Source organism: Shewanella sp. (assembly GCF_013214165.1).
Taxonomy (GTDB): Bacteria; Pseudomonadota; Gammaproteobacteria; order Enterobacterales; family Shewanellaceae; genus Shewanella.
Genome location: NZ_JABSSM010000003.1, coordinates 57,672 through 103,635, shown reverse-complemented (window position 1 = coordinate 103,635; position 45,964 = coordinate 57,672). Strand labels below are relative to the sequence as shown.

Sequence of the window (45,964 nt, the reverse complement as noted above, 5' to 3'; positions counted from 1 at the left end):
AAGGCTTCATCGAGTTTGGGGAACTCTGATGCGATGGCGGATGTGGACATAACCAATAAGGCTAGCCCGCAAATTTTAATATTCATAAAATAATCCCTTATAATTGTTTCAAGACGTTTTGAAACAGTCGATACGTTACACGCAGGTTATTAACTGAACTTTAATTTTAACTTAATGATAACGATTAACTAACATCTGTAACCAGCCCGTGCACATGCACAATGCTACACTCAGGCTTTCCTCAAGGGATTGATTCGATCTGTACATCTATAGGATAAATCGAGAATTTTTTATACAGATTGGGTTTAATGATCCAGTCTGCAATCTAGACTCTTATGTTTTTGGGGGAAATGTTGGAACTTAACGTAGGATAAGTCTGGGCATATCTGTTTTTGTGCCAAGGTGTTTTAGGTATATCGTTTTCAACTGACAAGTCGGCAAGGATACTGGCTTGAGCAATTTACACTAAACCTCAGGGATATAGCCATAACACTCTAGGCCTCAGAGATATGAATGCCTTAATGGATAGATGTATTCATTGGGCTAGGGGTCTGCTTGTTCATTATTAGCATCTGAGCTTGGATCTGAACTTGAATTCACATTTGAAAAGAGGGCCTCTAAAGACTCAGTGTCCGTGAGCGGCGGTAAGTCCGCTAGCCGTTCTAAGCCAAAATAGGCTAAAAAAATGTCGGTCGTGGCATACAGTGCCGGTCTACCCGGTACTTCTTTATGCCCCACCGTTTTAATCCATTGTCTGTCAGTCAAACTTTTTATGGTGTGACTACTGACTGCTACGCCTCTGACAAACTCAATATCACCTCGAGTCACAGGTTGACGATAGGCAATTACGGCCAAGGTTTCTAAGGTTGCCCGTGAATATTTTGCAGCCTTCTCCTGCCACAAGGGCTGAAGATAAGGACTCAAGGCCTCGATGGTTTGAAATCGATAGCCGCCAGCGACGCTGATTAGCTCAACACCTCGCCCCTGATAATCTTGTTGTAACTCTTCTATGGCAGCTTTAATCTTAACCCGAGTGACACTAAAATTCACTAGCACAGTTTCTTTCAGGCTCTTGATGCTGACTGTTTTGCCTAATACGAATAGGCTCGCCTCGATCAACTGCTTGAGTTGTTCGGGGTTTATCTGCATTTTTTGCTGCTGCTTCTGGCTAGACAATCAATACGCCCTAACATGTATGGTTGAAAATGGGTCACTCTGCACCAGCTCGACCAATAACTCTTTAACCAGTTCCATCAAGGCTAAAAAACTGACCACCACACCACTGCGCCCCTCTTTGACATCAAAAAGTGCTTCAAATGGCAAGTATTCCTCACCATCAAGCTTGGCCAAAATCTGTGCCATTCGTTCTCGCGTCGACAAACCTTCACGCCTGACATGGTGATGCCCTGTCGCCTCGATGCGCTTCATGACGGCGCCAAATGCCAAGGCTATCTCAGTCAGAGACACCTCTGGTGGCACTAGCACAGGCTTGATATCCGCTGCCGGTGTGACTCTCGCCTGAAACACATCTCTCTCGAGCCGAGGTAAGTTATCGAGCTGCTGCTGCGCCTCTCTAATCACCTCATAGGCCTTAAGTTGACGTATTAGCCGAGCACGAGGATCTTCCTCCTCTTCATCTTCGCTCACATGTCTTGGCAGTAACAAACGAGACTTAATCTCAGCGAGGGTGGCCGCCATGACTAAATAATCGGCGGCGAGCTCGACTCGTGCGCCTTGCAATAGCTCAATATACTCGAGATATTGCTTAGTCACAGGCCATATTGCCAGCTCGACAACATCGAGTTTCTGCTTACGGATCAGATATAAGAGTAAATCTAGCGGGCCTTCAAACGACTCAAGAAACACTTCCAGTGCTTCTGGCGGAATAAAAAGATCGGCGGGAAGCTGCTTTATCGGCTCGCCTCTGACAATGGCCAAGGGCAAACTTTGTTGAGACCCTTGCATCGTGTTCCTCAGATTAAACTACTCTAATACTTGATTATATTCTTGTTTATAGCCAGTCAAACCCGCATAAAACAAAACCTTGGGCGGCCCATTTAGCCCTAAAATAAAGCCAAGCAAACGAACCAGCGCGCGATTATACCTTGTTCACCATGAGTTGCACAGATAATTAGCCGATATGGCTGGCAGATATGACGAGAGTGAAACGCCCGTAACGGGCGTCGACTGCAGGGATTACTCATTGAGCGCTAGACGAAAGGGCTGATATCTCCGGCGCCTTCACGGATCACCTCCATATCACCATCTGACATGTCGATCACTGTCGTGGGCTTCTCACCTAAGTAGCCGCCGTGTATGATCGCATCGACCTGATGTTCCAGAATATCGCGAATATGCTCAGGATCTGACTCGGTAAACTCTTCACCCGGTAGAATCAAACTGGTCGACATCAGAGGCGCATCCAAGGCTTCAAGTAGGGCTAGCGCGATGACATTATCCGGCACTCGAATGCCAATGGTCTTCTTCTTAGGATTCTGCAGACGCTTGGGCACCTCTTTACTGGCCTTGAAAATAAAGGTGTAAGGTCCTGGCGTATGATGTTTGAGCACGCGATATGCCTGATTGTCGACCTTGGCATAGGTCGATAACTCAGACTGATCGCGACACATGAGGGAGAAATTATGATCGTTATCAATCTGACGAATACGCGCCATACGGCTCATGGCATCTTTATCACCCAGCATGCAACCAAGGGCATAACCCGAATCTGTGGGGTAAACGATGACTCCGCCATTCTTAAGGGCATTGACCGCCTGGTTTATCAAACGCGGCTGGGGATTCTCTTCGTGTACGTAAAAAAATTGACTCATATACTCTTATTTCCAATACTTCAATTCTGTGGGGTTAACTCGGCTAGGCTCTAGGGAAAGCGCTCAAGAAAGCCCTTAAACAAGTGCTCGAAAACGCTGCTGCACAAGGAGCCTATACTTGAGAAGCGATTCTCTCACCATTCCAACGATCCATCTGCCATACCCAATTCACTCCCTTGGGCTGAAACATGTTCTTGCCAAGCTCAATAAAACTGCCTGGGAAATGAAAATCACTGCCAAGGGATGCGGCTAACTCATTTTGCAGACTTAATGCGATTAAATTATTACGATCTTCTATGGTCTGGCGACTGCCAACCACTTCCATGGCATCACCACCGGCCTCCTTAAACTCCCGCACCAGACGTTTCACCCATTTAGCCGACAGTTTATAGCCACTGGGATGGGCCAAGATTGCGACACCGCCTGCCTGATGTATCTTGTCGATAGCCGTGGCCATATCAGACCAGTTATTAGGCACATAGCCTGTTTTACCCCGTGCAAGGTATTTCTTAAATACATTTGCCATGCTGGTTGCATATTCATTATTGGCAAGCCAACGGGCATAATGTCCTCGACTCAATGCGGCGTCTCCGGCCAGGGCCTTCGCCCCTTCATAAGCGCCTTCAATGCCAGCTTTAGCTAGCCTTATGCCAATTTCTTTGGCTCTGATTTCACGCAGTTCTCTTTGATGTGCAAGAAACGCTTCGAGCGCTTCATCTTGCAAGCTCACATTGAGACCTACAATATGAATATCGTGGTTATGCCAACGCGTCGAAATTTCGACTCCATTGACCAAGCTTAAGGGAGATTCATGCTGTTGATTATAGGCGTGTGCTTCGGCTAATCCTGCTGTGGTATCGTGATCGGTGATCGCAAACATCTGCACATCGTTTCCAATCGCTCTTTCAATCAGCTCCGAGGGGCTTAGTTGCCCATCTGAAGCGTTTGTGTGGCTATGGAGATCGATTAATAATATTTCATCTGTCATGAACTTATTCTACTTGAGTTTGTTAGAAAAAGGGGAAATAAACATAAATAAGAGTTAAATAGCCTAGATTTTTCTTGTTAAATTTCCATGACTCGAACGCTAAAAAAAACCTGTTGGGGCGCTTATGCTCAGATAACGTCAAATATAAAAATATTCAATTGACATCATTGACTCGCTAGTGCTCTTATATAGCCTCTAAATGCGCTGTTACCGAGTAACGGATGGCATTTACCTTTTACATGTTCTCACGCTTAATACGGAGTCAATGTTCCCGATGAAGACATTTTTTCAAGCACAAAACATCAATTGGTGGTGGCACTTCCCAACTTAGCGGGTGGTGTGAAATTCTGTGCTCATGTAAAAGAGACTAGATTCAACAAGAAGCCCGCACCAAGATGCGGGCTTTTTTGTACCCGATTTTGAACAAAGAACACCATTAAGCCATGACAGACCCGCAAAACGTTAACCGCATATGCAAGCATTGAAGAGAGAAGAGAGATAACAGATGAAACTAGCTCAAGTCACCACGAGTAAGGAGCGGATCTCCTACCCGGATGATCCTTTAAGTTTATATCAGCATCTTACCCAAGATGCGCCTCACACCATGTTGCTAGAATCTGCTGAAATTGAGAGCAAGGATAATATCAAGAGCCTGATCCTCACCGACGCCGCCCTGATGATTCGTTGTGAAGGTTATCAAGTGATCTTCACCGCTTTGACCGACAATGGCCAATCTCTGTTGTCACCGATCCAGACCTTCTTTGGCACTGCCAGTTCAAACTTAGACAAAAATGTACTCAAGCTGACATTAGTTAAACAAACCGCCCAGCTAGATGAAGATGCCAGACTCAAATCCACTTCTCCCTTAGATGGTCTGCGCGCCCTAATAAAAGAGATTGACTGCGGGACGAGTCCGGCATTTGAAGATCTCTTCTTAGGTGGCGTACTGGCCTACGATCTTATCGATACCGTCGAGCCTCTGCCTCAGGTGCCCTATGGTGCTAACACTTGCCCGGACTATCTATTTTACCTGGCCGAAACCCTTATCACAGTCGACCGCCAGCAAGAAACCGCCAATATCGTCACCCATAATTTTATTTCAGAACCGGCGCTCAAGGCTGAATATGCCAAGGTACTCGCCAAACGCATCGATTCAGTCAAGGCGCAAATTGAACGGGTCGCGGCCGCAGCGGAACTCATTCCTGTTATCGCCGAAGCCGAGGTCGACATCTCCGATGAGACGTTTAAAGACACGGTCAATGCGCTTAAGTGTCATATTGTGGCCGGTGATATCTTTCAGGTGGTGCCATCACGCAGTTTCAGCTTGCCATGTCCCAACACTCTCGGGGCTTACCGCGCCCTGCGCCTAACTAACCCAAGTCCATATATGTTCTATTTCAGGGGTGATGATTTCACCCTGTTTGGCGCATCCCCAGAGAGCGCACTTAAGTATGAGACCCAGTCCAATCAGGTGGAGATTTACCCCATTGCCGGTACCCGTCAGCGTGGTAAGACAGCCGATGGCCAGATAGATGCCGATCTCGATAGCCGTATCGAACTCGAACTGCGTCTGGATAAGAAGGAGCTGTCCGAGCACTTGATGTTGGTTGACCTAGCCCGTAATGATGTGGCGCGTATTAGCCAAAGCGGCACCCGCAAGATCCCTGAGTTATTGAAAGTCGACAGATACTCCCATGTGATGCACCTAGTCAGTCGCGTCACTGGTCAACTACGTACCGATCTCGATGCCCTGCACGCCTATCAGGCCTGTATGAACATGGGCACACTCACCGGCGCCCCTAAGGTGAGCGCATCACAACTCATCCGCGGTGTCGAGAAAAGTAGGCGCGGCAGCTATGGCGGCGCGGCCGGTTACCTCAATGGCCTTGGTGACATGGATACCTGTATCGTCATCCGCTCCGCCTTCGTAAAAGAGGGCATCGCCCATATCCAGGCTGGGGCTGGGGTAGTATTTGACTCAGATCCACAGGCCGAAGCCGACGAAACCCGTCAGAAGGCGCAGGCGGTGATAAGCGCAATAAAAATTGGAGGCGGACTATGAAAATTTACCTATTAGACAATTTCGATTCGTTCACCTATAACCTGGTGGATCAATTCAGAAGCTTAGGCTTCGAGGTGGTTATCTATCGTAACGATCTTAGCGCTGACTTTATCGCAGAAAAACTGTTAAACGAAGCAGACAAGGCTGCCCTGGTGCTCTCGCCCGGACCCGGCGCTCCCCATGAAGCGGGCTGCCTGATGGCGCTCATCGGCAAACTTGCCGGTAAGGTGCCTATGTTGGGCATTTGTCTCGGTCATCAAGCCATGGTTGAGCACTACGGCGGCAAGGTAGAGCGTGCTCCCAAGGTGGTTCACGGCAAAGCCAGCCCAACCTTCCATCAAGGAGTCGGGATCTTTGCCGGCCTGCCCTCGCCGCTGCCTGTCGCCCGTTATCACAGCCTAGTGGCAACCCGAGTGCCCGAGTGCCTCGAAGTGATCGCCACCACCGAAGAGATGCCCATGGCTATCTCCCATAAGAGTCATAAAGCCGTCGGTTTTCAATTTCATCCTGAGTCAATTTTAACCACGCTAGGCAGCCAACTGCTCACGCAAACCCTGAGCTACTTAACCGATGCAGATACCAAGACTTCCACAAGAACAGGAGATGCACCATGAGCCAGCTTCAACCTCTATTAGATAAGCTTTATGCAGGCCAGAGTGCGACTCGCGCCGAGGCAAAATCTCTGGTTGGCGCTATTATTCAAGGTGAAATGAGTCAAGTTTCCATGGCCGGTATGCTTATCGCCATGAAGATGCGCGGCGAGACTATCGATGAAATATCCGGTGCTGCCGATGCCCTGCGCGCCGCGGCTAAGCCATTTCCAACCCCCTGTGATGCGACGCGTGCTCGAGGCATAGTCGATATCGTCGGTACCGGCGGCGATGGCCACAACACCATCAATATCTCCACTACCGCGGCCTTCGTCGCCGCGGCGGCGGGCGCCAAGGTAGCCAAACATGGTAATCGTAGTGTCTCGAGCAAGTCGGGGTCGTCAGATCTATTGGCCCAGTTCGGTATTGACTTGACCATGGCACCGGAAACTGCGCGAGACTGTCTCGATAAATTCGGCCTGTGTTTCTTGTTCGCCCCCCACTATCATGCTGGCGTGCGGCACGCGGTGCCGGTTCGCCAGGCGCTCAAGACCCGCACCCTGTTTAATGTACTCGGTCCACTGATCAATCCGTCTCACCCTGATTTCATCTTGCTCGGCGTATACTGCAGTGAACTGGTTCAGCCCATTGCAGAGGTATTGAAGGCACTCGGCATGAAGCGTGCCATGGTGGTCCATGGCAGTGGTTTGGACGAAGTGGCTATCCACGGTGACACCTTAGTCTGTGAACTGCTTGACGGCGACATTAAGCAATACCAAATCTCCCCAGATGATTTAGGCGTCACATCGGCTAGGCTCAAAGATCTCGAAGGTGGCACACCAGAGCAAAATGCCGACTTCACTCGCGCCATACTGCAAGGGCAAGGTCTGACCGCCCACCGTCACGCGGTTGCCGCCAACGCAGGTTGTGCGCTTTACATCTCCGGCGTGTGTGACTCAATAAAATCGGGCACAGCCCTAGCGCTCGAGACCCTTGCCAGTGGCAAGGCATACGGTTTACTCGAGCAGCTTGCCAGCGCCAGTGCAGCGGCAAAGCCAGATGAAAAACAAGATTAGGAGTAACAGCATGAGCAGTTCAATCGCAGATCTTAAAGCAAACAATAGACAAAACAGCGACAACCAACAGAGCCCTTCAGAGGCCAGTAATGTATTGACCAGAATCGTCGCGACTAAGGCTGCACATATACAGGCACTGAAACTGCGTTTCCCACAAGCTAGCCTTAAGCCCCAAATATCGGATCGCAGCTTGTTCGAGGCATTACGCGCGCCCAATGCCGGCTTCATCTTCGAGTGCAAGAAAGCCAGCCCATCAAAAGGCCTTATCCGGGCAGATTTCGATGTCGAAGCCATTGCCGATGTCTACAATGACTATGCTGCGGGGATCTCGGTGCTCACCGACGAGCAGTTTTTTCAGGGCGACATGGACTATATCCCTAAGGTTCGTGCCCGGGTTAAGCAGCCTATTCTCTGTAAAGACTTCTTCGTCGACAACTATCAAGTTAAGCTCGCCGCTCACCAAGGCGCAGATGCCATTCTATTGATGCTGTCTGTGCTCGATGATGACCAATACCGTGCACTGGCCTGTGAGGCTGCCAAGTACCGGCTCGACATACTCACAGAAGTGAGCAATGAAGCCGAGCTCGAACGCGCCATCGCACTCGATGCCAACATCATAGGCATCAATAACCGCAACTTGCGTGACTTGTCTACCGACTTGGCCACGACAGAAGCGCTCGCCCCCCGTATCCCGGCGGATCGTGTGGTGATCAGCGAATCAGGGATCTACAATCAGGCGCAAGTTCGCCGTCTGAGTCCGCTGGTCGATGGCTTCTTGGTCGGCAGCTCATTGATGGCAGCAGATGACTTAGACCTGGCTTGTCGTACATTGACCCTCGGCCACAACAAGGTCTGCGGCCTCACATCGGTTGAAGATGCCAATGCCGTCGCCGATGCTGGCGCCATCTATGGCGGACTCATCTTCGCCGAAAAGTCACCTCGTTATATCACCCCAGACAAGGCTAAGTCTCTGCTAGCGGCTCATCGAGCCTCGGGTAAGCGGCTCAATTTTGTCGGCGTCTTTGTTAACGAGTCAGCAAAAAATATCGCCGAACTCGCGTCGTCCCTCGAGCTGTTTGCGGTTCAGCTTCACGGCAGTGAGTCTGAATATGATATCGATCAAGTGCGTAGCGCCTTAGCAGCCACTGGCAGCAAGGCGCAGATATGGAAAGCCGTGGCGGTGAATCTTGATTCAGAGCAAACTGACAGTGAGCTTGCCGTCCCCACAAATGCCGATCGCATCTTGTTTGACAGCAAAAGCTGCAAGGCGAGTGGCGAACAATTTGGTGGCACCGGCCTTAGCTTCGACTGGCAACAAGCGCTGCCACATAAACCAGACGCCATGCTCGCCGGCGGATTAGATGCAGACAATGCCAGTGACGCGAGCAAACAAGGATTTTACGGCCTGGATTTCAATTCGGGTCTGGAGAGCGCACCTGGGGTGAAAGATCATCACAAGATCGCCGCCGCATTTAGCGCACTCAGACAGTATTAGTAAACCATATTTTGACTTATGCCTGCACGGCACCAAATAACGCCACTCACTCTTTAACGTGAGTGGCATACATAGAGATGCGTAGCAGATCTATTTAAGGATAACACTATGACCAAACTCGACCCCTACTTCGGCGAATATGGCGGTATGTACGTACCCCAGATATTGGTGCCGGCACTGAAACAGCTCGAAACGGCGTTTATTGAAGCCCAAGAAGACGAGGCCTTTCAAGCCGAATTCAGCGACCTGTTGAAAAACTATGCCGGTCGCCCGACGGCGCTGACCTTGACCCGCAACTTGAGTCCCAATCCTCTGGTCAAAATCTACCTCAAGCGCGAAGACCTGCTTCACGGCGGTGCCCACAAGACCAATCAGGTTTTGGGTCAGGCCCTGCTTGCCAAGCGCATGGGCAAGAAAGAGATCATCGCCGAAACTGGCGCGGGTCAACACGGCGTAGCCACCGCGCTCGCCTGCGCTCTGTTAGGCCTTAAGTGTAAGGTGTACATGGGCGCCAAAGACATAGAACGCCAATCTCCCAACGTCTTTAGAATGAAGCTGATGGGTGCGGAAGTGATTCCGGTCACCTCGGGTTCATCGACCCTTAAAGATGCCTGTAACGAAGCCATGCGCGACTGGTCAGGCAGCTATGAAAAAGCTCACTATTTACTGGGCACGGCAGCGGGTCCTCATCCCTTCCCCACTATCGTGCGTGAATTTCAGCGCATGATCGGCGAAGAGACCAAGAGGCAGCTGTTTGAGCGTGAGGGTCGTCTGCCCGACGCGGTTATCGCCTGTGTCGGTGGTGGCTCCAACGCCATCGGCATGTTTGCCGACTTTATCGACGAAGAAAGTGTACAACTTATCGGTGTCGAGCCTGCGGGTCTGGGCCTCCATACCTCCATGCATGGCGCGCCACTTAAACACGGCAAGACAGGCATCTTCTTCGGCATGAAAGCACCCTTGATGCAAGACAGCGAAGGGCAGATCCAAGAGTCATATTCTATCTCGGCCGGGCTCGACTTCCCGTCTGTGGGTCCCCAGCATGCTCACCTTGCCGCTACTGGCCGCGCGACTTATGAGTCGGCAACCGATGATGAGGCGCTGGACGCCTTCCAGTTACTGGCTCGTTGTGAAGGGATTATCCCGGCGCTGGAGTCATCCCACGCCATCGCCTATGCACTCAAGCTCGCCGAGAAGGCCACCAAGGAAACCATCTTGGTGGTGAACCTGTCGGGCCGAGGTGATAAAGATATCTTCACCGTAGCAGATATCTTGGCAGAGCGAGAGAAAGCGCAACAAGATGAAAGCGAGAAAGCGCAGCAAAGAGAGGAGAGCGACGATGACCGAATCTAAACAAGCAGGCCGTTACCAGGCAGTATTTGCCGCATTGAAACAGAAAAATAAGGGCGCGTTTGTGCCATTCGTGACCTTGGGCGATCCCAGCCCTGAGCTATCACTAAAGATCATCGACTGTTTAGTCGAAAATGGTGCCGATGCCCTTGAGCTGGGCTTCCCCTTCTCAGATCCATTGGCCGATGGCCCTGTCATCCAGGCCGCCAACCTGCGCTCACTCGCCGCTGGCACCACGCCGACTCAGTGTTTCGAGATGCTCTCAGTTATTCGCGCCAAGTACCCAGATCTGCCCATCGGTCTCTTGCTCTATGCTAACTTGGTTTATACCAAGAGTATCGATACCTTCTACGCCAAGGCTCAGGCTGCCGGCGTGGACTCGGTGCTTATCGCCGACGTGCCGGTAGAGGAGGCCGAGCCCTTTATCGCCTCGGCCAAGGCCCACAATGTTGCGCCTATCTTTATCGCTCCACCCAATGCCGATCGTGACACGCTAAAAATGGTGAGTGAGAAAGGCGAAGGCTACACTTACTTGCTGTCGCGCGCCGGCGTCACAGGTACGGAATCGAAGGCCGGTATGCCAATCGGTGAGATCTTATCTCGCCTCAAAGAGTTTAACGGCGCGCCGCCATTACTCGGCTTCGGTATCGCAGAGCCTGCACAGGTGAAAGCCGCTATCGAAGCAGGCGCAGCCGGTGTTATCTCTGGCTCGGCAGTAGTGAAGATCATCAACGCCAATAAAGATGATGAAACCGCACTGTTCGCTAAGCTTGGTGAGTTTACCCGCAACATGAAGGCCGCGACCTGATACCGATTGCTATAAGGCCAAACCTACAGAGCTAAAGCCTGCAAACAGCAAAATGCCAACTCACAGAGTTGGCATTTTTCACGTTCAAACCTGAAGTACATCATTCAAGCAAGGTGCTAGCTGAGATTAGGCTGATTTCTTGGCAGCCTCGTCATTAGCATCCTCTTTATTAGCCTCTAGCCTTGCCTTATGATCTAACTCATTCGCTGGCATCTCTTTACCATCATTCTTCAGGTAATGGTCCATCCAACGCATCAGGCGCAGGTGATANTCGTACTGAGCGGCAGCCTTGCGGTTACCATGGCCTTCACCCGGGTAATACACCAGACGTACAACCTTGCCCTGCACTTTCATGTAGCGGTATAGCTCCATGGACTGAGCCGGGTGAACCCTAGGATCATCCTTACCATGCATGATGAGCAGTGGCGTCTCAGACTGACCCGCCCAGTAGATTGGGCTGCGCTCCAGATACCACTGCCACTTATCCCAAGGATAAGAGCGTGCATGCACCAGATGCATCTCGTTTGAGATGTCGGTGGTACCAAACTTAGACAATTGGTTGGTCACACCGACAAACATGACGCTGGCAGCGAAATGCTTAGTCAGTTTAGTCGCCGCCCAAGCCGAGGCATAGCCACCGTATGAACCACCGGTAATACCGACCTTCTTGCTATCGACTAAACCCATATCGACAAGGTGATCTTTAAACTCGACCAAGTCGTCGAACTCTTTACCCGCATAATCATTCTGACCCAGCTTAGAATAATCGACGCCCTTGCCTGTGCTACCACGATAGTTCGGATAGAAGACGGCGTACCCTTGGGCCGCACCCAGCTGACCAGGACGTGAGTAATTAGTTAACCACCCGTCTTTATCATGGCTCTCGGGGCCGCCGTGAACGGACATGATAAGCGGATAACGCTGACCCTTGTTATAGTCGAGCGGGTAGATAAGCACACCAGCAATCTCGACGCCATCTTTGGCCTTAAACGAGATAGATTCTTGCTTCGCGAGTCGCTTATCATCTAGCCAAGCATTCGAGTGACTCAGGCGCGTCGCCTGATGCTTACTGCCTCTGAGCATGTAGACTTCGTTGGGATGCTGAGCCGTATTGGCCCTTAGTGCAATCGTCTTATCAGAATCTGAGATGCTCAACTGTGACGCGATAAACTGACCGGCTTTAACCACCACCTGGTGATCATGGCTGCCAGGCTTAATTAAGCCGACGACAGAGTCGGTGTCGATATTAGTGATAAAATAAAGCTCGTTTTTATCTTTTTTCCACTCAAAATCACTCACATGACCTAAGTGATTTGGCAGCCACTCGCTGATTTTACCGGTCTTGGTTTCCGCCAGGAACAAGCGGCCTGTAGCTGGGTCGTGCATGTCCTCTGCACCGAGAATAGCGACATACTGGCCATCATAAGAAAACTCGGCATCACCTAACTTACCTTGAGTCATAAATGAGGTCACCACTTTCTGACTCGCAACATTGACGATATGCCACTGTGACTTCATGTACTTATCATCGATCAGGGCCGTTGGCTGAGTTTTCACCAACAGCTGCGAGCCAGAAGCTGACCAGTGTACATCCGAGACATAATCTTCGATGTTCCAGGCAACTGGCGTGAGGGGTTTATCGCTCACCGCCAAGTCAATCACGAACAGCTGCTTGTTCTCAAGCTCCTCTTCGTAAACTTCGGCCATAAAACCGAGTTTTTTAAGATCTTTGACGCTGTTATCTTTGGCAGGCTTGGCAATGATGGCGATCTGCTTGCCGTCATGACTCAAGGCATAGCTTGCAAGATCTGTCTCTTTCAACGCTAAGGTCTTTTGCGCCTGACCACCGTTAAAGGGGATCTGATACAGGGCGGTAAATTTATCTTCACCCATCTTGGCAAGAAAATAGATCAAGCTGCCATCACTAGACCACTGAATGTTTTTCACCGTCACTGGGCCCGTGATATAAGGACGCTCAACCCCCTTGTCATCGACAAGATAAAGCTCAGACCAGTGCAAGCCATTTTCTTCTTTGTATAACTCTCGGGGAACAGTACGGGTAAAGGCAACATGATCACCCGATGGGCTAACCTGCGCCTGAGCGACTTGTTGTAGGCCTATGACCTCTTCTGCGGTTAAGGTGTCACTTGCATGTGCTGCAACACTCAACAAGCCTATTGACAAGGCCAGCGCCTTTTTAACAGCGTTCAACTGTCTCTTCATCTTGTATTTCCACTCCAATTCGTTAATTATATTACTGTTATTTTATTTTAACGTAACATTATAGGTTTATCGGCAACAAAATGGAAATCAATACTAAAGCGAATTAACCTAGTCAACCTAGCCTCTTAATTGAGAGATGAAAATTACTGATCTCAAACGATTTTTGTTTGAGTAATACCAACACTGGATGAGTTAGTCAGTAACGCGTTCAGCCTCATTTCATATACTTAGCCTATGCTGTACCCAGCCAGCCCAAGCCGCTAATGCTACTTGTTTAACCCGCCGCTCGTGTTACACTCGGGCTCTCAATTTTGAATAGCCATCTTGATAATATTCCTATGAAACAACTGCTCGATTTTCTGCCTCTAGTCATCTTTTTTGCTGTCTATAAATTCTTCGATATCTATGTAGCCAGTGGTGCCTTGATCGCCGCGACAGCGCTGCAATTGATCATCACCTATGCCCTCTACAAGAAATTAGAGAAAATGCATCTGGTCACCTTCGTGATGGTCACTTTCTTCGGTACCCTCACCTTAGTGTTTCATGATGACACCTTCATCAAATGGAAAGTCACCGTCGTGTACGCACTATTTGCTATCGCTCTGGCAGTCAGCCAGTTCATCAACAAGCCGATACTAAAGAGCATGCTAGGCAAAGAATTAATCGTCGAAGACAGAATTTGGGCCCATGTTACCTGGTATTGGGTAACCTTCTTCATCGCCTGCGGCCTTATCAATATTTATGTGGCCTTCAGCTTGTCTCAGGAGACCTGGGTTAATTTCAAGGTATTTGGCTTAACCGCGCTTACGCTGTTGAACACTCTAGTTACCGTATTTTATCTATTTAAACATATGCCTGAAGAGCATAAGAAAGAATTAACTAAGAAGTAGTTCGGCACTGATATTGAGTCTCAGGACATCAGTCATGAGCGTTTAGCTGGCCTAAGAAAAGGAACTAAAACCATGTGGTATATGATCTCATCTCAAGATGTTGAAAACAGTTTAGCGCATCGCCTTGCCGCTCGCCCGGAGCATCTGGCACGCCTACAAGAATTGGCCGATGAAGGTCGTCTGCTAGTGGCAGGTCCTCATCCGGCCATCGACAACGAAAACCCGGGGAAAGCAGGCTTTACCGGCTCCCTGGTGGTTGCCGATTTCCCCTCGTTAGAAGACGCACAGGCCTGGGCCGATGTGGACCCTTACGTTGCTGCAGGCGTGTATGACAAGGTGATCGTTAAGCCATTTAAGCGCGTACTGCCATAATTTAGGAACCATACAATCAATGAAAATAGTGTCTTTTAATATCAACGGTATTCGCGCCAGACTGCATCAACTTCAGGCGTTAATAGACACCCACCAGCCAGATATCATCGGCCTGCAGGAAACCAAGGCACACGATGATGTGTTTCCGGCTGCCGATGTCGAAGCCATGGGTTACAAGGTGCACTATCACGGTGGCAAGGCCCATTACGGCGTTGCCATGCTATCTAAACTCGAGCCGGTCAAGATACAGAAAGGCTTCCCGACAGACTGCGAAGATGCCCAGCGCCGCATGATCATGGGGACGTTCACCCAGGAAAATGGCCGTCCACTGACAGTGCTCAATGGTTACTTCCCTCAGGGCGACAATATCAGCCATGAGACCAAGTATCCGGCCAAACGTCAGTTCTATAAAGACCTGATGACCTACCTGAACGAGCACCACACCCCGGATGAAGATATCGCCATTATCGGTGACATCAACATCTCACCCGTGGATCTCGACATAGGCATAGGCGAGCCGAACGCCAAACGTTGGCTAAGAACCGGTAAGTGTAGCTTCCAGGTGGAAGAACGTGAATGGTTAAAAACCCTGATGGATTGGGGATTACTCGATACCTTCCGTGAGCTTCATCCCCAGCGCACCGAGCGTTATTCCTGGTTCGATTACCGCAGCAAGGGTTTCGTCGATAACCGCGGCCTGCGCATCGATGTGGTACTGGCGACTAAGTCACTCAATGAACGTCTGCTCGAGTCAGATATCGATTATGATCTTCGCGGCATAGACAAGCCATCGGATCACGCGCCGATCTGGAGCACCTTTAGCTAGTTACCTATCATGTCACTTGGGCCAGCGAGTAACAAGCTGATACTCGCCCTGAACACTATCAGGGCGAGACTGGCGAGCTAGTTAGCAGGTATTTAACACTTGCCTCAGATTAAAATTGATAATTTAGCGACACCTTATAATTTCTACCCGGTAGGCTTGTTCCTTCATCATCGGGCCAAACAGAGTAAGTCTCATCGGTTAGGTTTTCTATGCCAAAACGAACATCTAAATCATCGACATAGTTTGGCTGATAAGTGAGATATAAGTTGTGTAATTGATACCCTTCAGCCCCCATATCTCGTTCCAGTTGCCATTGGGGTAACCTGGTCATGTCCATCGAATAACTGGATACACCGGATAAACGCAGCTCATTGAACATCTGCCAGCTAAAACCTAGATTAATCTTATCTTGTGGCGCCCTATCATAAGGTTCACGTTCAAGGACGATAGTGCCCAGATAAAAATCAGCTACCCCTTCTACATCCATTCTCACGCGACTGTAATTAGCAAATAAATCAAAGTCCCCAATCTGATAACTCAGTTCGGCCTCTACACCCTCAGAGTACAGTTTACTGATATTTTTACTGGAATAATCCCTATGGGTCGCTTCTTCAGGGCTAGCAAATACTTTTTTATCATCGACTAACTTATACATGAAAGGCGCACTGTCGATGAAGTCCTCTACCTGAATATCGAACCAGTTAAGCTTAAACACAAACTTGTCTGCCCACGGGGTATCCTCGAAGATGAATCCTATACCAGCCTCCAAATTTTCACTGCGCTCGGCTTTCAAATCTGGTTGAGATTCTTGATAACAGTTTTTAGTGGGACGGTGGCAAGCCCAATGATCTTCCTTGTACAGTTCACGAATATTAGGGCCGCGGAAACCTTGATTATAGCGAGCATATAAACGCAGCCATTCCATGGGCCTCAATGTGATACCTGCATTCAGTGACCACTGGCCGTCTTCATTAACCCCAAATTCACTGTAGTTATCAGAACTACGACGATAATGATCGTAGCGTAGGCCCGCTTCGGTACTCAGCCAAGTCTGCCAATGACTATTGTTGATCACCCCCCCAGAGAAGGTGTTACCTTGGCTCTTACCGTAAAATTGAGACGTTTCTTGTGTGAGATTATCTTGAATTTCATCTTTAAATATTTGACGTTCCAACTTAGCAAACATGACAGACTCTGAAGTCATGTCATTCCAATCATTGATGATGCTGTTTTCAACGACTAGCCCCAAGCTTTTATCCGTAAACATACCAACATTATCAAAACTATAGGTTTTTGAAGGCAATATTATATCGCCAAATTGCACTCGATTCTGTCTATACTCCTGATAATAAATACGGCTATTTAAGTTAATAAAATCTACATTCGGATCATAGCTATGAGCAAACGTCTGACTGAACCGTTTGCCCGTTTCTTGTTCACTAATCGGCTGGTCTTTCCAGTCAGTTTGATTAGCATACGGTATGTCCGCAACACTGGATTCGGTATAAAAGGTATTGCTGTCAAAACGACCATAGTCAGACTCAAGACTGACCTTGATACGGAAATCTTGACTCTCACCATCATTTTTTACGATAGCCGTTTGACCACGATCCGAGCCATCTTGATCGCTAAGATTAACTTCAACATCGCCAAAGGTACGTTTATTGGCATGTAATGCTAGGGCTAAGTCTTGGCCAGCATGATAAGCCGTCAATCCAAGGTGTTTAGCGTTATTTGCATCGGCATACCCACCACGGACTAACACACCTGAGCCAGTGTCCGCGTAATCCCAAGCCCCCTTAGTGACGACGCGAATTTGCCCCCCTATGGCCCCACTCCCTTGTGCCACTCCGTCAGCCCCACGAGTGATCTCTACCGCTTTGACGATACTGGGATCCAGATCTAGGGGGCTGATATACGTGCTTGTGCTGCTGCCATCACTATATTGTTGGTAATTGGCACCATCCACAATTAAGTTAACTCTTTCATTGCCAAAGCCGCGAATAATAATTTCACCCACTAAGGGCCTATCGTTGTTTGAGATACTGATACTGGGTGTTTGTTTTATAACATCCGTTAACTCTTGTGCTTGTGTATCTTGAATGTGTTTATCTGTGATAACCGTCACAGATCTTGGCACTTCGAGTGTCCTCTGTTGCATGTCGAGCTTAGTGCCAATGACAACGATGACTTCGGTGTCTTTATCACGTTTGTTTTCTTCATCTATCTTGAGTGTATCTGCATCACTATAAGGGGCTACACCCAAGAGTAGGCAAAGACTAGCAAGCTTATTCATAAACATCCTTTTTGTTCAACTGCTTGAAAAACGCCTGCAATTTACCTTCAATTCAATATGGATGCAAATGATTATCATTTAGTTTACACTAGGTGCTTATCAAATTTGTTTTGATTCAATTATCCAGTGTTAGATCAGGCCAATCGAGTGTTAACCGACGTTAAGGAGAGAGATATGGTGAAGTTTTTTTATGGGTTACTTGTGGCTATAACCATGAGTACATGTGTCCAGGCTAAAGTGTATGAGTATGGAGAAGCAGTTGATTCTTCTCAGTTAGTTGATATTTCTCGAGTCTTAGAACGAGCAGATACTTATCTAGATAAACCTGTAACCGTTAGGGGAACCATCATCAGTGTCTGTGAGAAACGGGGCTGCTGGATGGAGTTATCTTCGGATGCGAAATTTGAAAGATTACGCATAAAAGTACGTGATGGGGACATGGTTTTTCCCGTGAGCGCTAAGGGATCTCAGGCGATTGCCAAGGGACAATTACATGTTATTAATTTAGATTTATCACAAACCAAGCGCTATTTAGCCATGCTGGCTAAACGTAAACATGAAGATTTTGAGCCCGACTCGGTCACCGAAGCATTGAGTATTTATCAATTAATTCCTACTGGAGTTAAGATTCTTGACTAAGAATATCAATATTAATTTACGCGTTCATCGTAAAAAGCATGGGTCAAATTGGTATCGGATAAACCGTAATCTTCATCGGGATATTGGCTATTTATGCATAGGATTCACCCTAGTATTCGCGATATCAGGAATAGCAGTCAATCATATCCGAGATTGGAACCCCAATTACAGCATAGTAAAGAAAACTGCAATAGAACCCAAATTAATTCATATCGATAATGAAGATGAGATTATCGACTTAATGTTAACAAGCTTTAAGATAATTAACAGCGTCAAGGCTAACTATTGGGCGAGTGAGCATGAATTTAAAGTATTTCTAACCGATGGCAGTAATTTGAATGCTAATTTAACCAATGGAGAAATTGAACTTGAACTGATCACCGAGAGAAAGTTATTAAAAAACATTAACTCTCTCCACTTAAATGAGGCTAAAGCGGCCTGGGTAATATTTTCTGATGCCTATGCCATCATGCTGATATTTTTGGCTATATCGGCGTTATTCATGGTCAAAGGAAAACACAGCCCCTGGGGAAGAAAAGGAGGCTTGGTATTATTAGGCTTCGCCATACCGCTATTTTTTATGTTTTTATCATAAACCTACTTTATCCATAGAGGGGGAAGATGGGATGATCTAGGGTCAAACCAACAAAAGCCTCGCCTCTGAGCTTAATATCAGCCAATGAAAACCGACCACTGACTCGTTCTTGTATATAAAGGATATCAATTTGTCACTTTAAGTCACTACTAGTCACTTATCATTTCCTCAAAAGTAGGTAATAGTCAATGGATAACAAGTGATTTAAACCAATACATCCGCTAATGACAACAAGAATAAAGCACCAAATAAAACAATAATTTGCGACCAGATTAATTCATCTAGATTTGAGACTGGCTCGCCAACACGCATTGAGGCAAGTATGGAAGCATCGTTTTGGAATGGTAAACGCGCCCCTGGGATCTCTGATTCCATCGACTTAGAACAATACGCCTCGGCTATCGACGCCATCGAAGAGGCCTTTATCAAGTACGCAGATAAACCGGCATTTACCAGTTTGGGCCACAGTCTCAGTTATAAAGAGATTAACCAATACAGTGCCGCGTTTGCCCATTACCTGCAAAACCAAACCTCACTCGTCCCCGGTGATGCTATCGCCATTCAGATGCTCAATACCCTGCAATACCCCATCGCCGTATTTGGCGCATTGCGGGCAGGACTGCGTATCGTCAATACCAATCCCTTGTATACCGAACCTGAGATGATCCATCAGTTTAATGATTCGGGCGCCAAAGCGCTCTTGTGCATGGATATCTTCGCCAAGTCGGTTGAGAATATCCAGAAAGAGACCCGTCTCGAATTGATCATCACCACCAGCCTCGCCGATATGCTGCCTGCGGTGAAACGCGTGTTGATCAACTCCACCGTCAAGCATATCAAGAAGATGGTCCCCAATTACCATCTTCCTCACGCAGTGTCATTCAGGAAAATCCTCAAGCAGCATCTGGGCAAGGGGTTTACCCCAGCCCATCTCGATAAGCCAGACGACACCATAGTGCTGCAGTACACCGGCGGCACCACAGGTGTTGCTAAGAGCGCCGAGCTCACCAATACCAATATTATCGCCAATATGCTGCAGTCAGGCACTGTGGTACGGCAACTCGATGATCAGGGTCAGTCTATGATGAAAGGTAAGCAATCTGTGATGATTGCTCCCCTGCCCCTGTACCATATCTATTCATTTACCGTGCACCTGATGGCATTTTTCAGACTCGGTGAACACAGTGTGCTTATCGCCAATCCCAGAGATACCGAGACCTTTATCAAGGCGATGAAACCATTCAAAATTACCGGCCTGATAGGACTCAACACCCTGTTTGTCTCCCTGATGGAAAGCCCGAGTTTCAAGCAGGTCGACTTTAGTGAGATGAAATTCACCCTGTCCGGCGGCACAGCCCTGATGGGGGATACCGCCAAACGCTGGCAAGCACTCACAGGTGTTGGCATCTCCGAAGCTTATGGTCTGACCGAATGCTCGCCCGCCGTATGCATGAACCCGATTAACGGCTTAGAGCGATTAGGTACCGTAGGTCAGGCGCTGCAACACACGGCGCTCAAGTGCATAAATGCACTCGGTGAAGAAGTGCCAATTGGCGAGCGCGGCGAACTCTGCGTCAAAGGCCCTCAGGTGATGAAAGGCTACTGGAACCGCCCTAAGGCTACCCGCGATTCTTTCACCCCAGATGGCCAGTGGCTGCTCACCGGTGATATCGCCATTATCGATGAAGATGGTTTCGTCAGCATAGTCGACCGGGTCAAGGACATGATCATAGTCTCAGGCTTTAACGTCTTTCCTAATGAGATAGAGGCCGTGGTAGCGACTCATCCAGATGTGGTTAACTGCGCCGCTATCGGCGTTGAAGACACTAAGACCGGTGAGGCGGTCAAGCTCTATGTGGTCATACAAGACAATGCTAGCCTGACAGGAGAAGAGATCAGGGCGTTTTGTAAGAACAAGCTCACCGGCTACAAGATCCCGCGTCAATTTGAATTCAGGAGTGAACTGCCCATGTCACCCGTGGGAAAAATTCTTCGGCGTAAGCTAAAAGATGACAATTGTGCCACAGAGGAAGCGGGAAAACAGCGCGCTTAGCGCGCTATCTACTTCTCTTTATTTGTACTTGTATTTGCCGTTCTGAAGCGCCCCGGCGCTTCGCCCGTCCAACGTTTAAAGGCTCGCTGAAAAGCGGTCGGTGAGCCAAAACCTAACAGGTAGGCAATCTCACCTAAGGTTAACGCCGTATCCTGTACATAGCTTATGGCTAACGTTCGGCGGGTATCATTCAAGGTTTGTTGAAAACTGCCCCCCTCCTCCACGAGTTTACGCCTGACAGTCCAGGGAGCCATGCTCAGCTGCTGCGAAACGTGTTCCAGTGTCGGGGTGCTCCCGTCAAGCAGAGGGCCTATCACCCGGCTGACCTTCTCATGAAAACTCAGACCCAAGCGCACCTTTTCCAACTCCTCATCTGCGCCCCTCCTGAGTAACTCGAAGGTGGGCGCACTTCGATTGATACATGACCAGGCTAATGCTTCGGCTTTGATGACGATATAGTTACTCGCTTGTTCAAACAGTACCGGGCAATTAAACAGCTCATGGTATTTATCTGCATAAACCGGAGCTGAAAACTCGAAGCAAACTTTCTCAATCCCATCATCACAGCCAGTCAGATCTTGAATTATCTGGCACCAACCCGACAAGACGGAATCGACCACGAAATAGTTGTAATCGTTATAGGGCTTGATGGAATAAAACATCAACACCCCTTGGCCTTGCTCCACGCCATACTCTCGACCCAGCGTCAGGTACTTTTCTTGATCCATACCAAACGCCTGACTGACAAAGAATTGCGATTGCCCCCTGGAGTTATATTTATTCAGCAGCTCAAAGGTGGCTATCTGATGGCAGGCTTGCCTGAGATCTTGGGCAGACAAGGCCAATAAGCCTGCCATTCCCAGATTAGTCGCTGTGGTAACCTCTCCCATGACCAGCCCAAGCCAAGGTAAACCACTGGTTTGGATACAATCATGACCCAGACGCATAAATTTAGGAATACTCACCCTGGCATCGGGGGACGCTAATGATGTTGAATCGATAGAATATTTATCCAATATTTCATCGACATCGACCCCAAGGTGCGCCATCGCCTTGAGCATGATCTCGATATAAGAAACAGAAATATCACCTAGCTTCACAATAAGTCACCATGCTAACAATAGTCATCGTTTTGTAATCTTTAGTCATTGGCCAATCCTATCATTCGCTCTATCTTTAACCAAGAATAAATAATAACAAGGAACACAGATGAGCAAGTCCTATCCACATCTAATGGCACCACTAGATTTAGGTTTTCGTACCATTAAGAATCGTAGCTTGATGGGCTCGATGCACACAAACTTAGAGGAAGCCCCCAACGGGTTCGAGCGCATGGCAGCCTACTACGCCGCGCGGGCCGCTGGCGGCATAGGCATGATAGTCACCGGTGGTTTCGCCCCCAATATCGAAGGCGGCGGCATGCCCAATGCCACCATGATAGCCACAGATGAAGATATCGAGCAGCACAAGTTAATCACCCAAGCCGTGCATAAAGAGGATGGCGTGATCTGTTTGCAAATCTTGCATACCGGACGTTACGCCTATCAAGCTCAATTGGTGAGTTGCTCACCGCTACAGGCCCCGATCAACCCATTTGTTCCCAGAGAACTCGATGAAGTTGGCATAGAGAAACAGATCCAGGACTTCGTCAACTGCGCGCTTAACGCCCAGAAATCCGGGTATGATGGCGTCGAGATCATGGGTTCTGAAGGTTACTTCATCAATCAATTTATCTGTAAGCGCACCAACCACAGAACCGACCGCTGGGGGGGCAGCTATGAAAACCGCACCCGGCTGGCGTTAGAGATAGTACGCCGCACCCGTGAAGCGGTCGGTGAAGCGTTTATCATCATCTTCAGGCTCTCCATGCTCGACCTCGTCGAAGGGGGCAGCACCTGGCAAGAGGTGGTGGAGCTGGCCAAGGGCATAGAAAAAGTTGGCGCGACGATTATCAACACAGGTGTTGGCTGGCATGAGGCGCGTGTGCCCACCATAGCCACCAGTGTGCCCAGGGGCGCCTTCGTCGAGCTGACCAAACGCATGAAACAAGAGATCAGCATTCCGCTGTGTGCCACTAACCGCATCAATACCCCGGAAGTGGCCGAAGAGATCCTCGCCGGGGGAAATGCCGACATCGTTTCCATGGCCCGGCCCATGCTTGCCGATCCTGATTTCATGCTCAAGGCTCAAGCGGGAAAACCCGATGAGATCAATACCTGTATCGGCTGTAATCAGGCCTGTTTAGATCATATCTTCCAGATGAAACTGGTGTCTTGTCTGGTGAACCCTCAGGCCTGCCATGAGACCGAGCTGGTGATAACGCCCACCAAGCAGATCAAAGAAATTGCCGTGGTTGGCGCCGGACCCGCGGGTCTGGCCGCGGCAACCACAGCAGCCAAACGTGGTCATAAGGTCACCCTGTTCGAGGCCGACGATAAGATTGGCGGCCAGTTCAATATTGCCATGCAGGTACCGGGTAAAGAGGAATTCAGCGAAACCATCAGGTATTTTAAAAAGCAACTCGAGCTCACCGGCGTCAATGTCAGACTCAATACCAGGGCCCGTGAAGAGGACTTGCTTGGATTCAATGAGGTATTATTGGCAACTGGGATAGTACCTCGCCAACTGGACATTCCAGGCATTAATAGCGACAAGGTACTGAACTACTTAGACGTGCTAAGAGATAAAAAACCGGTAGGTAAGCGCGTGGCCATCATAGGCGCCGGCGGAATAGGATTCGATGTGGGTGAATACCTCTCCCATCAAGGCGCGTCCACCAGCTTAGATAAAGACGCTTACATGAAAGAGTGGGGAGTCGATCTTAGCGGCTCTACCCCGGGCGGTTTAGTCGAGCCACAATGTGAGCCCTCGCCGCGGGAGATTTTTTTACTGCAACGAAAAACATCGAAAGTAGGAGCGGGTCTAGGTAAGAGCACGGGCTGGATCCACAGAACCGTGCTAAAAAACAAGGGCGTGAAGATGCTCAAAGGCGTGCAGTACCACAAGATTGACCATGAGGGACTGCATATCTCTATCGATGGTGAGGAACAACTGCTCGAGGTGGATAACATCATCATCTGCGCCGGACAAGACTCCCATAGGGCGCTGCAAGCCAAACTTGAGACCAGTAATGTGAGAGTCACCCTGATTGGCGGCGCCGATATCGCCTCCGAGCTGGATGCTAAACGGGCGATTAAGCAAGGCACCCTGATTGCTGCTGCGCTGTAATTTCCAGGATTTTCCTAGTAGTGCTAGTGCCTAGGAACTAGCACTTTTTTAAAAATAATAGCGGCTCGCCAGCTGCCACTGCTGCTCGACTAGGTCTTTAGAGTAACCTTGTTCGACTCGGGCGGCGCGCTCTGAATCTATACGGTTATATTCCGCCTGCATAAACCAGCCTTTGCTCAATTGATAGCTGTAGGAGATTGTCATGGCCTGCCCCTCCTCACTGTTATTATCATCAAATGTAAGGTCATTATCTGTGACGCTAAAATCTTCGAATCGCGCCGAGACCCTGTGTTTGTTCCACCTATGACTGAGTAGAATAAACCCCGAGTCGAAACCATTGTCCACGACTATGGTACCGAAGGGCGATGTCATCAAGGTATCCCCCTGCATATATTGAGCGATAAGCTCGATGTTATAGGGCAAGATCCACTTGGTACCTATATGCCCAAATTGAGTCAGCCAGGCATATTGCCCCTCTTCGATCACCAGGGTATCGGCATCATTATCATAATAACCCGCTTCCAGTCGTCCTAGTCCCTGCATCTTCCACTGGGCTTTAACGTGATAACCAATACGGTTATCTAGCTCTATAAACGGATCAGACTCCTTCGCTTGAAAACGTAAGGAGCCCCCCTCAAGGGCAGGCATTGGGCTCAAGGGCAGTTTTTCTTGCCATAGCGTCTGACGTGAGCTGTTGGTCCAACCGTGCCAGGCTAACATGGCACCTGTGGTATCGTTATTTTGAAATAACTCACTCGAGAGGCTAAAATCATGGCGGGAATCGTGAAACTTGCCCAGATAATCCAAGCGGAGTTGAGCACCTATATGGCGCACCTCTTCACCTAACCAGCTGTTGATCCCAGAATAGGTCAAGGTGTAAGGAGAAGACCAGGCGGTGGCGATATTTTCCATGGATATCTCAGGATACAAGATCCCCAACTTACTACTCAGGCGCAATCCATTATCCCAGGGCAGGCCCTTATACTTGATGTAGGCCTCGGTAATACCAATATTATCCCGCACCCCATCCCAATAGGCATTGGCCACCACATGAGCCGACAGCGGGTTATCCCAATCGATATGATAACTCAGGCCCGCCTGAGCCAGAGAGAGTTGCCCATCCGGATTGAATCTAAACTTACCCAGCCCACCATCGACATAAGAGGTGATGCCATCGGTATAGCTGGCCCTGACATCTATGATGCCAGAGAAATTTTGCTCGGCAGATAATCCCATCGACGAATACAAAGCCAAGATCAATAACCCATTTTTCATCTCTATCCTCTTGCTCCTATTTTTCTTTTTCATTTAAATCTTAGGCTAATAATCAGAATTGGCTAACCAAGTAACTAAGGTATCGGCATCGACAGGCCTAGATAGATAATAGCCTTGGCCCATCTCACAGCCTCTCTTGGCGAGCCATTTCAGGGCCCCTTCATCTTCAATCCCTTCGGCGACAACGCGCAAGCCTAAGTTGTGGGCCAGCTGTAGGGTGGAATTAACGATGATTTGGTCATCGAGGTTAACCATTAAATTTTGTACAAATGACTTATCTATCTTTAGCTCATCCACGGGTAATTGCTTAAGCTGAGCCAATGATGAATAACCAGTGCCATAGTCATCGATAGATATCTTCAAGCCATATTGCTTCAACACCTTGAGTTGCTTGATGGCATTGTCGGGATCTGACACCACGGCATCTTCGGTGATCTCTAAGGTTATCGCCTCGATGGGCACATTCCTGTCTGAGATAACATCGAGTACATACTGACAAAAGTGCGCATCTTTTAAGTTTTCTGCCGAGATATTTATCGCTATGCCTAAGTCTATCCCCTGGGCTTGCCAACGCAGATATTGGTCGATAGCTTCATTCATCACCCAACGGGTTAAGGCGTTTATCTGTCCCATCTGCTCCGCGATAGGAATGAACTCATCGGGTGGGATCATTCCCCTGTCCCTATGCTGCCAACGAACCAGCGCCTCTACCTGGGTGATCTTATTCAGTGCTAGATCTAGTTTAGGTTGGTAAAACAGCACCAGCTCACCATGCTCTATGGCAAATTTAAGCTCGTTGATCAGCTGCAATCTCTCTAAGGTATTTATATCTATCTCTTGCTGGTAGATCTGCTGCTCAAGCTTATGCTTCTTAGCGTGCTGCATCGCCGTATCGGCTTGACGAAGCAAGGTTTCTAAATCACTGGGATAGTGGACAAAGCTCACACCTATGGTCAACTGCAGATGCAAGGAGATGTCTTGATAGCGATATTCGGCTTCGATTTTTTTCTGCACCTGAGCCAGCAAGCTACGCAGTGCCTTGGGAGATGTATCTTTAAACGCCAATACAAATTCATCGCCGCTCATACGACACACTAGGCTGATATCATCGATAGAAGATAAGCGTCGTCCTATCTCTTTTATCACCTCATCTCCCACCACATGTCCTAAGGTGCCATTCACCTCGGTCATGCGCTTGATGTTGATCAAACAAATTGCCACGGCTGATTTAGCCTCAAACCAGGGCAGAGTCACACGTTCCAACTCGTTCTTGTTAGCTAAGTTAGTCAGGGGATCGTGGTAGGCCTGAAACGCAATCTTACTTTCACGACTAAGAATCGCCTGCTGCATCACAGTAAACTCTTCGGCCAGCTCTTGCATCTCTATGCTATTGCCCACCATGACCTTAGAGTTGTAATTCCCCTTGGCGATAAATCTCGCCTGCTCAATCAATAACTTGATTGGTTTAGTCACACCGCTGGAGATCACGAAGGCCAGCAACAAGGAGATGGGCAACATCAAGACGATTAAGCCAAGCTGCTGTAACCATTGCTTCTGAAAAGACTCGAGTACGTCATAACGGGTCTGATACATGAAGGCATGCAGTTGTTTTTCGTTTACCTCTCCGAGTGCTTGATGCCACAGGACATATTCAATATTGGGTTGCCCATCTCGGATATAATCTGACACGGCCCGATAATCATCGGCATCTAGCTGTTCGGCTGACAGGCTGATTATCTGATTTTTTTGCCCCTGTGACGTCACCATAAAACCGGCATTGAGCCCGGTATGCAGTTGTAATGAACGCGCTAATTCATCACCTATGATGAAGCCAAACCCCACCCAACCTATGACATTGTTGGCCCCACTGGTGAGGGGAGCAAATTTAATCTGATAGATATTATCTTCCAGAGGATAAAAAGGTTTGCCGCCCTGAAACTCGCTGCCCAATGGATAACGAAATGCCTCACCTTGCTCGGGGCCGACGCTGACCTTGCCCTTCTCCGCCCCTTTGGTGTTGAGCATCAGCTCACCGATGATTTTACCCTCATCGTCCACGGCGATAGCAATATCCGCATTGATACGCTTCCTGTGATTATTGAGCGCCACCAGAAAGCTACGGTTATCACCATCGATAAAGATATCTTTGAGGCCAAAATCTTTAGCCGCGGTTTCCGCGAAGGCTGAGAGGTAATAATTACGGTCGTCATACTCGGACTGAAACACCAACTCGGCCACCGAGAGTTGGTTGCTTAATTGCGCTTGCTCCAGACGTTTATTGGCGTAATAAGTGATGGCAAAAGAAATGGCCTGCACCGCGATCAGTAAGATCACGAAGAAGGCAAATATACGGGTCTGTATTCGATTGAACATACCGAACATTAATATCCTTCCAAAAACTCAAAGTCATCCAGGCTCTTCTGATACGGGATATCCCCCATGGCGGCTGAGACTGTGATGGTTAACGCCTGTGGCAGCGGCAGAGTCACCTCCTGTGACACTGTGTTATCTTGGCTTAATAACTGGGGGTGCCAGATGACCAAGGTATAATCGGCATCGGGAACACTATCTAAGTTGACCCAGCCAGTATCATCGGTTAAGCCAAAATACGGTGTATCGACCACCAACAGGTGACCACTCATCCAATCATGAACATTGCATCCCATGGAAACGTGGCCAACACGGTCGAACACCATGGTCTTAGTGACCTTGTCTTTACGTAACTTCAAGGAGAAGCGCTTGGGTCCCGCCGCTGCGTAGATATGGTGGGTGATATCATCATCGTTGACGAATCGCAGCTCATGACCTTGCTGCATCACAGTAATATAAGGGGAAAATTGCTTATTTTTCTGAAGGACTTCGAGTGGCAGAGCCTGGTTACCGACACGCTCACCAGCACGTTCGGCGTGAAACCCAACAAGGTGTTTAGGTTGCAGATAGACCACCATATTCTTCATCGCCTCACCGGTTGAATCCACCAGCCTGATAGTTTCTGCACTCACCCCGAAACTTGCCATCACCGAAGATCCTAAAAAAAGTACACCAAATAGTAATCCCACACGTCTATTTATCACATCGACCTCAACGCTTACTTTCACAGAAAAAGCCATCACCAAGAAACGCTGAAAAAGAAAGACAACAGGGTTTCATTGCACACGGCCATAAAGAATGGAATAACCGGAAGCAAATACTACACGCAAGCAACAATAACACAACAAAAGTATCATACGTATTCGCGTATACGTGAGTTAAATTATAGGCAAAAAAAAAGCAAAACCTTGGTTTTGCTTTTAAAAATCGTGCTCAAATGTGCGATTAGCCAGTACGATACTGCTGCAAAATCCCCTCTAACTCGAGAGATGAATTACGCAGCTCGGAGGCCAAGGACACAGAACGTTGCGCCGTTTGCTTTATCGTTTCCGACTGAACGCGTATATCATTGAGTTGCATTGCAATATCACGTGCTGAAACACTCTGCTCCTCGGCAGAAGCGGCAATCTGTGAACTCATATCGAACACATCATTAGTCGATGCCGCCATAGAGTCCACATCTTCCCCCACAGAGACGATAGCGCTCCGGCCCTGATCGGCCTGCTCGACTATCTCCTGCGTCACCCGAGTCAATTTAGTCGAACCCGATTGCAGGCCTTCAATCATAGACTGAATCTCCACCGTCGCCTGCTGAGTTCGCCCTGCAAGGGTTCTCACCTCATCGGCAACCACGGCAAACCCGCGACCCTGCTCACCGGCGCGAGCCGCCTCGATGGCAGCATTGAGTGCGAGTAGATTCGTCTGCTCAGATATACTGTTAATGGTGGTGACTACCGCGCCTATCTCAGAGGCATTGCGCGACAGCTGAGAGACCGAGTCAGATGCAGCGCCAATCTTAGCCACCAGGCCAGAGATACGATCAACCGCATCTATGATCCGCAGTTTACTCTCTTGTGCTTGATGTGAATTGGCCTTAGTCTGCTCAGAAGTATTGGCCGCGTTGCTTGATACCTCTTCGATTGCGGCGGTCATCTGATCCATGGCCACGGCCACCGTATCTAAAAACTGATGCTGAAACCCGATGAGCTCGTCACTCTGATTTGCCTGCTGATTAAATTCATCGGCGGCTTGAGCCAGAGTCGCGGCATTATTGCCTATCGCAGTAACCATCTGACTCATATTATCTGCGCTGCGATCAATTTCGGTGGCGATCATACTGAAATCATCTTTACCGAAGAAATTAAGTCTCTGAGTGAGATCGCCATCGGCCAAGCGTTTGATCGCGATATACATATCCCACAAACCACCGCCTAAGGAAGTGGAGATCCAGTAACTCAACTGGAACAATGGCAGTAACCCCGCCAGGGCTATCCAGAACATGAAGTTAGCATCACTCAGAGATTCGACTTCCCAGGCGGCCACATGGGTGTTGAGCTGCAGATATTGGCTGTCAACGGGCGAGGTAACTGTGACATTATCCCCCCGGCGAGATGAGTTCATGCGACTCACCACTTGCAGGCCTTGCTCTGTGGCAAATTGATTCAGGTCATGACCTTTAATCCCCTGTGAATTAGCCACTGCCGCGAAGGCATCCACCATAGCTTGCGCCTTGGCTTGACTCGCCTGCACTGCGTGCTCTCTTGCATAATTTAAGTTAACCAGAGCAATACTGGCGGTGATCAGTGCAACTAAAGCACACACCACCCAAAACTTAGCGTTCAGGCTCAGCTTGATTATCAAGGCGTCTATCTTTCTAAATTCAATTTGTTTCATCTTGTTTACCTAGATCCTAATTCGGCTAATCACTCTATGATAGGCCCTGTCTAACGCGGTTGATCGTTAGTGGTCGTTTGAACGGTGACTTTATTTGCAGTTGACGGCCCTGTGAACGCGCGCCATCTCTGAGTCAAGCTAACGAATTGTCCAGTTAATAAGACCATGGAGTAGCCAAGCAGTGCGCCTAGGATTAATGCTGGCAGAATCTTAGCAATATCACCACCCATAGCGAAAGTAACACAGCAACCGATAAAGGCGCCGGGAATGAAGGCGAGTTTATGATAGCTTGCTTGAAGACACATGGCCGATGTGACGATACCTGTGAGTAGAACCCCCACAAAGGCCGACTCAAAATATCCACTGCCGCAGATCACAATCCAGGCCCAAAACACACCCGACAGGTTAGTCGCCCAACTCATGAGTACGCCTTGAAAACCTGGTTTAGGTTGAGCAAAATAAGTACTACAGGCTAGAAAACCTATCCAAGTGACTAGGCTGAATGTATCGGCGATGCCGGCCCAAACAGCCGCAAGTAGACCCGCCGAAATGGCGACTTGCCAACGATTTTCCATGTATTGACCCCTCATTACATAGGAAGAAGGCCAACTGTTACTTTTGGTTGACCATTTTGTCGCTTAAATTACACTTTATTATAAAAAAAAAATAGGATCTAGGACATAAATTCAGTATTAACTGCTGCTTAATTGTGCTCGTGTGGCACTGATCAGGCAAAAAACGAACATTAGGGCAATTTACACCATGCTGTGATTCATGACTAAAATGAAATTTGTAGTAAGTAAGACTAAACGTAAATCAGTTTTTATATGTAACCTTCCAAAAAAAGAGTGTCGGCCAACATGGCTGACACTCTTTATATTTGACACTGGATTAAGCATGCTTACACCTTAAGCCGCTTGCTCACGGGTAAGTCACGTATTCTCATTGCTGATGCCGCGAAAATGGCGTTGGTCAGGCTAGGCGCGACAGGCGGGACGCCTGGCTCGCCCACACCCGCTGGCGGCGCATCAGACTCGATTAGGATCGTCTCGATGTCAGGACATTGGGGCATTCTCAACATGGGGTAGTCATGAAAGTTAGACTGCACTACCTTGCCTTCCTTAAAGTCTATCTCCCCCATCATGGCCAGACTCAAGCCAAACATCACAGCGCCTTCAGTCTGAGACTTCACTCTGTCAGGATTGACCACAGTGCCGGCATCTATGGCTGATATCGCCTTTAGCACCTTCAGCTGCTTACCCTCAGAGACTTCCACTAACAAGGCCGTCGCCACGAAGGCGGTGAAACTTCTGTGGACCGCAAAGCCCCAGCCTTGATTGTGACCCGCAGCGCCTGCTTTTTCCATGGCGTGTTCTACCGCATCTATGACGCCGCGATATCTGGCAATGTCCACAGGGTGACGGGCCAGATCTTCGCCATAGTTACCGTATTTGAATACTTGATTGGCAAAGGTCTCATGACGTACTTCTCCAAGTAGCTCCTTCCACATCACAGTGCAGGGCTTGTTGGCTTTCACCGCCAACTCATCGACGAAACTGCCGATACCAAAAGCATGCTGAATGTTACACACAGAGCGCATCCAACCTATGCGGGTATGGGCCAGGGCCTTAACAGCTTCACACCTGAGGCTCTTGACCGCCAGAGGTACATCGACAAAACCTAAGTCGAGCTCCCAGCTGGCGGGGTGATCTGCGCCCTCGGAAAAAGTGGAGCCTATGGTCGGGAAACCTGAGCGCTGCAGAATCGCCTCGGGCATGTTATTCGGGCCAAGTTTGGCCTGATAAAACTGAGCACTGATGGCGTGTAGATAGCCATTTTGTATCTCATCTTCCCGGCTCCAACACACCTTGATGGGCTTGCCAGCTTTCTTAGACAGCAAGGCCGCCTCGACGCAGTAATCAGGCTTAGACTTACGCCCGAAACCACCGCCCAGCAAGGTGACATTCACCTTCACTTGCTCCTCTTTAAGCCCTAAGGCTGCGGCCACGTTCTGCTGCGCACTTTGGGGCGTCTGAGTCGATGCCCACATTTCACAACCATCTGGCGTCACATTCGCCGTGGCCGATGGTGCTTCCATTGGCGCATGGGCAAGATAAGGCACGCTATACAAGGCGCTAATGGTGCGATCTGCAGGCCAGTCTGTGACCTCTTTTCCTTGCTGACGCATCAACTTTCCGGGCTGACTGACCCGCTCCTTGAGCAGACTAAGATACGCTTGAGAGTCATGATCATCATTGCTCGAATCTGTCCATTCAATCTTTAACGCCTTGCGCCCCTCAAGCGCGCTCCAACTATTAGTGGCAATAACCGCGACGCCGCCTAGTGGATGAAACATGGGGGCGCCTTGCGTCGCCGACAGCTGAATAACATCCACAACCCCAGCCACCTTTCTGGCTGCGCTATCATCGACTTTAGCCACTTCACTGCCAAACACAGGGGGGCGGGTGATGCTCCCATACAGCATGCCGTCGACCTGCACGTCATAGCCATATTGCGCCTTTCCCGTGAGCATATCTTGCATGTCTACGATAGCGTGGGACGCGCCTATATGGGTGTACTCTTGAGGGGATTTAAGGGTTAAAGACTCAACATCGGGTATGGCCACTTTCGAAGCCGCTAGGGCAAGATCACCAAAGCTGGCACTCTGGCCCGATCTAGCATGACTGACTCGATTGTTACTGGTCGATACCTCCGTTATCGAGACCTGCCATTTATCTGCGGCGGCCTGTTCGAGCATGGTTCTGGCCATGGCTCCCATCTCGCGCATCTTATCGAAGCCTTTGCGAATGCTGCGGGAGCCATCGGTATTTTGGCTGCCATAACGTTTATCAGCCAGCCCCTGAACCACAACCACATTATCCCAGTCGGCACCGAGTTCATCCGCCAGTACCTGAGCGATGCCGGTACGGATCCCTTGGCCCATTTCGGAGCGGTGACAAGTCAGATACACCTTATTATCTTCACCGATAGCGATAAACAAATTGAGGCGTGACTCGGCGCTTTGAGCCATCACCATAGGGCTCCAACCTAGGCCGCTGGCGCCTAATGCCAGGCCGCCTCCTGCGGCGCCGAAAAGCTTAAGTACATCACGACGGCTAAAATTCTGTGTAGCAGTGAATGAACTCATGCCGTGATCTCCTGATCCCTTGTCTGCCCGGAAGCCGATTTAATGGCTGATTTAATGCGGGTATAAGTGCCACAACGACAAATGTTCCCCGCCATGGCTTCATCGATATCGCTATCGCTGGGCTTGCTGTTTTGACTCAACAGCGCTGCAGCCGACATCAACTGTCCCGATTGACAGTAACCACACTGGGGCACCTTGTGCTCCGTCCAGGCTTGCTTGAGCTTATCCGCCTCGAGGCCTTCTATGGTAGTCAGCTCTTTGCCTTGCACCTGACTCAAACTGGTTAAGCAGGCTCGAGCAGGCTTACCGTCGACGTGAATGGTACAAGCGCCGCAAAGGCCCGCACCACAGCCATACTTGGTCCCCGTCAAGCCCAGCATGTCACGCACGGCCCACAAGACTGGCATCTTAGGATCGGCGTCCAACTGGAACAGCTTGCCATTAATTTTCAGTGTCAGAACGGTATCAGACATTACACACTCCTTGTTTGCCCATCACTTCGAAAGATTGCCATATTGGTGATTAACTTCCAGCTAACTAGATAGATAGAGTTAATGATTAGCTATTGGGCTCTGTCTACCCTAGATTCGATGAGCGCCCAGCTAACCATTGCTGCAAGTCATATCGGGTATCAATATCGAAAGCAGCACTCTCCATCTCTATAGCGAGCATCTTGCCGCTTTCATAAAGGTCATTTAACACGGGCTTAGCCCCGCGATCACCGCTCAGCTCGAGTAACTTAGGGTAATCGTCTCGATGAAAAATGGCTGGAACCGACAAGGAGCCAAGATAAAATCCACACACACGGGTATCAAGCTGACTTCTCGCCTCGATTAAGGAATGAAAATGCTCAGGCTGCAAGGCCACCTGATCGGCAAGTGAGAGCATCAGAGACTCGGCTCCCTGCTCCTGCGCGTAGCCAACAGCAGCCTTGATCGAAGTGGACATACCTTGTTGCCACTGTGAGTTATAAATGAGTTTGGCATCGCCCGGTAATATCGATGCCAAGAGATCGGCGTGGGCGCCTAAGATGACCACCAGGTCGGCACCTAATTCGTCGCTAAACCCTTTAAGCTTTCGATAACTGTCTAACAACAGAGGTGTCCCTATATCATCTATGCCCTGCGCAAGTTTAACGCCATTAAAACGTCGACTCTGGCCTGCAGCCATCAAGGCGATCAATGGAGGAATTATAGTCTGTTTAGCCTTCATAGCATCACCTTTAATGGGGCTGTTTAGCCTTTGTTACATCATTTTTAATGGAGGAGTCATACAGACTCGGGAAGCCCCCCTCCCGAAGCGATACCTGCGGGTGAGGCAAACGGACAGCTGAAATCGCCCTCTAAGCAGCAGTCTTTGGTTGGCGCAGACAGCCAATGGGAGAATATCTTCGATACGATGGGACATCTCCATGTGTCTCTATTGTTATCCATACAGAAAATCTAAGCTAACAGAGATGTTTAATGGAGTGAATAGCCAATACATTGCAACATATTTCAGCTTAAAGACACACCAGTCATAATCATCAGGCAAGGATAAACAAAAAGGCCCCTTACCATAGGAGCCATTGAATCGCGTTAAACTGAAGCTTTAGTCACTTGCTCCAATCACTCTTTGCTAAAAACCTCTCACTCAAGCAATCGATATTGAGAGCAAGGCATTTTAAAAATAACTTAGCTAAACAGCTGATCTGCCACGAAAGGATTTTGATCTCGCTCAGTGCCGAAAGTCGAAATGGGGCCATGACCAGGAATAAACTCCACATCACGGCCCAATGGCCAGAGGATCTTGGTGATTGAGTGGATCAAGTCTTGATGATTTGACTGAGGAAAATCGGTGCGACCAATCGAGCCATGAAACAAGACGTCACCCACCCATGCAGTACTGCTGCTAGCCGAGAAAAAAACTATGTGGCCCGGTGTGTGCCCCGGACAATGCAGCACCTCTAGAGTCAAAGAGCCTAAGATCACGGTGTCACCGCTTTCAAGGTATTGCGTCGGCGCGAATGGTTCACAATGCACAAATCCAAAATGCTGGCTCTGCTTCGCTAGATTATCTAACCAGAATCTATCGGCCTTGTGCGGACCTATGATAGGAATGCCAGCATGCTCGGATAGCTCCTTAGCCGCCCCCACGTGATCGATATGGCCATGGGTCAATAGTACTTTTTCCAGCTTAACCCCAAGCTTCTCCACCTCAGCCAAGATTCGCTCCATATTTCCGCCAGGATCAACTACGGCCGCAGCCTTGGTTTTGCCACACCAGATGAGGCTGCAATTTTGCTGAAATTGGGTGACTGGAATAATCTGATACTTCATGCATTTCCGCCTAGGCTAACTCTCTATTTCGGGGATGTTAAATGACTCTTTTCTAAGAGGCGTTATTACAAGAGATTGGCATTCTCTACAAGTAGCTTTACATATAAGGTTAAAGGTTAAGCCAAGTTCACTCTTCTCTCTCGGGTATGCGCACAAATTGATCTAAATCAATTCATATAAGCCGCCCTAAATTATCACGCGATGGATAAACTTTGTATCCGCAGTGATTTTATATACAATTTGCCAATAATGACGTTCTGCTCACCATTATAGTGAGACACATAATGAGCATCAAATTTTAACTCTATTGTACAAGGCCTCCATGAAATCTGACTTAACGTTTGCAGGATTAACAGCCCAAAAGCACACTTTCTCACTTCCTTTAGATTATGCCAAGCCCAAGGGCGAGCAGATCAAAGTATTCGCTCGTGAGTTGGTTTCCCCTGAGAACCAAGACAAACAACTGCCATATCTGGTATTTTTTCAAGGTGGACCAGGTTTCGCTGCGATACGTCCCGCCGCCAATGGAGGCTGGATTAAGCGCGCACTGAGGGAGTTCAGAGTCTTACTACTCGATCAACGTGGCACGGGCCTCTCTACTCCGGTGAGTTATCTGAGCCTGAATCATATGGACTCAGAAGAACAAGCCCAATACCTGACACATTTTCGCGCCGATAATATCATCCGTGATGCCGAAGCGATACGTGCTCAGCTTTGTCCAGATGACAAATGGAGCATCCTAGGCCAAAGTTTCGGTGGTTTTTGTGTACTTAAATACTTAAACGATGCACCACAAGGATTGAAAGAAGCCTATATCACAGGCGGTATACCATCACTGACCCGCAGTGCAGATGAAGTATACCAAGCCACTTACAAGCGAGTGTTGGCGAAAAACCAAGACTTCTTTAAACGCTTCAGCGATGCTCAGACCCTTATCACTCAGCTAGCCGAGCACATCAGTAACAATGTGGTCCGTATCGCCACGGGTGAACGACTCACAGTGGAGATGCTACAGCTACTCGGCATTAACATAGGCATGGAGCAAGGTCCCGAATCGGTTTACTACCTGCTTGAACAGGCGCTTATCGAAACTGAGTCAGGTACAGAAGTTAACCCGCTGTTTCTGGCACAATTTTGCCAACAACTCGATTTCAACACCAACCCTATTTTTGCTTTGCTCCACGAGAGCATTTACTGTCAGCACAGGGCCTCAAATTGGTCAGCTCAGCGCGTTCGCGGCCAATATGATGAATTTAACTATGAAGCAGGCAAGCCCTTTCTGTTTACCGGCGAGATGGTTTACCCCTGGTTTTTCGAGCAGTTCACTAACCTTAAACCGCTCAAACACGCCGCCAATTTACTCGCGGAAAAACCTGATTGGTCACAGCTATACGACCTAAACACCCTAGCGAGCAACCAGGTACCCGTCGTGGCAGCCATCTACAGCGAAGATATGTTTGTCGAAATGAACTACAGCCTGGAAACCGCCAAGCAAGTAGGCGAGCTAAAGTATTGGTTAACGTCTGAGTATGAGCACAACGGCATCCGCATGGATGGCGAGCATATTTTTGATAAGCTGATAGCGCTCAATCGTGGCATGCAGCTGCGCTAAGTACCACAGTCTGCAAGTTTCAAGAGAAGTATCCTATAGCCTAGGCCGTTTCAAACAACTTCCATGTTTAACGGCCTATTCGGTAAAATATGTCCATATACAAGTGCCGTCCAGCCAATCATGTCCATATAACAAGACCAGTTCAGCTTCCACGCCTCTCGCTCACGGGCTTATGGCCCAAGCCTCTTCGATGTAGGGTACTGTTACCCAGCAAGCAAGACAGGATCGAATCAAGAGGTTTCTACCTTGCTTCACCCGTTTCCTCTTACTATAAGTAAACTTTATATTGGGGATCCTAAGGAGCTGTGTCCCTATTTCATCTATGGTCTGAGCGAGCTTAACACCATAGCAACGCCGGCCCTAGCTGACCGATACAGGTATTTCAATATATTTTTGTATGAAATCGAATGTTGAAAGTCGACCTGAATATATCGCACCAAAAGCGAGAATGTATTCAGTGTCGATGAGAACGAACAATTGATGATTTGATTTTAGCTTGTAGGTTATGGTGCTGATGGGTTTCCCAGGATGTAAGTCTATGCCCTTGTAATAAAACCGGTTCAATACCTTATGATTGAAATCTATGTTAGTGACGAACAACACATTGGTGAACAACACTTTAACGACTACTGCATCTGCCATTATGATATTCCCATCAGTCTTATTTGATAATGAATATTCACAAAAAATAGTTTTACACACCACATTAAATACATGCGGGTTATCTTTTTCGAAAAAATAAGACTTGAGTCGATAGTTAGCCCCAAGATTGTCGACAAAAATGAATAACAACAACATTATATGGATGATGACAATTGATTTTTTCACCTGTTTCATAATTCTTTGAACCCAGTACTGGTTACTTGCATAATATGCCCATAGCTCGTGAAATAATAAGAGCAACCTTCCATTTCATGTTTGAAAGAATAATCAACAATTACTTTGCTATGTTGTTTTTCTGTAAATAGGTTCAATAAAACAATGCATTTACCATCTATGTCTGAAATTGAATAATATGGTATATGGAACATTTTATCTAACAATGAAATTTCAATAAGTAATAATATGAAAAATGATGCCGCAAAGATAAAGTTATTCTTAGGTGTCACGTTAGATTTAGATTTAATATCTTTCACGTTTCCCATGCCTTCATCTGAATCATGTGATATTAAACCTACTTCATTATCAACACTGACTTTCCCTTCGTTATTATTGACCTTTATTACAGCTGTAGATTGAGGCTTGATAACTAATTCATACCCCACTCCGGATATTGACTTAATTATCTGCTTATTAGAATCGCCGAGGGCATCTCTAATTCTTTTTATCGAAGCATTCAATGAATTATCAGTAACTATTCTGTTTGGCCAGCCACTATCAAATAATTCATTGCGTGTTACTGCGCGCCCAAATGAATCGATTAACTTTAACAAGACCAAGCAATCATGGCGTCCCAGTAGTACACTCTTTCCATTCACAGGATCTGTGATAACTTTCCTAACAGAGTCAAACTCCATATTTTTTATAATGAACATTGGCACCCTTCCGCACATCCTTTACAACCGTCACAACCGTCACAACCGTCACAACCGTCACAACCGCCACATCTGGGCATCATTTACACATCAAAAACACCTATATCTACAACAACATAACGCCAAAACAACACAAGGTCACAACCTGGTCATATTCACAAACGTCACAGTAGAAACATAGAAATCAATTGTGCCGTAAGTGTATCTAAACTACTAGTGTTTCTTACGCAGTCACTACCATTAATACTCGTTCTTACCAAGTATAGCAGCTATTTTTGAGTAATTTTAAAGGCCTATTCGCTCACTTTTTTGATGACTAGCAATCTTGAACTGTAAAGGATTAGTTGAAGTCTTGCTGCTAGACAAGGGAATAGTCGAGCCACCAACTAGCAAATGATTTTATTGATCCGGATTAAATGTAAATATTTGTAACATTGATATTAAATAGGTATCAAGCCGGATAATGTATCGTTTATTGCTGAAATCTAGCAACGACTAGGATGACTAGAGCGTACAATCTAGCCTGTATAGAAAACAACCTACATCTTGATGAGCTATAAAGAGTTACTTCAGGCTATCGCTGCCTGCGAGTCTCAATAATCATTATAAAACTGAGTAAGTTCACTCAAAGGCATAGGTTTAGCGTAGTAATAGCCTTGGATAAGGAAAACGCCTTTATGTGCTAAGTACTCAACCTGTTCTTTTGTTTCAACACCCTCGGCTATTATTTCCATTCCAGCTTCTTTACCGAAGGCAATAATCGCATCTAACACATTTCGCTTAAGATCATCGGTACCTATGGTATCTATAAACATCTTATCAATTTTTATACTGCGTAAACCTAACTCTTGTAAATAGTTGAAACCACCATATCCAGTTCCAAAATCGTCAAGTTTAAAGTTTATGCCTAAATCAACAAGCTTTTTTATTTCTTTCTCCGCAGACTCAATACATAATATTCTTTTCCTCTCGGTTAATTCGAAACAGATCTCCCCCCTACCAATACAAGCCTTCCCATCAAACCATTTAGAAAGCGAACCTGTTTCTAAGTGTGTGGCGACGATATTTATACTTGACCAACCTTTTAATTGGGGTAAATCTTGAAAAACCTTATCCATAATCTGTTCCGTGATCGGCAGTATCAAACCACTATCTTCAGCCTGAGGAATAAACTTATCTGGATAGATTACAGCTGAACAATTAGTAAGCCATCTCACTAATACTTCTTGCCCTACTATTTTATTAGAAAGACTATTAATAATAGGTTGATAGTATGGAACAAATTCAGACTTTTTAATTGCCAAGGCAATGGTATATTCATGCGATGATTTAGAGTGGTGACTAAACCAATATAAGATATTTATAATCACACCAAAAATAAGCCCTAGTACATAAACTAGAGGTTGCAGCTGTTTTTTAACTTGATAATAAAGTAAGTCACCTGATATTATTGATATTGACAATTGATTATTTTGGTAAGTACGATTTAATTCATATTTGTATTTTGATTGATTTATGTTTATGCCACCACGTACCACCAAGGGTAAGCCCTTAACCCTCAACTCAATCTTATAACAATACTCACACCCATAATTTAACTGCTCATTAAAAAAGCTACTGTTTACCAGGGCAGTTAACATGTCACCATTGTTATTGTATATGTATAGAAACTCTCGCTTACCTGATGAGCTATTCATGCTGACGCTCACGAACACATTATGTTCATCTGTAGCAACAGGTATCGAATAGCTTAGATTTATAGGTACACCTAAGCTTGAGCACTTATCGCCATTTGTTAACTCTATTTGTATTATTCTTATATTGGAAGGGAGGACTCCTCTATTCGACAATATTGACCTATCCGAATACCCACAATCAAACTTGATGTTATTTGTTATCAGTGACTTAGATAAGTCTAACGCTTGGATTCGTGAGCTATCAATTTTTCGTTCTATCTTAATCACTAGCTGTTCTGCTTTGTATTTAATGTGAGCATTTACAAAAACCACCTGAATTAACGACAATAGCAATACAGGAAATAGCAATAAAAAAGTAAATATAAATATAGATTTTACTTGGTAGGACTTAAATATTGACATTCCTCCTTTCATAAAACCCTCCACAATTTAAAATATTTACCTTTAAAAACATAATTGAATACATGGAAATTTTAAAAAAACTCATTTAAATGAAGGTAATTCAAAATATTTCTGTATAGATTCGAAGGTTGAAAGCCTACCGTAATACATAGCACCGAAAGCGATGACAAGTTCAGCGTTGACCTCCACAAACAGTTCATGATTTGCAATTAACTTATAGGTTACAGTGCTAATGTTACGTCCATCGTGAAAGTCGATACCTTTATAATAAAAACTATGATTGCTTTTATCATTAATTTCGAAATTCCTGACATAAACAATATGAGTAAACAATACCTTTATCATCAACGCCTTAGCGTGAAATAGATCGCCAGTTTCTTTATTCGATAAAGAATATTCACAAAATATGGTTTTACAAACCAAACTGAACACATGTACATCATCTTCTTCGAAAAAGTTTGACTTTACGCGATAATTAGCTCCTAGATTATCAACAAAAATAATAAGCAGAAGGATTAGATGACCGGTTATTAATATTTTTTTTACTTTTCTCATAGCTCTTTAAATCCTGACTTTGTCACTACCATGATATGACCTAGGTTATTGAAGTAATAAGAACAACCTTGGTATTCATGCTTGGTTGAAATATTCATTATTATTTTTTTCTGTTCTTCTTCTGTGAATAGGTTCAATAACACAGTACATTTCCCATCAACATCATCAATTGAAAAAGTTGGCACGAAAAATATTTTTTCCAAAAATGCAATTTCTATTGCAATAAATATAAAAATAGTCAGAAAAACATTAATTAATGATTTACTTTTCGTCGGTTCATTAATCGAACCTGTGGGTTTCACAGCCAATATATTTCCATCACAAGTCTGTGACGTTAAACCAGCCTCCGTGTCAATAGTTATTTCTCGTGCGTTATTACGCACAGTAATAACACATGTATCAGGTATCAATTTAGGCTCTACGACTAACTCATAACCCACTCCTGATCTTGATTTTATTATCAGTTTATCCGAATCGTCGAAGGCATCTCTAATTCTTTTTATCGATGCATTCAATGAATTATCGGTGACGATTCTGTTTGGCCAACCACCAGCAAATAATTCATTCCGAGTCACTGTGCGACCAAACGACTCAATTAACTTTAACAGCACTAAGCAATCATGACGTCCTAATTGTACGCATTTTCCATCCACTGCATCCGTAACAGTTTTCCTTACTGAGTCAAAAATCTTATCCTTAATGATAATCACAGAATTCTTCCATTATATTAACCGCACTCTCACATTATAAAAGGCTTCACTTTACTCTCAAATACATTATTCGAGCGAAGCTAGTAATTTAAAGTAATTACCCTACTTGATTCACCATTTATACCATCAAAAATAAAATGTCAGCAATGAAGTGTTGATTTCAGATTTAAAAGATGTCTGATAACCCATTGTCGAACTTCAAGGATTCATCGGCCTAGCGCAAACTTACAATGTGTTCGTTAAATCCGGCCGTCATTTTAGATGTATCTAACCGTATGATAGGTATTATTTAATTATTATTTAATTATTATTTAATTATCCACTTTAAATCAACAGCTTACTTAAAGTCATTATATTTAAAAATATTCATCCGTAATTAAAATCCCCCACATGAACCAGCGAGAGACTTTAAAGCAAAATAAACGCTGATGGCTAGACATTAGATATGTTTATCTCGAGGGCTGAAAAAAATCCTGACGTAAAATTCGAGGATCTAAGACCCAAAATTTTTATATCAAATTCCCGTGACACTTGTTTCCTAATATCCTATTACACTGATTGATTGACCTAAAAATCGGCCTCGACGATGAAATAAGGATTGGAGATATACAGGGCTCCAGGTGACCCCAGCTCAATGTCTTGTAGCTTGAAGCCGATAAAGCCTCGATACTTGACAGCCAAGTTATCTATGGTGAAATCCTCCTTGTCAAACGGGTACCAGACATCCGGCAAGAATTCAGCATCATAATTAAGGTGTGGAAATTTCAACTTTACCCCCAGCGCGGGGCCATTTTCTGCTACCTTGCAAAAACCTTGCTCATTGACGCCATGTTCATCGACACCACTGGGCCGACACCAATACCTTATCTTGAAACTTTCGTTGGTGTAGATGTCGATGGGAATTTCCCGCCAGGTGAGATTAGCGGGATCTGTGGCCACCGACAGATACGGAAACCGCACATCGAATACGTGACCGGTCACGACTAGGTTGACCGTGGCATAAACGGTTTCCCAGGGCTTGCTACCACCCGTCCTGAATTTTACCTGCCCTTGAGTAAAGGCAAAGGTTCCACTGTACGTCCCCGGGGCAAGGTCTTTATAGTCTTGGATAACGAAGGCTGCATACATATAGTATTTAGCCTTAGCATTATTATAAGCTTTAAGCCACACATCTCCTGGTTCCGTAAAAGATTTTTCAATATACTCAAGATTTTGACCGCTACTCACATGATTACAATAATTACCACCATGGCGCTCGTATCTCCCATGCTTATTGGATGCTGTTCTAGTGAACCCTAAAGGCGAGACGGTTAATGTGAGCTTCTGCCCCTTGGTGGATCTTAACTCCGTCGTGTGCGGCGAAATCATGTATGATTCAACATTCCCTCCAGTTTGACCCTTGTACTCTGCATATATGCGCGCCCCGCGACTGTCATATTTAGCATTCTCAGCGCATCGAGAACGCGAGTCGCCAATGGTCTGCAAGGCGATGCCGGTATCTGTGGTACGGTCATAGGCCAAATCGAAGGATATTGTCGCCGCGCTGGCCTGATGGGCCGAGAAGATGACTAGAAAAAGCATTAATAGGCTGAATTTTATGGTGCTGTAAATATTGGTCATATTAGTCATCTTGATAAATTTCAATGTTCGTAGAAACCGTCAACTGGAAAAACAGCGGCGTACCTGGACTATGTGCTAGTTAGTGATTCTTAATCAACACCTTGTCATCGCTCGACAAGTGAAACTCTGGCACGAGTGAACCCAGCGGCTGACTCGCGAATACTGGCGCCGTCAAGCCGATATTCATTAACAAGAACGCTATGATAAAAATATTAGAATTCATCAAGGAGATCTGGCTGAGAATAAGGGATGACTTGTTCAAGCTGACCCAGCTCTGTGGTGCTAAGTGTGCTACACGTTAGGTAGCCCGACGATTGCATGTCAAGCTGTTGGGTATTGAAGTCGAATGTCACGCTCCTGTTGTTAATTAATCTCTTCTGGCTGCTGATTTCGCAGACACTGCCGACACACACCTTACAATCATTGAGTAAGATCATGCTATCGCCAATATTCGTCACTGTGGCTTGATTGTCGCCGGTCTTGATATCTAGCTCAGGCTTAGGTTCGCCCTTGATAACCGCGGCAAAGGTGGTGGTGGTGATAGAGATAAACACACTGGATTCGACTCCAGTTTGGGCAGCATCACGGTAAAACTCAGACTTTATGATCGGCGTGAAGCGGATCTTAAAATACCTGTCTTCAGTAGGGGCTGTCTTACCGGTATAAAGAAGCCTGACACTGGAGCTGCCCTTGGGGGAGATGATAAATTTCTCCGGCAGAGCCACGATAGCATCGGCTTTATCTGCGCCCGTAATGGTATGGTGCGATTCTAGGCCATTTTCATCGATAAACACTTCGACCACTGTGGCCTGAACATAGGCCACACCTGCGTAGCTATTTCTTATTTGAATGATGTCACTGACCTTATCAATCCCTAACATAGCCGTGGTTTGCGGCACCCGTACCTGACTCACCGCACAGAACACATTAAAGGAAAACATCAAACCACATAAGAGCATGGCGATTAGCGTAAGTATTTTCATAGACACAACCAAATTAGCAGGGCCCAAACCGAGTGTTTGAGCCACTGGGATAACATTGAAATCAGATCTAAAAATTGTCTTCAAAAATCAATGCCACTGCCCCTGTATAGGTACCAGAACTCAGTATATTTGAGCTCGCTGATGAGATAGCCAAGATATGAGTACTCTCACCACCGTTTGTCATAGCTAATGTATCGTCAACGACTTGGAGTCTAGAAGTTGTGATTGCATCATCGTCTATGGTGACGTCCAAATCCACTACGTCGGTGCCGTTTGATATCGTTGCGGTGTTTTGTAGTAAGACCTGTAGACCTGTTTCATATACAGCTTCGATATTCACATTCCACGAAGAGAAGGTATTATTCTCTTCGTCGAATGCTAAGACAGCGTTGATGCTACCAAAATCGCTATAACCCACAGGTTTTACTGTAAAAGTAGTACTTGGAACTGTGCTAGTCACCGAAATTGACGCCATCACCTGCTCACCTGGAGCCGCTGTGGCTGAGGTCGCGACTAAAGCTGACATAGACGCCATGACTAGGGTAATAGGTAAGATAGTTTTTTTGATCTTGATGGCTAAGTTCATGTTCTCTAATAATCCAAATTGTTTAACGAGGTATTCGTCAAATCAGGATTGCATTCTAGACTGCTCAGTGTACTCAATAGGTGATTAATGCATTATTATAAAATTATTATAAAATTAATAACGACAAATCAGCAACTTACAGGAGAATAACGCGAGATAGCGCTTTAACCAGGTGCAACATTCACTCTCGCACACTGATGGGTTGACCTAAAAATCGGCCTCGACGATGAAGTGTGGATTTGAGTTATACAGGGCTCCTGGTGACCCAAACTCAATGTCTTGCAACTTGAAACCGATAAAGCCTCTATGCCTGCTGGGCTGGTTATTGAGACTAAAATCATTCTTGAGGAAGTTTTTCCAGATATCAGGGGCAATTTCCTCATTGAAATTAACGGTGCTGAAATTAACGGTGCCATCCACATTCAGAAATTAACGGT

At 46.9% G+C, this 45,964-nt stretch carries 39 protein-coding genes; 14 read left to right on the top strand and 25 right to left on the bottom strand.

Annotation, left to right across the window (positions count from 1 at the left end):
- Positions 1–543: 543 nt before the first annotated feature.
- From scpB to HRU42_RS01885, 4 genes are all read right to left on the bottom strand, one after another.
- Positions 544–1,149 carry an SMC-Scp complex subunit ScpB gene (gene scpB / locus HRU42_RS01900; protein ID WP_295028503.1) on the bottom strand — a complete coding sequence of 202 codons (606 nt, stop codon included), beginning with the start codon at positions 1,147–1,149 and terminating at the stop codon, positions 544–546.
- Between the two features lie 27 nt (positions 1,150–1,176).
- Complete coding sequence (locus HRU42_RS01895; RefSeq protein ID WP_295028501.1) at positions 1,177–1,965, bottom strand: ScpA family protein; 789 nt, start codon at positions 1,963–1,965, stop codon at positions 1,177–1,179.
- A 245-nt stretch (positions 1,966–2,210) separates the two neighbouring features.
- Positions 2,211–2,831, bottom strand: a complete 621-nt coding sequence (locus tag HRU42_RS01890; protein WP_295028499.1) for an L-threonylcarbamoyladenylate synthase — start codon at positions 2,829–2,831, stop codon at positions 2,211–2,213.
- Positions 2,832–2,943: 112 nt separating this feature from the next.
- Complete coding sequence (locus tag HRU42_RS01885; protein ID WP_295028497.1) at positions 2,944–3,819, bottom strand: PHP domain-containing protein; 876 nt, start codon at positions 3,817–3,819, stop codon at positions 2,944–2,946.
- Between the two features lie 505 nt (positions 3,820–4,324).
- On the opposite strand from HRU42_RS01885, the gene HRU42_RS01880 reads away from it, so the two are divergent.
- From HRU42_RS01880 to trpA, 6 genes are all read left to right on the top strand, one after another.
- The gene (locus HRU42_RS01880) at positions 4,325–5,881 is read left to right on the top strand and encodes an anthranilate synthase component 1 (RefSeq protein ID WP_295028496.1); all 1,557 of its coding nucleotides are present in this window, start codon (positions 4,325–4,327) and stop codon (positions 5,879–5,881) included.
- On the top strand, positions 5,878–6,495 hold the full coding sequence (locus HRU42_RS01875; RefSeq protein ID WP_295028494.1) for an aminodeoxychorismate/anthranilate synthase component II: 618 nt from the start codon (positions 5,878–5,880) through the stop codon (positions 6,493–6,495). The genes HRU42_RS01880 and HRU42_RS01875 overlap by 4 nt, the downstream gene beginning before the upstream one ends.
- Positions 6,492–7,547, top strand: coding sequence for an anthranilate phosphoribosyltransferase (gene trpD / locus HRU42_RS01870; RefSeq protein ID WP_295028492.1), 1,056 nt, complete (start codon positions 6,492–6,494; stop codon positions 7,545–7,547). Before HRU42_RS01875 ends, trpD begins: the two co-directional genes overlap by 4 nt.
- A 10-nt stretch (positions 7,548–7,557) precedes the next feature.
- Complete coding sequence (trpCF, locus tag HRU42_RS01865; protein ID WP_295028490.1) at positions 7,558–9,042, top strand: bifunctional indole-3-glycerol-phosphate synthase TrpC/phosphoribosylanthranilate isomerase TrpF; 1,485 nt, start codon at positions 7,558–7,560, stop codon at positions 9,040–9,042.
- Between the two features lie 108 nt (positions 9,043–9,150).
- Positions 9,151–10,395 carry a tryptophan synthase subunit beta gene (trpB, locus tag HRU42_RS01860; RefSeq protein ID WP_295028488.1) on the top strand — a complete coding sequence of 415 codons (1,245 nt, stop codon included), beginning with the start codon at positions 9,151–9,153 and terminating at the stop codon, positions 10,393–10,395.
- Entirely contained in the window at positions 10,382–11,200 is an 819-nt protein-coding gene (gene trpA / locus HRU42_RS01855) for a tryptophan synthase subunit alpha (protein ID WP_295028486.1), read from the top strand. The genes trpB and trpA overlap by 14 nt, the downstream gene beginning before the upstream one ends.
- 126 nt (positions 11,201–11,326) lie before the next feature.
- Here trpA and HRU42_RS01850 read toward each other — a convergent pair whose 3' ends face one another.
- Positions 11,327–13,423 (bottom strand): S9 family peptidase, encoded by a 2,097-nt coding sequence (locus HRU42_RS01850; protein ID WP_295028484.1) that lies wholly within the window; start codon positions 13,421–13,423, stop codon positions 11,327–11,329.
- A 338-nt stretch (positions 13,424–13,761) separates the two neighbouring features.
- On the opposite strand from HRU42_RS01850, the gene HRU42_RS01845 reads away from it, so the two are divergent.
- The 3 genes from HRU42_RS01845 to xthA all read left to right on the top strand — a co-directional run bounded on the left by HRU42_RS01845 (position 13,762) and on the right by xthA (position 15,511).
- Positions 13,762–14,313: a septation protein A gene (locus tag HRU42_RS01845; protein WP_295028483.1), complete on the top strand. Its 552-nt coding sequence runs from the start codon at positions 13,762–13,764 to the stop codon at positions 14,311–14,313.
- A 72-nt stretch (positions 14,314–14,385) separates the two neighbouring features.
- Complete coding sequence (locus HRU42_RS01840) at positions 14,386–14,685, top strand: YciI family protein (protein ID WP_295028481.1); 300 nt, start codon at positions 14,386–14,388, stop codon at positions 14,683–14,685.
- A 19-nt stretch (positions 14,686–14,704) separates the two neighbouring features.
- Positions 14,705–15,511, top strand: a complete 807-nt coding sequence (xthA, locus tag HRU42_RS01835; protein ID WP_295028479.1) for an exodeoxyribonuclease III — start codon at positions 14,705–14,707, stop codon at positions 15,509–15,511.
- A gap of 109 nt (positions 15,512–15,620) precedes the next feature.
- Here xthA and HRU42_RS01830 read toward each other — a convergent pair whose 3' ends face one another.
- Positions 15,621–17,807 (bottom strand): TonB-dependent receptor, encoded by a 2,187-nt coding sequence (locus HRU42_RS01830; RefSeq protein WP_295028477.1) that lies wholly within the window; start codon positions 17,805–17,807, stop codon positions 15,621–15,623.
- 213 nt (positions 17,808–18,020) lie between these two features.
- Here HRU42_RS01830 and HRU42_RS01825 point away from each other — a divergent pair, with 213 nt between their 5' ends.
- The 3 genes from HRU42_RS01825 (at position 18,021) to HRU42_RS01815 (ending at position 21,094) form a co-directional block, all read left to right on the top strand.
- Entirely contained in the window at positions 18,021–18,446 is a 426-nt protein-coding gene (locus HRU42_RS01825) for a DUF4920 domain-containing protein (protein ID WP_295028475.1), read from the top strand.
- Positions 18,439–19,041 (top strand): PepSY-associated TM helix domain-containing protein, encoded by a 603-nt coding sequence (locus HRU42_RS01820; protein ID WP_295028473.1) that lies wholly within the window; start codon positions 18,439–18,441, stop codon positions 19,039–19,041. The genes HRU42_RS01825 and HRU42_RS01820 overlap by 8 nt, the downstream gene beginning before the upstream one ends.
- A 322-nt stretch (positions 19,042–19,363) precedes the next feature.
- A complete protein-coding gene (locus HRU42_RS01815) occupies positions 19,364–21,094 on the top strand; it encodes an AMP-binding protein (RefSeq protein ID WP_295028471.1) in 1,731 nt (576 codons plus the stop codon).
- An 8-nt stretch (positions 21,095–21,102) separates the two neighbouring features.
- On the opposite strand, the gene HRU42_RS01810 is transcribed toward HRU42_RS01815, so the two are convergent.
- Positions 21,103–22,194, bottom strand: coding sequence for an AraC family transcriptional regulator (locus HRU42_RS01810; protein ID WP_295028469.1), 1,092 nt, complete (start codon positions 22,192–22,194; stop codon positions 21,103–21,105).
- A gap of 109 nt (positions 22,195–22,303) precedes the next feature.
- Here HRU42_RS01810 and HRU42_RS01805 point away from each other — a divergent pair, with 109 nt between their 5' ends.
- Positions 22,304–24,322, top strand: a complete 2,019-nt coding sequence (locus HRU42_RS01805; protein WP_295028467.1) for an NADPH-dependent 2,4-dienoyl-CoA reductase — start codon at positions 22,304–22,306, stop codon at positions 24,320–24,322.
- A gap of 48 nt (positions 24,323–24,370) precedes the next feature.
- Here HRU42_RS01805 and HRU42_RS01800 read toward each other — a convergent pair whose 3' ends face one another.
- From HRU42_RS01800 to HRU42_RS01760, 9 genes are all read right to left on the bottom strand, one after another.
- On the bottom strand, positions 24,371–25,597 hold the full coding sequence (locus tag HRU42_RS01800) for a hypothetical protein (RefSeq protein WP_295028465.1): 1,227 nt from the start codon (positions 25,595–25,597) through the stop codon (positions 24,371–24,373).
- Between the two features lie 45 nt (positions 25,598–25,642).
- Complete coding sequence (locus HRU42_RS01795) at positions 25,643–27,979, bottom strand: EAL domain-containing protein (protein WP_295028463.1); 2,337 nt, start codon at positions 27,977–27,979, stop codon at positions 25,643–25,645.
- Positions 27,979–28,695, bottom strand: a complete 717-nt coding sequence (locus HRU42_RS01790) for a hypothetical protein (RefSeq protein ID WP_295028461.1) — start codon at positions 28,693–28,695, stop codon at positions 27,979–27,981. Before HRU42_RS01790 ends, HRU42_RS01795 begins: the two co-directional genes overlap by 1 nt.
- 217 nt (positions 28,696–28,912) lie before the next feature.
- On the bottom strand, positions 28,913–30,361 hold the full coding sequence (locus HRU42_RS01785) for a methyl-accepting chemotaxis protein (RefSeq protein WP_295028459.1): 1,449 nt from the start codon (positions 30,359–30,361) through the stop codon (positions 28,913–28,915).
- Positions 30,362–30,411: 50 nt separating this feature from the next.
- Positions 30,412–30,936 (bottom strand): DUF1097 domain-containing protein, encoded by a 525-nt coding sequence (locus HRU42_RS01780; protein ID WP_295028457.1) that lies wholly within the window; start codon positions 30,934–30,936, stop codon positions 30,412–30,414.
- A gap of 326 nt (positions 30,937–31,262) precedes the next feature.
- Complete coding sequence (locus tag HRU42_RS01775; RefSeq protein ID WP_295028455.1) at positions 31,263–33,509, bottom strand: molybdopterin cofactor-binding domain-containing protein; 2,247 nt, start codon at positions 33,507–33,509, stop codon at positions 31,263–31,265.
- Complete coding sequence (locus HRU42_RS01770) at positions 33,506–33,982, bottom strand: (2Fe-2S)-binding protein (RefSeq protein WP_295028453.1); 477 nt, start codon at positions 33,980–33,982, stop codon at positions 33,506–33,508. Before HRU42_RS01770 ends, HRU42_RS01775 begins: the two co-directional genes overlap by 4 nt.
- A gap of 103 nt (positions 33,983–34,085) precedes the next feature.
- Entirely contained in the window at positions 34,086–34,721 is a 636-nt protein-coding gene (locus HRU42_RS01765; RefSeq protein ID WP_295028451.1) for a nucleotidyltransferase family protein, read from the bottom strand.
- A gap of 461 nt (positions 34,722–35,182) precedes the next feature.
- A complete protein-coding gene (locus HRU42_RS01760; protein WP_295028449.1) occupies positions 35,183–35,827 on the bottom strand; it encodes an MBL fold metallo-hydrolase in 645 nt (214 codons plus the stop codon).
- 322 nt (positions 35,828–36,149) lie between these two features.
- Between HRU42_RS01760 and HRU42_RS01755 the strand changes: the two genes are divergently transcribed.
- Positions 36,150–37,439: an alpha/beta fold hydrolase gene (locus HRU42_RS01755; RefSeq protein WP_295028447.1), complete on the top strand. Its 1,290-nt coding sequence runs from the start codon at positions 36,150–36,152 to the stop codon at positions 37,437–37,439.
- A 360-nt stretch (positions 37,440–37,799) separates the two neighbouring features.
- On the opposite strand, the gene HRU42_RS01750 is transcribed toward HRU42_RS01755, so the two are convergent.
- The 9 genes from HRU42_RS01750 to HRU42_RS01710 form a co-directional block, all read right to left on the bottom strand.
- The gene (locus HRU42_RS01750; RefSeq protein WP_295028445.1) at positions 37,800–38,081 is read right to left on the bottom strand and encodes a hypothetical protein; all 282 of its coding nucleotides are present in this window, start codon (positions 38,079–38,081) and stop codon (positions 37,800–37,802) included.
- A gap of 191 nt (positions 38,082–38,272) precedes the next feature.
- Entirely contained in the window at positions 38,273–38,974 is a 702-nt protein-coding gene (locus HRU42_RS01745) for a winged helix-turn-helix domain-containing protein (protein ID WP_295028443.1), read from the bottom strand.
- A 593-nt stretch (positions 38,975–39,567) separates the two neighbouring features.
- Entirely contained in the window at positions 39,568–41,085 is a 1,518-nt protein-coding gene (locus HRU42_RS01740) for an EAL domain-containing protein (protein WP_295028441.1), read from the bottom strand.
- Between the two features lie 69 nt (positions 41,086–41,154).
- Positions 41,155–41,628 carry a hypothetical protein gene (locus HRU42_RS01735; RefSeq protein ID WP_295028439.1) on the bottom strand — a complete coding sequence of 158 codons (474 nt, stop codon included), beginning with the start codon at positions 41,626–41,628 and terminating at the stop codon, positions 41,155–41,157.
- Positions 41,625–42,338, bottom strand: coding sequence for a winged helix-turn-helix domain-containing protein (locus HRU42_RS01730; protein ID WP_295028438.1), 714 nt, complete (start codon positions 42,336–42,338; stop codon positions 41,625–41,627). Before HRU42_RS01730 ends, HRU42_RS01735 begins: the two co-directional genes overlap by 4 nt.
- A 567-nt stretch (positions 42,339–42,905) precedes the next feature.
- Positions 42,906–43,958, bottom strand: coding sequence for a hypothetical protein (locus HRU42_RS01725; protein WP_295028436.1), 1,053 nt, complete (start codon positions 43,956–43,958; stop codon positions 42,906–42,908).
- 79 nt (positions 43,959–44,037) lie between these two features.
- A complete protein-coding gene (locus HRU42_RS01720) occupies positions 44,038–44,181 on the bottom strand; it encodes a hypothetical protein (protein WP_295028434.1) in 144 nt (47 codons plus the stop codon).
- Positions 44,171–44,941 (bottom strand): hypothetical protein, encoded by a 771-nt coding sequence (locus HRU42_RS01715; protein WP_295028432.1) that lies wholly within the window; start codon positions 44,939–44,941, stop codon positions 44,171–44,173. The genes HRU42_RS01720 and HRU42_RS01715 overlap by 11 nt, the downstream gene beginning before the upstream one ends.
- A gap of 67 nt (positions 44,942–45,008) precedes the next feature.
- A complete protein-coding gene (locus HRU42_RS01710; RefSeq protein ID WP_295028430.1) occupies positions 45,009–45,527 on the bottom strand; it encodes a CS1 type fimbrial major subunit in 519 nt (172 codons plus the stop codon).
- Between the last annotated feature and the right edge of the window lie 437 nt (positions 45,528–45,964).

Bases quoted from the DNA above. Each gene is read 5' to 3' on its own strand.
- trpCF (WP_295028490.1), top strand. From the start codon at position 7,558: ATGAGCAGTTCAATCGCAGATCTTAAAGCAAACAATAGACAAAACAGC.
- HRU42_RS01880 (WP_295028496.1), top strand. From the start codon at position 4,325: ATGAAACTAGCTCAAGTCACCACGAGTAAGGAGCGGATCTCCTACCCG.
- HRU42_RS01765 (WP_295028451.1), bottom strand. From the start codon at position 34,721: ATGAAGGCTAAACAGACTATAATTCCTCCATTGATCGCCTTGATGGCT.
- HRU42_RS01815 (WP_295028471.1), top strand. From the start codon at position 19,364: ATGGAAGCATCGTTTTGGAATGGTAAACGCGCCCCTGGGATCTCTGAT.
- trpD (WP_295028492.1), top strand. From the start codon at position 6,492: ATGAGCCAGCTTCAACCTCTATTAGATAAGCTTTATGCAGGCCAGAGT.
- HRU42_RS01725 (WP_295028436.1), bottom strand. From the start codon at position 43,958: ATGACCAATATTTACAGCACCATAAAATTCAGCCTATTAATGCTTTTT.
- xthA (WP_295028479.1), top strand. From the start codon at position 14,705: ATGAAAATAGTGTCTTTTAATATCAACGGTATTCGCGCCAGACTGCAT.
- HRU42_RS01745 (WP_295028443.1), bottom strand. From the start codon at position 38,974: ATGTTCATTATAAAAAATATGGAGTTTGACTCTGTTAGGAAAGTTATC.
- HRU42_RS01830 (WP_295028477.1), bottom strand. From the start codon at position 17,807: ATGAATAAGCTTGCTAGTCTTTGCCTACTCTTGGGTGTAGCCCCTTAT.
- HRU42_RS01895 (WP_295028501.1), bottom strand. From the start codon at position 1,965: ATGCAAGGGTCTCAACAAAGTTTGCCCTTGGCCATTGTCAGAGGCGAG.
- HRU42_RS01875 (WP_295028494.1), top strand. From the start codon at position 5,878: ATGAAAATTTACCTATTAGACAATTTCGATTCGTTCACCTATAACCTG.
- scpB (WP_295028503.1), bottom strand. From the start codon at position 1,149: ATGCAGATAAACCCCGAACAACTCAAGCAGTTGATCGAGGCGAGCCTA.
- HRU42_RS01740 (WP_295028441.1), bottom strand. From the start codon at position 41,085: ATGAAAGGAGGAATGTCAATATTTAAGTCCTACCAAGTAAAATCTATA.
- trpB (WP_295028488.1), top strand. From the start codon at position 9,151: ATGACCAAACTCGACCCCTACTTCGGCGAATATGGCGGTATGTACGTA.
- trpA (WP_295028486.1), top strand. From the start codon at position 10,382: ATGACCGAATCTAAACAAGCAGGCCGTTACCAGGCAGTATTTGCCGCA.
- HRU42_RS01770 (WP_295028453.1), bottom strand. From the start codon at position 33,982: ATGTCTGATACCGTTCTGACACTGAAAATTAATGGCAAGCTGTTCCAG.
- HRU42_RS01715 (WP_295028432.1), bottom strand. From the start codon at position 44,941: ATGAAAATACTTACGCTAATCGCCATGCTCTTATGTGGTTTGATGTTT.
- HRU42_RS01785 (WP_295028459.1), bottom strand. From the start codon at position 30,361: ATGAAACAAATTGAATTTAGAAAGATAGACGCCTTGATAATCAAGCTG.
- HRU42_RS01750 (WP_295028445.1), bottom strand. From the start codon at position 38,081: ATGGCAGATGCAGTAGTCGTTAAAGTGTTGTTCACCAATGTGTTGTTC.
- HRU42_RS01825 (WP_295028475.1), top strand. From the start codon at position 18,021: ATGAGTACATGTGTCCAGGCTAAAGTGTATGAGTATGGAGAAGCAGTT.
- HRU42_RS01720 (WP_295028434.1), bottom strand. From the start codon at position 44,181: ATGAATTCTAATATTTTTATCATAGCGTTCTTGTTAATGAATATCGGC.
- HRU42_RS01710 (WP_295028430.1), bottom strand. From the start codon at position 45,527: ATGAACTTAGCCATCAAGATCAAAAAAACTATCTTACCTATTACCCTA.
- HRU42_RS01755 (WP_295028447.1), top strand. From the start codon at position 36,150: ATGAAATCTGACTTAACGTTTGCAGGATTAACAGCCCAAAAGCACACT.
- HRU42_RS01775 (WP_295028455.1), bottom strand. From the start codon at position 33,509: ATGAGTTCATTCACTGCTACACAGAATTTTAGCCGTCGTGATGTACTT.
- HRU42_RS01800 (WP_295028465.1), bottom strand. From the start codon at position 25,597: ATGAAAAATGGGTTATTGATCTTGGCTTTGTATTCGTCGATGGGATTA.
- HRU42_RS01885 (WP_295028497.1), bottom strand. From the start codon at position 3,819: ATGACAGATGAAATATTATTAATCGATCTCCATAGCCACACAAACGCT.
- HRU42_RS01890 (WP_295028499.1), bottom strand. From the start codon at position 2,831: ATGAGTCAATTTTTTTACGTACACGAAGAGAATCCCCAGCCGCGTTTG.
- HRU42_RS01845 (WP_295028483.1), top strand. From the start codon at position 13,762: ATGAAACAACTGCTCGATTTTCTGCCTCTAGTCATCTTTTTTGCTGTC.
- HRU42_RS01735 (WP_295028439.1), bottom strand. From the start codon at position 41,628: ATGAGAAAAGTAAAAAAAATATTAATAACCGGTCATCTAATCCTTCTG.
- HRU42_RS01795 (WP_295028463.1), bottom strand. From the start codon at position 27,979: ATGTTCGGTATGTTCAATCGAATACAGACCCGTATATTTGCCTTCTTC.
- HRU42_RS01760 (WP_295028449.1), bottom strand. From the start codon at position 35,827: ATGAAGTATCAGATTATTCCAGTCACCCAATTTCAGCAAAATTGCAGC.
- HRU42_RS01805 (WP_295028467.1), top strand. From the start codon at position 22,304: ATGAGCAAGTCCTATCCACATCTAATGGCACCACTAGATTTAGGTTTT.
- HRU42_RS01780 (WP_295028457.1), bottom strand. From the start codon at position 30,936: ATGGAAAATCGTTGGCAAGTCGCCATTTCGGCGGGTCTACTTGCGGCT.
- HRU42_RS01840 (WP_295028481.1), top strand. From the start codon at position 14,386: ATGTGGTATATGATCTCATCTCAAGATGTTGAAAACAGTTTAGCGCAT.